The organism is Bradyrhizobium sp. UFLA05-108 (assembly GCF_059803455.1).
This window is the reverse complement of record NZ_JBANAZ010000010.1, coordinates 1-56,209: the sequence shown is the minus strand read 5'-3', so window position 1 is coordinate 56,209 and position 56,209 is coordinate 1. Positions and strand designations below refer to the sequence as shown.

Here is a 56,209-nt window from a genome sequence, read left to right as displayed (position 1 = left end):
GAAAGGGCACGGTCTGGTTCTGGTCGGAGACGATCACCAATGTATCTATGGATTTCATGGCGCAACGCCAACGCACATCCTCGACCGTGCGGCGAGGACGAAAGTGTTAAAGTTGACGCGCAGCCACAGATCAACGCAACCAGTTCTCGACGCATGCAATGCGGTCATAAGTCAATCGGACTCACGGACAGCCAAGACGCTTTGGTCAAAGGACGAGGCTGGACCGATGCCCACGATTTCAACCGTGCGGGACGAGTGGGCTGGAGCTCGGCATATTGCTGAAAGGATTATTCGGGCTTGCGAACGAGGGATTGGTTTGCGAGAGCAGGCTGTGTTGGTTAGAACTTCAGAAGAGATGCGGCCGTTAGAGGCCGAGCTGAAACGGCTGGAAATCCCGTATCGAAAGGCTGGCGGTGCACAGTTCTTTGATCACGCTGGCGTCAAAACCGTCTTGGCGATCATAGGCTGGCGTCAAAATCCGAGTGATGCAGTCTCGGGAATGTCGGCGTTGCAGGCTGTATTTGGTCTCGATTCCACCGCTGCTTTTCGGGCTGTCGAATCCTTCAAGGGGAGCCTGACTCGAAAGCGGCTCTTGGCTCGCCGTCCGCCAGCGGTGAGCCGGTCGTCGTGGGCAAGGTTCGCCGACCTCGTCGATAGTCTCGATGAAACGCCCTGGCAGCAGGAAGTAGCAACAGTCTGTCGTTGGCTTCGCGAACTTGGCTCCGGGGATGCCCTGAGTCAGAAAACGGCGCGCAAACTGAAGAAATTCGCCCTCCGATATCAAACCCGAAGCGATTTCCTGGCAGCCGCAAACTTGCGGCAAGTGGTTCCTGTTTCGCTCGCCGGGAGAAACCACCTTACCATCTCTACGATCCACTCTGCCAAAGGCCGGGAATGGACCGCCGTTTACATCATGAACGCGGTGGAGGGGTGCATCCCCCATTCGTTGGGCTGCAAGGAAGAAGAGCGCCGTCTCCTTTTTGTTGGCATGACGCGAGCAAAGCGCAATTTAGAGCTGATCTTGCCCAACAGGCTACGGATGGTTGGGAATGGCAGAATCGGACTGGGCCGGACATCCTTCGTATCGAAGCGCATGCTTCCGTTCTTCGAGCAAAGCTCAACAGGATCGCGGAAATCGCGAGACATCAGACCAACTATTCGTTCCAATCCCCTTCTGGCCGCCTCCGTTTTCGGTTGATGCCAACAGCCAGACAAGCGCACCCGGCGAGTCCGCCGCGAGAGCGGATAAACTTGGAGAAATTGACGGCGGTATGTCTTGCGAATGGACGTACTGTAAGGCTAGTACCCATCTACTCTTGTGCTTGAAATGCGCGCGCGGGAGGGTGGCTTCGATCAAGATGCGGATGGGGCTCATACTCTGACGCCGGGCAATATCAAGTTGGTCGGCGAGCGCGCGTGATGACCAGGTGCTAACACTGTTGGAGCAATTGGTCGCAATTAAGCTGCGGCGCATAGGAGGACATCCATCACGCCGTCACGCGACTTGCCAGAGCTTGGCGGCAGGGACCGTCTTGGGAGTAGGTATATCCAGGGCTCGTAGCCAGTACATCCTTTGGTGGTGATCCGCTCCAGGCACAATGGCCGAAACCGCAGGGTGGACCTCTCAACTAATATCTGTCTCAACATTAGCACTCGCTCGTAGCTGGTCCGGCGCTCCCAAGTCGCGTTTTCTTGCGTATTGGTGGTCAAAAGACTCAATGTGCGGTCTTCGAAATCGCAGCAGCTATTCTGGTTTCTTCATGAATTCTGGCAGTCTGCGCGGCTTCCAGAATCTGTCGGTAAAGACAGGATCCGATTCTCGGGATGAACAACTTGACCGTCTTCCCGGAGCCGAGCACGTACCCCAGCGGCAGTTTTCTAGCAAGCGCGCTCACCTCGGCGGGCTGTCGGATCAGGACGCGGCAGTCCATGTCCATAGCCGCCGAGACGATGCTGTCCTTTAAGATGTTGAAGCGGGCGCCCCGCGGACATCCATCAACGTCTAATCCGAGGACGTAGACTTGGTCTGCCGCCGATGGTTCTGCCTTCTGACCCATTTGGCTCTCTCAATGGATGGAATCATCATCTGGATTCATACGCCTTCTAAGGCAGGACGTACTGACCCGTTGGGGAGTGACGGCAGCAGCGGATACTTGAAAAGAGTGCCGGGCTGCAATTGCAGCCCGGCAACTGGCGAATGCGTTAACTTTCCATAGATGCGTAGATCAGGAAACCGATGACCATGCTGATGATCCAGGCCACCGCGTAATACGGCGGCTGCCTTAAGCGCTTCGCTCTTATGAACAGGTAGACTGGTGTAAGCAGGACGGCCGCAACGCGAGTTAGCCGAGAACCATAGCCTGCCTGCTTCAACTTGCGATCATCGAGCCAGCCGAGACAGGCATTGATAACCACAGGTATTTGATATGGTAGTCCCCTGGTCGGGTGATACGGAAATCCCAAGGCCAAGGAGCGAACGGCCGCCTCCTGGTTGCTCGCGCTAATGGCCCCCTCGATCACGCCGAATACAAAGGGTAGCAACGCCAGCGTCCAAGCGTACCCGCTCCCGATATATTGGGACGGTATCGCGGGAGGCTCCGCTGCTAAAAGCTCGGCGAGATCACTCTCCCGCAGGCTCTTCCATTCGGTCATGCCCTTTCGCCAGACTTGAGTTTCCGCCTCTATCTCTCGCTTGTCCAGCAATGCTTTGATGGCTACAGCCGTCAGCGGGCCATGCTGAGCTCCATTCACGACGTAGTACCATTGGGTCAAGTCGAGCTTGTTTGTTTCATCCGCGCCGGGAACCGGGGGTGGTGGACTGATTTCTTCGGTCATGTGGGGTCCTGTTCAGAAAACGTGATTGATGGGCTGTCGCTCAGTATTCGTCCGCCCGCATGATCGTGATCACCCGCTCCGTCACGGTCGGATCGGCAGGGTTCGGCGAATGGAATTTGAGGGACTTGTCAAAATAGTCGATCTTGAACAGCACGGAGATGCCTTCGAATTCAAAGACGCCGAAATCGTGCTCCTCGTGAGGATCGTTGGCGTGATGAAAGTCGTCGTATAAGGCAAGGGTGCGGACTAAGCGCTCGACCGCGTCGGGTCCCAGTTCAGCAATGCCCGGGGTGATCACTGCGCTGCCGCCAAGTAGGTGCTTCCGTAGTTCATCGTTGAGCGCACGCGTTTTCTCCGCGTCCGTTTGCAAGGACATGGTTGTTTCTCCAGTATGGTTGTTGGATGTTTGGCCTGGGGCGTGTCGGTTGCGGCCCGGCGATATCAGATCAGTAGGAGCTCGGGCCGTGGTCCGAGCTTCAAGGTTAATTTTGGAAGGTCACTCCGCACCGGGGTTTATCAGGGCCACTTGGGTAAGGTGTCGAACGTAGGTGCCCTGTTTCGGGTAGTCCCGCAGCCGCAGTGTTAGGACGCCATCTTCGCGCTTCAGAACAACGCACTCCCACCACCCATCTTCTGGGCCGTCCATCGCCAGCACGACAGAACCCACATCGACGCTGTCCCAGGTCTTAGGCAGTCCAGCGACGCGAACCTTTGGTTCGTCGGAGGGCGCCGTCGGTTCATCGGCTGACCCAGGGCTGGGATCTTGAATTTGACTGCCGTCACCCGGGGTGGTCAGGGCGGCATTCAGCTTATCGACGAGGTCACGCCGGACCGGCGGCACGAACGCCTTGCCGCTGGCGTAAAGCCGGCCCACCGGCAGTTTCATTGCGACCGCCTTGAATGCTGCTGACGCTGAATGAACGCACCTCAGATTCATGCTGCTCGCGGCACTCAAGACTTTGTCGTTGAGTTCGGCAAAGCGCGCGCCGCGCGGCTTGCCCTCCTCGTCGATGCCGAACACGAAGAGGTTGTCCGGAGCGACGGCTTGTTTCTTTTCGTGCGGTTTTCCCATGTTTGCCCTCCTTAAAAGCAAAAGGGGCCCGAAAGGGCCCCGTTTTCTGCAGGTCTGATGATGTGAGTTGAGCCTTGAGGTGGCGGCCCGTTGTCTGTACGATAGCAAGTAGTCATGGAAGTATCTCCAAGTTTCCAACAAGTACAAAGTCTAGTAAGACTTTGCCTTCTCAGTATAGCCGAATCGGCTGGCTGTTGAAACGAATATTTTTGCTTAGCTGCCGCTATAAATTGTTGATTTTGCTTATATTTTTCGGCTGCTTTAGCGGCTTTCGGCCGCATTTCTGGTACAGATAGCAATAGCCGATCTCGCAGGCGTGTCGGTCGTCAATTCTGTTGCCGTTGCAAAGGTTCAAACCGTCGCCTGCGCAGAAGCGCCAAATGGCGTTCTGAACGAACCTTGCGAAGGATTTCGGAAAAACAGGATTTAGAGAGCGCGCGTCGATGCGGCTAGCCACGGTCCTTATGATCTCAGCGCATCCGCCCGGACCATAGCAAGCAGCGCCGTAGGCGTGAGGGATACCGCAGGTCCCAAGGATCCCTGTTCGAACTAAATGGGCGTGAACTAGAGTGTCCACGGCTATCATTGCTTTGCCCGTTTCAAACCAAATAGGCCGAACTTTGCGGGCGCCAATCAGCAGCGTTGAAAGCGTCATCATTAGGATCTTGTCAGACACGCCGTAGACGTGTCGAAGGGGGCCGACCAAAGCTTCCTGACGCGCGGCCTCGATGGTGGTGCCGGGCGCGGCTCTTGCGGCCTCCAGTTGGCGGTCGATCCATCCGACCAGATCGTTGTTTGTAAGGTCACGGATAAAGAAAAAGAGAGAGTAGGCTGAGGCGTTCAAGCGGCCGTTCCTCAGCCTAGGACGAGGCAGGGGGCAAGCATCGATATGATCTGGCTCCGAACAAGTGACGCTTGTTTTGTCGTACTGACAACCGTCGAAATGCCAGTAGCTGCGAAGCTTCGGACAGGAGGGCCGTTTCCTGAGGCTTGCTTTCATGTCGCACCAGGACGCTGAACCGTGCTTCTCAATGTAGTCGCGAGCGACCCGATCAGAGATGCCCTGAAAACTGAAAGTCATCAGAAGCCAGTCTACGATTGAACCCGTATCACCCTGCGCTACCGCCCGGTCTAAACCTGCTCGCTCGAACTCCTCATCGATCTCGTCGAGAAACGACATTGATCCTGCAACCGCGCAGACGGTCCGGATCAAGCCTTCCGCACGGAGGAGCCGATCAGAGTGTCTTTCGATAGACTTTGACATCTTGATGCACGACTTTCTCAACGTTCGCAGTGAGAGCCCCTTCCGCTATATCATTGCGATCAACTTGCGCTGGGTGTCGCTATCGCCATCAATGTAGCGCTGCGTGGTCTGAATTGACCGGTGGCCGGCCAGCAGTTGGACGTCCCGCAGCGAGCCGCCCGCCTTGTGAACTGCTCGTGCCGCTCTCGTAATGAAGGTTCGACGGCCGGAATGCGACGAGCATCCTTCGAACCCGAGCTGCTTGTAGGCGCGGTTGAACCAGACGACGATGGTCATTGGCGTCATTGCGCCGCCGCGCTCGGACCGGACTACGGGACCGCGCCCATTGCAAAGTTGCCGCGCCTTGTCCAGTGCCTGTCGAAGATCCGCATGAATCGGAATCGTTCGCCCGCTGCGCTTCTTTGCAATCTGATCTTGCAGCGCCAGCGTGCCGCCGACCGCGCCGCTTGGATCCAGGACCATGTCCCAGCTCAACTTTGCAATCTCGGCCGCGCGAAGGCCAGCCTTGACTGAGAGCAAAACGATCAAACGGTTGCGGAGTGGATGTCGAGAGCGCTCGGCGAAAAACAACAGGTCGTCGATATGATCAGTCGAAAGAGTCTTGGCTTGTCTGCCAGGCATTTCACTCAAACCAGTTTCTGAGAACAAATATAGAACATTTGGTTGAGCGCGCAACAGAAACTTTGCATCGATACGCGCCTGACGCTGCGTGCGACCCGCCAGATCCTGGACCTCAACGTGCACCATACCTGCTTGCTCTGAGGCTTGCTCGGCAGCCTGCTTGTTGTGTTGCTCTGCGTGTATCGAAACCTTGTACCCGCATCCATAGCCAGTTCGGCGGCGTCACTGAACTCGTGGTTGAGAGGTGTCGCACGTTGGGCTGGTTTTCTTCACCCGCCTATCAAGCTTTGCGAGAAAACGAACCTGTAAAGGGTCGGCAGTCGAATATTTCGCAAGGAAAGATCATGACTCTCGACCATCTGAAGCACATGAACAAGACGCAGCGCGCCGCTGTGGTGCATGGATACAAGTCCGACCCAGCAAAGCCTGCTCGGCCGCTGCTGATCATCGCCGGAGCAGGAACCGGCAAAACAGAGACGCTGTCGAACCGGGTTGTTCATTTTCTGGCAAGCGGAGTGAGCCCCGACAACATCTTGTTGCTCACGTTCACGCGAAAGGCGGCGCAGGAAATGACCCGCCGCGCGATTGCCACGGCTGGCCGTGTCTTGGGCACGAATGTCGGTGATATCCCGTACTCAGGTACATTCCACGCTGTCGGTGCGCGGCTTGTCAGAGAATTTGCCGAGCAACTCGGCTTGTCCCCCAATTTCACGATCAAGGACCGAGGCGACAGCGCCGACCTGCTCGACATGGTTAGGCACAAGCTCGGTTTCTCGACCCTGGACGTAAATTTTCCAGACAAGAACCAATGTCTCGAAATTTTTTCGTACAAAATCAATGCGTGCATGCCTCTGAAGGAGGTCCTGAAATCGAAGTATCCGACGAAGAAGTGGACCATGCAGCTTCGGCAACTTTTCGCTGGGTACCGGGCAGCGAAACGCAAGCAGAACGTCTTCGATTACGACGACCTGCTGGTTTACTGGGTGAAGATGCTGAACCAGCCCGATATAGCCGACCAGTTACGAACTCGTTTCAGCCATGTGCTGGTGGACGAATACCAAGACACCAACCGGCTTCAGGCCAAGGTCCTCTTCGGCCTCAAACCTGATGGCCGAGGCGTCACCGTTGTCGGCGACGATGCCCAAGCGATCTATTCGTTCAGGGCGGCCACAGTCGAGAACATTCTAGATTTTCCGCAGGTGCTGCCGAAGGTCCGGGTTATCAACCTCGAACAGAACTACCGTTCGACAAACCAGATCCTCAATGCGTGCAATGCGGTCATCAACCTTTCGACGCGTGCATATGCCAAGAATCTCTGGTCCGACCGGCCGAATTTGGGCAAGCCAAGGCTTGCCGTTGTCGAGAACGACACAGCACAAGCCGCTTATATCGCCAACCAGATTCTCGGTGCAAAGGAGGAGGGCATGTCCATTTCGTGCCCAAGCTGTCTTGATGCGGTCGTCTCACCACAGCCAGAAGCTCGAAATCGAGCTGACGAAGCGCAACATACCGTTCGAGAAGTGGGGTGGTGTCAAGTTTCTCGAAGCCGCGCACATCAAGGATGTGCTCAGCCTGTTACGTTGGCTGGAAAATCCGCGAGATGAGGTGGCCGCAATGAGAGCCCTGAAGCTACTGCCGGGCATCGGCCCGGGCGCGGCCATGCAGGTGATAGAGCGGCTAGAAGGCCGGATGGGGCGGCTGGTGCTCAGAGATGCCGACCGGCCCCGTAGTTGCGGTGATCATTGGGGGCAGTTCGTTCGGCTGATTAGGCGTCTGCAGAAACGGCCGTGGAAGGTCAGCCTGCCGGAGGTGGTGAAATGGTATTTGCCGCTGATGAAGCACGACAATCCCGAGCTTCGTGCGGCAGACCTTGGCCAGCTCTGCATAGTCGCGAGTACCTATAGCTCGCGTGAGCAGTTTCTCGTGGAGGTTACCTTGGAGCCGCCAGAAGGTGCCGTCGGCCCGAACAAGCCGGGCCGGTCGGATGATGATTGCCTAGTCCTCTCGACGATTCACTCTGCCAAAGGCCAGGAGTGGGATCACGTTTACCTCTTGAACGCGGTGGATGGTTGCATTCCCTCGTCGAAACAGCAGAGGTCGAGGAAGAGCGGCGTCTCCTATATGTCGCGATGAGCAGGGCAAAGAACCGCCTATCGTTGGTGGTACCGCAGCGGGTCTTTTCGTGGCGGCAGAACTCCAGCGTCGTCGATCTGTTCACGCGGCGTAGCCAATTCATCCCGCGGTCGGCCGAGAAGCTGTTCTTCGTCCGTGCGGCTTCTGGCAGACCACAGACCAGACGAGCATCGTGATCTGAACAGAGCTGGAGCGACTGGCGTGCCGCGGCCGGAGTCCGCGGGGCGCTGGATCGGCTTTGGGTGCGCTGTCGCCGACGATCTTAAGTGATCGCACGGAACGAGGCGATAGCGATTGGAAAACACCCTGCCGCCACGCGCCGTCGCAACTGACCTTCTGATCAATTATCAACTGAGACGAATCCCGGTGTGCAGAGCGTGCAGCACGGTGTGCACCGACAGGTTACCCGCTATCGCGTCAGCGCTTTCGGTTGAGGTGCAGGCAATCGCGGATCCATGCATGGCGGCACAGGCGAAATGTCATCGTGTGGCTTCGGAAGTCGAACTTGTAAACGATGACCGAAGCGCCCTGCTTCACTTCTCAAAAGAGAAGAAACCTCTGCCGAACGAGTTCATGCCATGGCAAACAACACAACAATCGAATGGACGGATACCACTTGGAATCCGGTAACGGGTTGCACGAAGATTAGCGCGGGCTGCGATAATTGCTACGCAGAGCGCTTTTCGGAACGCTTTCGGGGGACGCCCGGGCATGCGTTCGAACGCGGCTTTGACTTGATGCTCCGGCCTGAGCGCGTCGATCAGCCTCTCTACTGGCGCAAGCCCAGGATGGTCTTCGTCAATTCGATGAGCGACCTTTTTCACAAGGAAATTCCTGAAGCGTACATTTCGCGCGTTTGCGACACCATGGAGCAAGCGAAATGGCACACGTTTCAGGTTCTTACTAAGCGGTCATCCTTGATGCGTAATTTTCTGAAGCGGCGATACGGGGAGGGGTGCGGGCCGACCCATATTTGGTTTGGGGTCTCTGTTGAGGACGGCGGCAAGCGAAGTCGCATTCGCCACTTGCAGGAGGCTCCGGCCGGAGTGCGGTTCCTCTCAATCGAACCGCTCGTCGGCCGAATTGGCAAGCTCGACCTCACGGGCATCGATTGGGTAATTGTCGGAGGGGAGAGTGGGCCTCGGGCGCGTCCTATGAACGCTGATTGGGTTCGGGAGGTCCGGGACCAATGCGTCGACAGCTCGGTCGCGTTCTTCTTTAAGCAATGGGGCGGCTTCAGGCCAAAATCGGGTGGGCGCGACCTCGACGGCGCAGCGTGGAGCCAATTCCCGATTGTGAGATCTGCAATCCAGTGAGGGCGCATAAACTGGTGCAGCACTGATACGGTGGCGCGCTTCGCTCGCCGTTTGCGATAGCGATAGTGACCGCGGGCTGTCGTCCGCGGTCACGTGCTGACTGATTAAGAGACTGCTCATCAGTCTCGGCGGGGGGCCGCAGCAATGAGGGCGGTATTCGGGGCCATGACCGCGACTGATAAGGAAAACGGTGACTGATAAGGTAATCAGAATTTCCTTATCAATGATCCGGCAACAGAGCCGTTGCCTTGCGAGGGCCGCTCAACCTGCGATCTGAGATGATCTTGTAAATGAGCCTCATGGTCGCCATCGCGGCCCAAATCCAAACATGAGGTTCACCATGAAGACAAGCAAGGCGACAGCTCGCAATACCGGACTTTTATCGAGAACTATCAATGAGGCGCTAGAAGCGCTCACAGAACACTGGATTTACGACGCGGTTCAATTGCTAAATGACTGCGCTGTTGGGCTGGAGCGAGCCACGCAACTGCTATCCCAGCTCCAAACACGGCCCGAATGGCTCGCTGGTAACGAACAGAAGGTCATGAAGGAAATTTCTCAGCTTGTCTTGTTCATCAAGGATTGGGAAGCGTTGGCGCATGAGCGCCTCACCGACGCGCTGGTGTGCCTGGATGAGGTAGAATTTCGCCTGGAAGCGCTCTTGAAGGCTAGCAGCATGCCAGCCCGCGACAAGAAGAAGATCCGCGGCCGTTGGTCAGAAGGAGATACTAATATGGAGCCGCCGATCGTCGATATCGCACGTCGTCATTGGAACAATGAGTAAATCAAACCAACGCTGCCCCTGACTAACTGTTAGGAAAATGAGAGAGCGTTCAAGCGGAGTGCGCTGGGGGCACGACGAATTCGATCTTGTAAATGATCCCGTGATCGCAATCCGCGGATCACAGGATCTCAAACAGGAGAGAACAAGTGAAATACATTTTGGTGGACTCATTCACGTTCGAAGTCGCTCGCGCCGTAGATAGAGATTTGTCGAAAAGGCTCGGCGACTTTTCTTTAGATGCAGATCGGCAACGACTAGTGACAGTACTATTCGTTCTGAAAGATGCCGGTTTGCTCAGCTACTATGGACACGGTCGCAAGACTTGGTTGTGCTTCGGTCCGCCAGATACTCTCTCGTGGCAGCTGGATGAAATCAGCGACTTGACGGGAGGTAAGGTTCAAGATGCGTCGAAGTATTTTGTTTCGTTCGCAATGCGGAAGTCGGAAATTTCGCGCTCGATGAGACTGTCCAAGCGATATCGTGCTGAGCTTGATCAGGAAGTGGTGGAGAGCAGTTGGAGGAAAGCCAGAGGGATAGTTAGCTTGATCGCTAAGAACCGTGCTTGTTTGACCGGTACCGAACTCGAAGATGGATTGATCATGGAGGATCTTACTCGTGCCACAGAGGAAGAAATATCTTACGTGTGGTTCTCTCTCGGCGACAAGGCAGACCGGAAGCCACTAATGATGGACCTCGATCATCTGTCGGTGAGTGACGGAGGGCGCTCAGTTCGATGGCCCATCACAGCGACCGTCCCGGTATCGCCAAATAGGCCAGCTTTTGTAAGCCTGATGGGATCTAGGCAGACTTCCGCTCGAAAATCCGCGATTGCGGTAATGCTCGAGCGGATAGCTGAAGAAAAGCCGCCCCGGCGTGGCGGGGATGTTACAGCAATCGGTTTATCCGGATAGAAGCAGCGAGTGCCATTTTTGAGCCTAGCAAACTAGGCTGTGTACTCATTAAGCAGCTGTGCTGCGCTCCGGGGTCTTGGCATCAAATGCGCGGTCGCAACCACAACCGGCCGCGGCGGTTCGGCTTTTTGCGCCACGGTATCCTTGCACCCGGCCAGCGCAGCTGCCATCAAGGCCAGCGAGAGGCCTTTCTCCCTGCTAATCGCCATCAGCTTGCGGGATTGCGCGCCGTGACGATCCACGTCGCGCTGTCGATCATCACTGACCGCTCGCCGGCGCGGCCCGCGAAGGCGGCACGAATCGCGGCCGAGGCGCGGGCGCGGATGTCGTCGGGCTGATCAGCGAGCGCGCGCGACAGCGGGCCGACCTCGAACGTCATCTTGACCGCGTTGTCGATCGCCGCGTCCCGCGTCGCGCCCTCGCCAAACGCGACGGAAACGTCGAATGGCTCGATAGCAATATCGGTGAAGCCGGCCGCCGTCAGGATGCGACCCACCCGCCCCCGGTCGCCGAAGGAAAATGGACCGGGCGCTTCGGGATCGGGCGGCGCCATTGGCGGGACGATGCCTTTGATTGCGCCCATCGGCAGGCCCACCCAATCGTTTTCGGCTACGCCGCGCCAGCAGACGAACGCGACCCGCCCGCCCGGCTTGAGCGCGCGGCGCATATGGGCGAACGCCGCTGTCGGATCGGCGAAGAACATCACCCCGAAACGCGAGAACAGGATGTCGAACGCCCCCTCAGGCAGCTCGGCGCTGCTGGCGTCGGCCACGCGGAACAGGGCCGGCGTATCCTGTGGCGCAAGCGCGCGCGCTCGGGCGATCAGCGGTTCGGATATGTCCACGCCCAGCACTTGGCCCCCCGCGCCGACGCGGTCGGCAAGAGCCAAAGTCGACGCGCCCGTGCCGCAGCCGACGTCGAGCACACGCTCGCCCGCCGCGGGCGCGGCGGCTTCGATCGCGGCCTGGCCGAACACCGCCAGCCTCGCGTCGAGCCGGGCCTGGTGGGCGACCCACCGCTCCCCGCTTTCACCATTCCAGTCGGGGACCCGATCAGCATTGTGCTCTGCCATGACATATCCTTGTCTGCACCGTTCTTGACTAACCTGTCCAATGCCAAAGCGCGCATCGTCTCCAGCGTGCTGCGCGGGCGAACAGGATGAAGCGATCCATTCAATGAACCCCACACGCCGGCGCGCCAGGAGTTAAGCGTCCACTATTCTTTTCAACGTGGCCCTTTGCATTGACCGAGGCGTCAGACGATTTGAAAAGGCTATTATCTTGTTCAACAGGCCCGCGACTACCATTGCCTTTCCTTGCAACAACGCCCGAATACCGCTCGCGGCGACCGGACGAGGTTTCATGGTGAGGAAGCGCAGCAAGGCCGATGTGCTTGCGCCGGCTGCTGCATCGAAGCCCGTCGCGGTGAGCCCCGGGCAGAGAGTGGTAACAACCACACCATGCGGGCGGAGTTCGTTATGCAGGGCCTCGCCGAGGGCGAGTACATATGCCTTGGTCGCCGCATAGGCCGCGTAGCTGGGAACGGCTTGGAAGGCCATGAGGCTGGCGACGAGAAGCATATGTCCAGATCGCCGCTTGGCCATATCGCGGCCGAACAGGTAGGTCAGCTCTGAGAGCGTCGTAATGTTGAGCTGGATCATGTCTGTCGTGCTTTCGATCGGCGTGTCCAATAAAGCGCCGTGCAAGCCGTATCCGGCATTGTTCAGCAAGATGTTGATCGTCACCGACATCGCATCGAGATTGCTTTTCAGGCGGCTGGCCGCGCCCGGCGCGGCAAGATCGATCGCCTCGACCAGCACCTCCACCCCGTATTTGCGGCGGAGATCGGCGGCAAGCTTTTCCATCGGCTCCTGCCGTCGGGCCGCCAATACGAGATTGACTTTCTGCGCAGCCGATAGATCTGCGAATTCAAGACCGAGGCCGCTCGACGCCCCTGTGATCAAAGCCCATTTTGCGGCGAAGCTGTTCATTGGTTCTTCCGACATCGTTCTCTTCCTCACCAGCAATCCTGCCTCGAGCTACCGCCGGGGACTTCCGAGACGATGCAGTTCGTCCGGCCTACAAGCATTACGGCTTGCGCGCGTCTACCTTTAGAAAGTCGTTCTGATGCGCGCGCACGAAGTCCTCGATCGACATCGGCGGCACACCGGTCAGCAGCTCCACGTCGTCCGAGGACCGGTCGTATCGGCCGTCCCGGTGCAGAAGTGCCATTGACTCCAGATGCGCGAGCACATGATCGGTTGCGCCAAAGGACCGCAGGCTCTCCAGCCACGGTTCGAGCGGAATGTTCATATAGGTGATCGGACGCCCCAGGACCCTCGTGAAGTCTTCGGCGACTTCGCGAAGAGTCTCCGCACGGGGCCCGGTCAGCTCGTACACCTTTCCAAGGTGAGGCTCGGGATTCGCCAACACCTCCGTCACGCACCGCGCAACGTCGTGGGTGGCGATTGGCGACGTCTTTGCCTCTCCGAAGGGCAACATCAGCGCGTCCCGGGTGGTGACCGTCGGAACGGCAAATCGCCAGAAGAACGCGTCCATGAAGGCGGTCGGACGCATCGTGACCACCGGCAAGCCGCTCCACCGCAAGACCTGCTCGGCCAGCCAGTGCTGCCTGTGCTGCGGGCTGCGCGCGCTCTGGCGGATATTCATCTCCGAGACCGTCATCTGCGACATGTTGACGAACGCTTCGACGCCATGATGCTCGGCAACCACCGCCACGTTCGTCGTCGCCTCGAGATACTTGTCGCCGGCCGACAAGCTGAAGTACATGCGCTTGCAACCATCCATGGCGCGGTGCACGTCGTTCAGGTCGAGCAGGTCTCCGACGATCACCTCGGCGCCAAGTGCCCGCAGCGATTCCGCCCGGCCGTCATCCTGGCGGACCATGGCGCGCACCTTCAGCCCGCGCTCCAGCAGAAATTTCGTCACGCTCGGTCCGATCGCTCCAACTTGGCCAGCGGCACCGGTGACGAGGATAGGGAGGGAGTGTTTCATGACAGGGTTTCCTTCAGATCGATACCGGCGATGCCACCATGTCGGCGTGAATTGCCTCGACGACCGCGGCGGGGTGGGTCAGCGGGATCATGTGTGCAGCTCCGGGGACAACGACCGTGCGGGCGTCGAACGCCCCCGCAAGCAGACGGCTCACCGACCGCGGAGCGGCCGACGTTCGCTCGCCGACGAGGACCAATGTCGGCGCCGCGGTCGAGGTGAACTCGGCGAGCGTGGTCCGATCGGCTGCGCTGGCGATCATCTCGAGCCGCAGCCGCGGTACCAGGCTTGCAACCAGCGCACGCCCCTTCTCGCCCAGCGCGTTCCATGAACCGGCGCCGCCCCAGTGCTCCACCAACAGGCGGGCGGCCGCATCGTGATCCGGGAGCGCGCGCATGAACCGATCGCAAAGGGTCTGCCCCTCGCGCAGGGCGTCTTCCTCCCCGGGCACGCGCAGCACGCTGACGATAACAGGATCGACCAACGTGAGCCGCGCCACGCGAGACCCTACGGCCAGCCGAAGGTGAAGTCCGAAAAATGCGCCGATCGAGTGGGTGACGAGGTGGAACGCGCCGACGCCCTGCATGTCGAGCCAGCCGCGCAGGTGGGCCACCTCGTCCTTTAGCTGCCACGCCTCGCTCGGTGTCGGCCACTGTCCGTAGCCGAGCATGTCGGGTACGAATACCTTGGCGCCGTGCGCCTCCAGACCCTTGCGGACCGCGGTCCAGGAGTAGGAGCCAGTGGCCGAGCCATGGAGGAGCACAATGGGAAGGTTGTCGGTCATCGGAGATCCTGAGTTCGGGAGAAGGGCATCTGTGCTCTCAAACCAGCCAGGCTTGCGGAACCTTCGCACCCAGCCACTGCGCGACGCTTGCATTGACCTCGACGGGCTTTTCTTGTGCCATCCAATGCCCTGAAGAGATCCTCTCGATCGTGAGATCGCGACAAAGCTTCTTCATCGGTTCGGTCAAGGGCGAGTTCACGCAGTCACACGTATAATCATGCTCGGCCTCCAGAAAGAGAACGGGCATGTCGAGATGGCCGTCATTCAATGCTTCGAGTGCATAGCGAGCGTTGGCTGCATGATTCATGTACAGGGAGGCCGTGCCGTAGAAGGTCGTTCGCTCGTAGGCGGAGACGTAGGCATGCAGGTCGCTCTCGGTGATGACCCGCTCATCACCAGGAACGTTCGGAGCGGCGCCCTTTCCACCGAACCAACCTCCATCACGTCGAATCTGGGACGACACCGCCGGCTTGCCTTTCCCATCGGGATCACCCGCGCGAAACAGCGTCTTGAAGGTTTGCGCGACGTTCGCCTCCATGGCGCTGGTGGCCTTCTCGAAATGCTCTTCGTAGAAGCGCTGGTACTCCCAGTTGCCGAACGGATATTCGCTTTGCGGGTACAGATCGCGATTGACCAGTCCGACGAGCACATCAAGTCCGTGCTCGAACGTCGCATAGGGTATGCACAGGTTGGCAACCGCGAGGCAACGATCCGGATGGTGGCTCGCGATGTTCCAGACGACCACCGCTCCCCAATCGTGTCCCACCCAGATCGCCTTTTCCTTACCGAGGGAGTCGAGCAGCTCGATCATGTCGGCGACAATTTCACGCTGGGCGTAGGCGTCGTGCGTGCTGTAGAGCGAGGACCTCCCATGCCCCCGCAAGTCCGGTGCGATCGCCCGGAAGCCGAGCGCACCGAAGATTGGAAGCTGATGCCGCCAGCTCAATCCAAGTTCTGGCCAGCCATGGAGGAAGATGACCGGCGTGCCTTGGCTCGGGCCGCTTGCAAAATAGAAAGTGCTGTTGCGTGAACTGCGAAAAGTGTTCTCTGTAACTTGAACCGGCGACATCGGGGATCGCTCCTCGCTGAACTGTGCTCTCAAACCACCATCGACTGCTGGGCGAAGATTCCCGCCATCGCGCCGTGCGATGATGCCAGGGTGACCGATGGCGGCGTGATGGGGTTGGCGAGGTCGCCGGCGGCGTAGATGCCGGGCATGCTGGTTTGGCGGCGCTCGTCGACCTTGAGGATGATGCCGAGGGGCGTATTGATTGTGGCGAGGCCCAGCGATTCATGCAGGCTTGCGGACGGCTTGTTGCGCGGATGCGCGAACAGGATGTCGACCGCGACATCAGGGCCGGTATCGAGCTTGACGGTGGCGTTATGGGCTCCGTGACGGGCGATCCCGGTGATCCGGCCCTCGACAACAGGTGTGTTGCGACGCTCCAGATCGGCCCGGATATCGGGCGGAATGTCGTGACCATCGGCAAAGACCGTCAACCTGTCGGTCCAATCGTGGAACAGTCTGACCTGATTGAGCGACTGCGGGCCGGACCAGACGAGGCCCCAATGCTGGCCGGCGACTTCAAAGCCGTCGCAATAGGGACACGGCACGATGGACGTGCCCCAGCTTTCCGCAAAGCCCGGAACATCAGGCATCTGGTCGACGATGCCATAGCTCAGGATCAGGCGGCGCGCCTTAAAGCGTTCGCCATCGGCAGTGACGACGGAGAAATCGTCGATAGTGCCGGAGATGCTGTCGGCCCGGGCACTGACAAACTTGATCGCGGGATAACGCGCCAACTGCTGCCTCGCCTCGGCGAGGATGTCCAGCGGCGGCTTGTGATCGTGGCCGAGCAGGCCATGCGAGTGGCCGGCGAAGCGGTTGCGCGGCAGACCGGTATCGAGAACGGTGACCTTGCGGCGGGCACGGCCGAGCTGCAGCGCGGCGGCGAGACCGGCAAAGCTGCCGCCGATGATGATGACGTCATCCATGGTGTTAGGCTCCGCTTGGAGGACAGGTTGAAATGCGCTTGCATATTTCAGATACTACATGGTATCGTAATTCATGAATTAGGATACTGTCAAGTACTGGAATTGTCGTGAGCGAAAACAGCCAAACCCGGCGCGGCCGGCCCGCCAACGAGGCGCTTGGCCAAACGATAATCGACGCCGCGAGCGAACTCTTTGTGGAGTTGGGTTTTCAAGCGACGACATTGGACAAGGTCGCCCAACGAGCGAAGATATCCAAGCTCAGCATCTATCGGCACTTCGAGAACAAGGAGGCGCTGTTCAGCGCGGCCATCGCGGCCGGGTGCAATCAGTTTACACAGACTTTTTTTGAGGGCGTGGATGGTTCGGCCGAAGATCAGCTCATGGCGGTGGGATCATCCCTGCTTCGCACGCTGTTGAGACCGGACGTCCGCAGTGTTGAGGACATGATCATGGCCGACAAAACGAATCAAAAGTCGTTAAGCAAGCTCCATTACGAAGCGCGCCCCGCCCATGTCATCGCCGAAATCGAGGCCCTGTTGCGCCAGTTGCACGCGAGGGCGCTTCTGAACGTGCCCGACCCTCTCCGATCCGCCCGATTGTTTGCCGCACTTTTCAAAGGATCCGATCTCCTGATGATCGCACGCTTCGATCAGGCGAGAGCAGAGGACAACAACGAAATCGATTTCTATTGCCGGTCGGCCGTCGCCATGTTCATGGCCGCGCACGGTGGCAACGACCACGCGGACGGACATTTGCGTGCCTCAAGGTCAAAAGACAAAACTTGAATCGTGCATGACCGCGTCGGCCAGCAGGTCAAGGCAGGCAGCCGATCATGAAAATTGACGAGTCGGCCGCAGGGTCAGAAACTTCCGCTTTGGGTCGTTTTCGACGGACTCAACGAGGGCTGTCGGTTAGCTGAAGCTTTGCCCGGAGAGCGCCGAGCCAGTGCCAGAAACGTTGCGCTTGGACCGCCCCCCATGATTCAAACTCCCAAACTGGTGAGACGAATCATGCGCTACGAACTCGCCGACTATGAATGGTTTGCCATCAAGCCGATGCTGCCAAACAAGCCTCGTGGCGTTCCTCGGGTAAACGACCGACGTGTTTTAAACGGTATCTTCTGGGTCCTGCGATCCGGGGCACCTTGGCGCGATCTACCGGATCATTTTGGCCCTTACACGACCTGCTATAACCGTTTCGTCCGCTGGCGGCGGGCTGGTGTCTGGGGCCGCATCATAGACGCACTTGCCACTGCTCATGATGCCGCTGTCCAGATGATCGACACATCTATTGTCCGCGTGCACCAGCATGGAGCCTGCGTTACGAGAAACCAGCGCCAATCGATGGGAAGGTCACGCGGCGGTTTGACGAGCAAAATTCATGCTGTGGTCGATAGCAATGGTCTACCGGTGGGTTAGCGCTGAGCCCCGGTGAGGCGCACGACGTTCGACTGGCCGGAAAACTGCTTTCTCGTCTGAAATCCGGGGCAATGTTACTCGCCGACCGTGGCTATGACGCCGACTGGATCAGAGAACTTGCGATGAAGAAGGGCGCGTGGGCCAACATCCCGCCGAAGAGCAATCGCAGCGATCCGATCTGCTTCAGCCCGTATCTCTATCGCGCTCGCAACCAAGTCGAGCGGTTCTTCAACAGGATCAAACAGTGCCGTCGCGTGGCAACTCGCTATGACAAGCTGGTAGCGAACTATCTTGCTTTCGTTCAGCTCGCCTCGATCAGGTTATGGCTTCGCGCTAATGAGTCCACGTCCTAGCCAGCTACGGCTGGCTAGTTTAGCGCGGATTGCTCAGCAGTTTCTGATGGCCTTAACAGAGCTGTTGCGCCTCTGCTGACTTGAGGCTTCTTAGTGACTGATAAGGAAATGAGAGAAAGCTTATCAGTGTAAACAGATGGCTCGCGACAGCGCCGTCTTACGATCCTGCAACCGCTGATCAGGTCAGGAAGATCCGGTACCTCGCTGCAATGGGCCAAGATCTTCCGTCAATTGAGTCGCAGTTGGCCTCATTGACGCCGGTCAGGTGCAGCGTGTGCTGGCCGGACGCACCTATAGCCTTATACATTGAGCCAACGGGCTTGATGATGCGGGTGAACGAGTCTGGCTTGCGACAAGACCAAGGCTATATCGCTCTTGAAGAAGTGTCTCGGACTGAGAACCAAACAAGCCGAGCCCTAACTGAATGTGGCCCGTCGCAAAAGCGCAAATGTGATTTTGCGACGAGGAGGGCTTATTTGCCGAAAAGCTTGCTGAGAGTGCGCACCAGCCACTGCCAGAGTTGATCGAAGATGCCGGGCGGCTGCTTCGATGCGTAATAGGCCTCGCGGCGCTGCTGTTCCGCGCGGCGGCCGGAGAGTACCTGCGCGTCGGTCCAGGCGCCAGCCCAGTCGATTCGGCCTTGATTGATGATGTAGTGCGACCGGCAAGGCAGCTGCCAGTTGCCGATCGACGGCCAGAGGCAGGGGTGACCGTCGCGTTCAGTGAAAGACCACTCTGCAGGGCCGAGCGGGGTGATGACCTTGTTGCCGCAGCCGCAGGCACAGAGATGGCCGGCCACGGAGTATTTCTCCGACACGTAGAGGATACCGGGGGAGAGGTGCTTCGGCATGTACTGCACGCGCTCAAGCTTGATCGTGTTCACGGACCCTCCTGCCGGAACAGCTTAAGCCCGGCGGTGTCAAAAAGCATGTGGAACGGCGCCTGCTTGTCCAGGTAAAAGCCGCGCACCTGCTTGTAGCGCATCACGGCGAGGCAGGCGTTCATCGCGTTGAGCTCGGAGATCTGGACCTGGGCGCGGTAGACGTCGTCGGGATGATCCGTGAGTTCAGCGAGCTGCATGTCGCGCACCGCCGCGGCCTTGTCAGCCGGGAAGTACGTGGCGCGCAGCGCCCCGGCAAGGGGGCCCTCCTTGCGGTTCAGGCCCATGCCGACGTCGATGAAGGGGATGCCCAGCTTGATCAGCAGGTCGAAGATCTCGGCGCGCGCGGAGCCTTTGTCGACGCAGACGAAAACGAAGGTCACGCCTTCAAGGTCAGCGGTCGACGAGCTGTCGATGTACTTCTGCGCGAGCTTGAGGTTGTGGCGGAAATTGTCGTAGCGCCGCTGGTAGACTTCGGCCTTGGCCTTGCCGAGGTCCTGCTCGTCGAGATGGCCGGGCGAGCGGTAGGCGTTGTGGACGAAGTAGAAGTCGCCGTCGAAGCCGCGGATCTCCTTGACCGGCGTCTTCACCATGAAGTCGAGGATGTAGCACCCAGTGCCGCCAAGGCCGATGATCGCGATGACCTCGTCCTTAAGCAGGGCGGCGAGATCTCCGATCTCGGCGCGGCTCGTCAGCGTGTCCCGGAACTTGAAGACCGAGTCGCCGACAACGTCATGGTCGACGCGGAAGGTGTAAGGATTGAAGCCATGCAGGCTCATCGCCGGTCCGCCGATCAGGTTGAGGTAGTGGGCGATCTTGGCGAAGAAGTCCGAGAAGCTACCGGACGCAGGCTTGTTGGAGAAGCTACGCTGCACAACGACGTCGGTCTTCTGCAACGTCAGCGATGCCGTGCCGCCACCCAGGTTGGGGACGGGATTGCCGTCGAGCCCGTAGGGGACCGATCCCGCGAAGAAGACCTGATGGTCCTGCTGCTGGACGCGGACCTTGTCCACGAACACGAGTTTGGTGACGATGGCTCCTACCTGGAGCGCCTTGTTGGCGTCCAGGTAGGGGATGTCGCGGACGACCAGATATTCGCTGTCATACCTCAGGGCGAAGCCCTTATCGAGGAGACAGCGGATATCGTCGTTATGATTGGCCAGTTCGATTAACACGGAATTCCATCCCGTCCTTGACCTCGACACTGCCGCCCGGCGGCAGGATCCCCTCGTGGTGTCCCTGCGTGTAGGTCACCGAGTAGGTGATCTCCGGATGCTGGGGGTAGTCGGGGTACGCTAGGGTCACGACCTGGGCGTAGGTGACCTTGCCCTTCGGCACCTCGTGGGGGGTGCCGTCGACGATGATGGTGACCGTCTTAACCTTCTCTTCCGCCTCGGCCATGGCTGAATCTCCTTCAGTTTTCCTTTGACCACGGCCCGGGACTCAGCCCTTCTGGGGTAGATTTGCCGCACACGTGACCAGGTTTCGCCAACAGGGGGTTGATACAGGTGCCGTTATGAACCTATATTTAACTCCTGGTTGATAAATTGCATGTAAAAATACAAATGTCAACCGTCCAATGGGAGAGGTATAACCATGGCGTTTGGAGAGAGGCTCCGGCTCGCGCGGTTGCGGGCCGGACTGTCCTTGGCTGCGTTGGCGGAGAATGTGACCCCGAAGGTCTCGCCGCAGGCCATCAACAAGTATGAACAGAGCGAGATGCTGCCGAGCTCCAGCGTGCTGGTCGGCTTGGCGCAGGCTTTGGGCGTGTCGCTCGACTTCCTGATGAGTAATCAGGTGGTCGCGCTCGACGGCGTGGAGTTCCGCAAACGGTCGGCCACGTCCGAGAAGGAGCGCGCGTTGGTCGAGGCCGAGGTGATCGACCATGTGGAGCGCTATCTCGCCATCGAGGACATCCTGGCGCTACCGGAGAGACCAAGCGATCTCGACGGCATCGAGCCCGCCGACATCGACGACCTGAATGCGGCTGAAGACAAGGCATCCTGGCTGCGCGACGAATGGAATCTTGGCGGCGATCCCATCCCAAGCATGGCGGCGCTGCTGGAGGAGCGAAACGTGCGCGTGATCGAGATTGACGGTCACGACGGCTTCTTCGGTCTGACCTGCCATGTCAAACGCCCTGAGGGTAAGCCGTCGATACGCGTGGTTGTCAGGCGTAATGTCAACGTCGAGCGGAATCGGTTTACGCTGGCGCACGAAGTGGGGCATGCGCTGATCGGTGAGTGCAAGGACGCGAAGCTTGAAAAGGCCATGGACCGGTTTGCGGGTGCTTTCCTCGTGCCGGCGGATCACCTCAGGAAAGAGGTCGGCACCGGTCGCACCGCCTTTGCCTACGAAGAACTCGTTCGGTTGAAGCATCTCTACGGCGTTTCGATGTGGGCGCTGCTTTATCGTCTCAAGGATGTTGGGATTATCTCAGAGGCCAACCTGAAAAACCTGTTCCGCACGCCGGCACGGGCGTGGCTGAAGGCCGAGCCCGAAGAACTCAAGACGGATGGCGAAACCGCGCGGCTGGAAAAGCCGCAGCGTTTCGAGTCGCATGTCTATCGCGCCCTGGCCGAAGGCTTCATCGCCCCGACCAAGGCTGCCACCTTGCTAAGGCGGCCGATTGCCGATGTCGAACGCGCCGTCAAAGGGTAGCAAGACGATCAGGCGCGTCGTTATCAATGACGCCTCCTGCCTGATCGATCTGCACAAGGTGGGATTGGTTGAGGTGATGCTTCAGCTGCCCTACGACTTTGTGGTCGCCTTGCCCGTTGCCTACAACGAGGTGCTCGACTTCACTGCCGCCGACTGGAAGAGCTTCTCCGGCGCCGGTCTCATTCAGGTCGATCTTGATCCCGGACAGGTTGGCCGCGCGATAGCGCACCGCTCACAACACGCCAAGCTGACGGCCGAGGACTGTTTCTCGCTGGTTCTGGCGGAAGACAACAAGGGTTCGATCCTGCTCACAGGTGACGCCGAGCTTCGCAACGTGGCAGTCAGTAAGGGTTGCGAGGTCCACGGCGTCATCTGGGTCACCGACGAGATCCATAACCGCGGCCTCCTCGCCAGCGTGAAGCTCGCTCAATGCCTTGAGGCCTGGCTCAACGATCCGTTGGTGAGGCTGCCGGTGGGCCACCTGAATACCCGGCTGCGGCTTCTGAAGAAATAACGCCAACATCAGCGCCGACGCCAACTCAGGTAGAGAATGAAGGCGAGCGCGACGACGGCAAGCGAATAGACGGCCGTCTCTCCGTTGGCAGAGGCCGATAGGCCGAAGAGACTGATCTGGAGGCTTTGCGCCGAGGGCATAGGACATCTCCTTGCCGGGCGCATGGGATCGCCCGGCGGTTTTACACGCCTTGGGCGATCTCTGGTTACGCAGTCATTCCACCACTGCGATGGGCGATTAATCCGCCCCGTCAGAAATCGTATGAAACTCCAATTAGCCCGTAGTCTGGGCTCCGTTTGCGATCTGCTCGAATTCGCATTGGCGAAGGCCTACGGAAAGACCTCTCCCCTCCGCGGGGAAGCCCTGTGCCGCGGGTAGTGCGCAGTAGCGAGAGCTGCTCATTAGGTGCGGAAGAGCGAAGCGATTCGCAAGAGGGGCTAGAGCCGCGACGCGGTCACAGCAAGGCTTTAAAGAAAGCCAGCGCAGCCGTGACGAGAACGCCCAGGGCAACGAGAAGGCCTTTATCGTGTTCAGCAATGCGCCTGGAGACGAACTCGAGGGCGGACAATGGAAGCAGTAACGCGGCGACGACCAGGACCGTCGTTGCCAGAAAGAATTGCTTCATCGCAATGATCACGCCGGTCAACGACACGCCAGCAATAGCACCGGTCAGCGCGACGATTTCAGCGTCCTTCCAATCTAGAGCCCCCTCGCACGCGAAAAGCAGTCCGCCCAAGAAGGCGGCGCCGTTCGGTATCAGAAACAACGCAAAAATCGCCATCCAGAGCGGCGTAATCAAAAGCATTCCCGCGGTCGCCAGGGCCGTGATGAGCGGCGTGTCTTCGCGCATGAGCTTGCCGGCGCCGCTGGACACCAGGGTTTGCCGACATTGGTCCATGGCAGACCAAGCGCGGATATTCCATAGCGAAAGGGCGCGTTGCTGGACGTCGGAAAGCAGAATGCTAAGGGTCGTCAAACAGAACGCCATCGCGCTCAGCAGCATCAGACTCTTATTCAGCATCTGAGCGACCTCCTGACGGCTGCCACTTTACAACGATTCGGCTCCAGCTAGCGGTGCGGCGCCGGGTCCCACGGGCGGTGCTAATGGTTTCGCCTCGGTGGTGGAAGCGCTCCGTTTGGTAGCGTGCGCCCACGGCTCTTGCCCCGGCATCCCCGTTCCCATCGAAAACCGTGGATTTCCCGCTGAGAATGCCCGGGAGGGTTGCGCGTAGCTTGTCATCCAGGTCGGCATGTTCTAATTTTGTTCTCACGAACGAGGGGCCGCCCGACAGCCAACCGGCTGGGTCGGGGCAACGTTTACCCTCGGCTTCAGCGGCAACAGCCGCGGTCTTTCGGACAGGAAATATGCACGAGATCATCTGTCCACACTGTGACAAGGCCTTCAAGGTCGACGAATCCGGCTATGCGGAGATTCTGAAGCAGGTCCGCGACGCCGATTTCGCACAGCAGCTCCACGAACGGTTGGAGCTGGCCGAACGTGACAAGCAGAGCGCCGTTGAATTGGCCAAGGCCCAGGTCAGCGGCGATATGCAGAAGACCTCAGCTGCCAAGGATGCCGAAATCCTGGAGCTGAAGTCCAAGCTTGAGGGGAGTGAGGTTGCCCAGAAGCTTGCTGTCACCGAAGCGCTCAGCGCCGTGGAAAAGGACCGTGCCAGGCTCGCGAACGCGCTGGCCGAGTCCGAGCGCGAGAAGAAGGCAGCCTCGGAGCTTGCTGAAGCGCTCCTGGCCAGCGAGCAGCACAAGATCACTGCTGCCAAAGAACAGGAAATCCAAGAGCTGAAGGCCAAGCTCCAAGCTGTCGAGCTTGAGAAGAAGCTTGCAGTGACCGAAGCGGTCGGCACCATCGAGAAAGAGCGCGATGAGCTGAAGAACGGCATCAAGCAGGTCCAGCTTGAAAAGCAACTCTCTGAGCAGTCCCTCAAAGACAAGTACGAAACCCAGATCAAGGATCGTGATGACGCGATCGAACGCCTCAAGGATATGAAGGCCCGCCTCTCAACCAAGATGGTTGGTGAGACCCTTGAGCAGCACTGCGAGACCGAGTTCAACCGGGTGCGATCGATGGCGTTTCCGCGCGCCTATTTCGAGAAAGACAACGACGCCCGGACCGGCAGCAAGGGCGATTACGTCTTCCGCGACTCGGACGAGGCCGGCACCGAGATCATCTCGATCATGTTCGAGATGAAGAACGAGAGCGATAGAACCGCGACGAAGAGCAAGAACGAGGACTTCCTTAAGGAGCTCGACAGGGATCGCACCGAGAAGGGCTGCGAATATGCCATCCTGGTCTCGTTGCTCGAACCCGACAGCGAACTCTACAACACGGGCATCGTTGACGTCTTCCACCGTTATCCGAAGATGTACGTCATCCGACCGCAGTTCTTCCTGCCGATGATTACGCTTCTACGGAACGCTGCTACCAGCTCTTTAAAATACAAGACGGAACTGGAGCTCGTTAAGGCGCAAAACATCGACATCACGCAATTCGAAACCCAGCTTGAGACGTTCAAGAACGGATTTGCCAAGAACTACGACCTCGCCTCCCGAAATTTCCAAACGGCGATCGCCGAGATCGATAAATCCATCGATCATCTGCAGAAGACCAAAGATGCCTTGATCGGGGCTGACCGCAACCTTCGCCTTGCAAACGACAAGGCGCAGGACGTGACGATCAAAAAGCTAACTCGGGGCAACCCCACGATGGCGGCGAAATTTGCGGAGCTTAAGAGCCAGCCAGCTGAAGCGGCCGAGTGAAATACGAGCCTGCTCGAAGCGGCGCACGATCTTCTAGTTAGTTCAAGCGCTATATCCTAGTCGCAGGTCGCCCATTTGGACCAGCCTTAGCCTTGGAGTCGTTCGTGGCTTAATCAATCGACTTGAACAGCATGGCTATTTCAAAGGTGTGGCTCCGACACAGCGAGAGCTTAGCGAAGGACTATTTGCCTTGATCACCGCTACGTGCCTGCCAAGGGCTGGAGTGTGAACCCATTGAATGAGCGCGAACGCGAGCGCGTGTCCAGCGAGTGGTTTCGAATGAAACACCGTTGCGCTCCTTCAACAGACGGCGGACTCTGGAGGAAGCGCCGTCCGATCCCAATTAGCCAGCTACAGGACGTTCTCGACGCCCAGTAGCTTGGTCAGTTTTCCTTCCCATCAGCGAGGACAAGGACTAGCGGTAGTGTGAGGCGCTCCAGGACTAACGCTAACAGGGCGGGTTACAGGATCATCGAGTGGTTGGCAGCAGAACTGGTTCGCGTAACCGCTCGCCGGCTTCCGCTGGCGTTTTTCCAGGCCCTTCATCCAACGACGCTCGGAGGCAGCGCCAGTCGCTTCTCGCGATGAGATCTTGCCGTTCGTGCTAAAACCGACGACGTGGGCGACTTCCTTGCCGTTGTCGATGGCCAATCGAGGCTGGGGCCGTAAGATGGTGCCCATCCCCGCCTCTCGGCATGCTGGGGATAGTCTCTACAGACTATTCCCGCGGCGGAAGCGGCCGGTCCATCGCATTAGCACTCTTCCTGCCGGACGCCTGACGGCCTATGGTTTACCCCCAGAGTGCTCATCCAATATGTGCCAGTTGAGCTCAGGCGTCCGTTTCCACCTACTGGGAGGCACGGCATGGATAAGTCCGCTAGTCGCGATACTGGTGGCACGCTGCCAAAGCACGCCAAGCACGCACCGAGTCCCACGGGTACCACCGAAACAGCAGTCGTCGATCTCGCGACCGTGCTTGAGATCACACAAGCCGTTTCCGGTGAAATGGTCCTGGAAAAGCTCGTCGACAAGCTCATGCGAACAGCCGTCGAGTACGCGGACGCCGAACGGGTGTTGTTGATCAGGCCACAAGGAGAGGATCTGGATCTGGAGGCAGAAGCAAACGTGCGCGCAGGAGATATCGTCGTGCACCTGCAGCAGCCAAGAGCACGCATCAGAGCCGAGCTACCGCTGTCGCTCATTCGACATGCAATATACACGCGAGAAACGGTGGTTTTGGATGATGTGTCGTCCCACAATGAATTTTCTATGGATCCTTACATCGTTCATCGTGGTGTCTGTTCCATTCTCTGCTTGCCATTGATCGACCAGGGCAAACTCATTGGCCTTCTCTACCTTGAAAATAGCCTGACACCGCGCGTTTTCACCCCCGAGCGCGTCTCGATATTGAAGGTCCTTGCATCGCAGGCGGCGATCTCTCTCGTGAATGCGCGGCTTTATCGAGACCTCGCGGATCGGGAAGGAACGATCCAGCGCTTGGTCGATGCCAACATCATCGGAATCGTGGTCGGCAATTTTGAGGGCCAGATTTTCGAAGCTAACGACGCGTTTCTTGGCATGCTGGGGTATGACCGAGAGGATCTGGCTTCGAACCGCTTGCGTTGGAGCAAGCTGACCGTTCCGGAATGGTGCGAGCATGACAAGCGGGCTCATGCAGAATTACGCTCGACGGGAATCGCCCGGCCTTTCGAGAAAGAATACTTTCACAAAGACGGTAGTCGCGTTCCCGTGCTTGTTGGCGGCACGCTGCTCAGTGAGGAAGGCAACAAGGCCGTCGCCTTCGTGCTCGATTTGACGGAGCGAAAGCATACCGAGAAATCGCTGCGCGAAAGCGAATATAAGCTCCGTCAGATTGTCGATGCCGTGCCAGGGCTCATTTGGTCGACGGACCCGAATGGTGCAACGACTCATGTCAGTCAGCGCCTTTTGGACTACAGTGGCTCACAATTTGAGGATCATCAGCAACGTGGTGGCTGGGAGAGATTCGTACATCCAGATGATTTGCCGGCAATCGCGAAGGCTTACTATCACGCAATTCAGACAGGAACTTCGTACCAGGGCGAGCTTCGTTGGCGGCGGGCAGACGGTAAGTTTCGTTGGCACCATGCTCGTTTCGAACCTCTTCGCGATCAACAGGGACACATCGTCCAATGGTACGGCCTGTCTATTGATGTCGATGAAGCCAAGAAGGCCGAAGATCAGCTGCGCCGCAGCGAAGCCTGGCTAAGTCTAGCACAGAGGCTGAGCCGCACCGGGAACTGGGTCTATGACCCGACCACGATGCGTTACGTCTATTGGTCGGACGAGAGCTACAGAATCTGGGGGTTCGATCCGCTGCAGGGCCTTCCAAGCCGGGACGATATGTGGAGCCGCATCCACCCGGACGATCGAGACAGAGTGTGGGAAACGGTCCAAGGGGCACTGCGCCAGAAAGCGGATTTCACCTCCGAGTTCAGGATCATATTGCCTGACGGAACGGTCAAATACATCGAAGGGACCAGCCATCACTTGTACTCGGCCCTGGGCACACTCTCGGAGGTTTTCACATCAAGCGTCGATGTGACGGAACGCAAGCAGATCGAGCAAGCCTTGCGTGATAGCGAGCAAAGCCTGCGCTCGACCATTGACGGAATACCGGCTTTCGTTGCGGTCTTGGCCCCGAACGGTGAGGTCGAGACCGTGAATCGTCAAATCATCGAGTTTTTTGGCCGGCCTCTGGAAGAGATGAAGAACTGGGCCACAAACGGATCGGTTCATCCTGATGACCTTCCCCATGTCGCTGAAATCTTCACAAAATCAATCGCTGCCGGTGTTCCCTTTGAGACCGAAACGCGCGTGAGGCGCTTCGACGGCGAATATCGATGGTTTGAGACCCGCGTCGTCCCAGTTCGCGATGAATCGGGGCGCATTACTCGTTGGTACGATCTCTTGACGGACATCGAGGATCGCACTCAAGCGCTGGCGCGGTTGCAGCAGATGCAATCAGATTTCGCCCACATGAACCGCGTGAGCACGATGGGAGAATTGGCTGCCTCGCTTTCCCACGAAATCCTTCATCCGATTGCGACTACCCGCAACAACGCTCGCGCTGGGATGCGATTTCTGGAAATGAATCCGCCGAATCTGAATGAGGTAAGGGAAGCGCTCGGCTGTATTGTGCGGGATGCTGACCGAGCCAAGGATATCGTCGGACGGATTCGCAACCAGATCAGGAAAGCGCCTCCGCGAACAGAGCGCCTTGACCTCAATGACGCAGTCAATGAGGTAATTGCCATGGTGCGAGACGCAATCGCCAAAAATGGAATCTCGGTTAGCACCCGGCTGATGGATGGCCTGGTTCCTGTTCAGGGCGATCGTGTTCAATTGCAGCAAGTACTAGTGAACCTGATCCTGAATGCGGTCGAAGCGATGAGTTCGGTTCAGGATGGGCCGCGAGAGTTGTCAATCAGAACCGGTCAAGATCAAGCCGGCAGCATCCTTGCCGCCGTGCACGACACCGGACCCGGCATTGATCCGGCAGACCTTGAGCAGGTTTTCAAGGCTTTTTACACCACAAAGACCAGCGGAGTCGGAATGGGGCTGTCGATTTGCCAGACTATCATCAGCAATCATGGGGGCCGGTTGTGGGCAAATGCTAATGAGCCTCGGGGCGCCGTGTTTCAGTTCACCCTGCCGGCAGCCCAAGACGCCTCATGAATTGTCTTCGACCGGCGGACTGAACTGCAGAGCCGAACGCAGGCATCGCTCGAGATGGTCGTCGTCCACTGGTTTGCTGAGGTAGCAAACAACCCCGTCCTTCAGCGCCCGATCCCTGATGATGTCATCGGAGTATGCAGTCACGAGGATCGTCGGGATTGCGTACCCTGTATCGACCAAATGCCTGTGCAACTCAACCCCGGTCATCCCAGGCATGTGAACGTCGGCGACCAAGCAGGCGGTTTCAGGGAGGAGAGGCGATGCGAGAAAATCGGCTGCTGAGGGAAACGTTTCGACGGTGTAGCCCAGCAACGTTACAAGTTTCCGCATTGAATCGCGAAAAGGCGTGTCGTCATCGACGATAGATATCAGCCTGCTATTTGACATTGCGACGTCCGGGCATCTCAACCATACTTGCGAGGCAACGCCCCATGCAGCATGCACGTTGCAATGTCGAGGACATTCTCCAAGAACGCAATGCCGACGCCCCTAAGCGATGGCTTAGACCTCGGGCCGTCCGCTTCGGCAACAGATACTGTTCATCCCGACAGATTGTGCGTAGAATAGCGCTGTTCCAGTGGGAAGAATGCGCTCTTGCAACGCAGGATACCGGGAATGAGCGAGGCAAATCCCAGTGTCTTGGTCATCGACGACGATTCCGAGTTTCGCGACTCGGTCGCGCGGCTGCTGCGGACAGTCGGCCTGCATACCTGCGAGTTTTCGTCCGTTTCAGATTTTCTCAAGGCCGATCCACCGGAGGGGCCTACTTGCCTGGTGCTCGACGTCAGAATGCCTGGGCGAAGCGGTCTTGAGCTTCAGCGCGACCTTGCTGCCGCAAACAGGCGGGTGCCGATCATCTTCATTACTGCGCATGCCGACGTACCGATGACTGTGCAAGCGATGAAGGGCGGCGCAATAGAGTTCCTGACAAAGCCGTTCCGTGATCAGGACCTGCTTGACGCTGTCGAGGCCGGCCTCGCTCGCGATCATTCCCGCCGGGAGAGTGAAAGGGCGCTGGCTGCCCTCAGGGAGCGCTTCGATAATCTTAGCCCTCGCGAGCGTGATATCATGCGCCATGTTGTGGCCGGTCGCCTAAATAAGCAGATTGCCAACGATATCGGCATTGCTGAATCCACCGTGAAGGTCCATCGCACCAACTTGATGCGAAAGATGAAGGCGCGCTCGCTTCCCGAGCTCAGCCGGATGGCGGACATGCTCGATATCAGACTGCAGCAGCCGTAGAGCCTGCCAGCGGACATTCGCTCCGCACGGATTCTCACCACTAAGCGATCGCTTAGCAAAGCCAACCACAAGCGAACCTCACCCCGCCTCGTGGGCAATAGAGCGCGGCTCCCCAAGCCGTCAAATGATGTCTCGGAAATCCGACGATGCAACGACAAACGAGACCTGAGAGCGGGGCATTGCCTCCGCAGCATTTGGCGAGCGATCATCATGGTGGCGACAACCGCAGGGCGGCCGTTCAGCGTGGCGAGGATTCCGGCCGGCTCATGGACTTTCGCCATCCGCGTGTGGTTGGCCACGGTTCTGGCATTGTTTGTGAGCTTTTGGCTGCAGCTTGAAGCCCCATTCACGGCGGCTGTCACTGTCGCCATTCTGGCGGAGCCTAGCCGCGGCCAGGCCCTGGACAAGGCGATCTATCGGTTGATCGCCACCGTCCTGGGGGTGACTGCCGCCATCTCCTTTACCGGGCTGTTTTCGCAGGCGAGGGACCTTTTGCTGGCGGCGGCGGCGGCTTGGCTTGGTCTCTGCGTCTTTGCAGCCAAGCTTTTGGACGGCTATCGGGCCTACGCGGCCGTACTGTCGGGCTACACCGTTGCCAACATCGCGATCCAGCAGATCGATAATCCGCAGAACGTGTTCGATGCCAGCGTGGAGCGGGGCGCTGCGATCGCGATCGGCGTCCTGTCGATCGCGGTCGTCAACATCCTGATGGGGGCTCCCGACCATCATTCGCAGATCGCCGCCCGGCTGTCGGCACTGCATCGCCGCGTGCGGGCGTACGCTGCGGCTAGGCTCCGTGGCGAGCGGGACGATCCGCGGACTTTCCTGGCCCTGTTACGGGAAATCGTGCAACTGCGTCCCGAAATTGCGAGCCTTTCGCGCGAGACCAGCAGCGGTCCCGCCAGGAGCGCCGCCGCGCGCAGCGCTGCCGTCAAACTGGTCGCCCATCTGGCGGCGGTTCGCAGTTTGAATACTGCGCTCGATATGACGCCGCGCGACCAGACCTGCGCCGCACCTGATCCAACCTCGCCATGGCAGATCAGGGAGTTGATGCGGCGGGACGAAAACGTTCTCCATGATCGCGTCGCCTTGAGATCGGCGAGATGGCCGTCCCAGTCGCGGCGCGCCCCGCTATACCGCTGTTACTGGATTGCGGCCGAATGCGCAGTGCGCGCTGCCCTATGGTTTCTCTTAGCTTCAACGGTATTCGTCTGGGCCGGCTGGTCTGCGGCAAGTGCCTCCCTGTATCTCGTCGCAGCCGTTGCGGCATTGGGCGTCACGACGCCCAACCCGCGCGGCTTCACGACGGTAGCGCTCGTCGGGGCGCCGATCGCGGTGGTGCTGGCCGGCTTGCTCGAGTTCATCGTGCTCGACGGCGCGGACGCCTTTCAGGTGCTGGCGATCGCCCTGGCTCCGTTTACTATCGGCGCGGCCCTTTTGACGACGTCGAAAAGTCCGGTGTGGGCGGGAATTGGCCGCATCAATCTGATCGCCATTCCAACCATCCTGGCGCCGAGCAATCCTCAGACCTACAACGAGCAGACATTCATCTTCACCTCCGTGTTCGTCGTCACGGCAGCGGCGGTCCTGCTCATGGCGCAACTGCTGATTCCGCCGGTTTCCAATGACAGGATCAGGATGCGGTTGCTCGCGAAGGCACGCCGCGAACTGCACGATCCGGATCCCAGCAATAGCGAGCCGGAGGAGGCCGTGTTTCGCGATGCATCGCGCATCGATCAATTCATGTCAGCCGGAGGAGCCCTGGACAGCCGGGGGCTTGCGGAAATGCTTTCCTGCTTCGACCGGTCGGTCGAGCGCCGGCTTTGCAAGGCGGCGGGCGACACCCCTGATCAGAACACCGGGCGGCTTTCGATCCGGGAGGCGATCTGATGTCACATACCTTTTCCGAGTTGATCATCGGAGGCGTTCTAGTCGCGCCGTTCGTAAGCTATCTGCTCGCGTCTCTGGCCGTCATCATCGTACTTCGGCCGCTTCTGCATCTCGTCGGATTTGCGCGAGCGTTCAGTAACGCCCGGATCGCAGAGCTTGGTCTATATGTGACAATTCTGGGCTTGTTGATGTTGTCATTCTGAGGAGGACGCCATGGACGCCACCTTTCGCGATGAAGTTACCCCGCAGGAAGCGACCCAGGCCGGGAGCGCTGTCGCTTCGTCGTTGATGGCGCCGCCCAAGGCTCCGTTGAAGCGTCGAAGGGAGGCCACGCGAAGCCTTCGATTGCTGGCGCGCAAGCTGGCCACCATGGCCATGGTGGTCATTGCAGTCGGGGTTACCCTTGTTGCCTGGAACCTCTATAACGCTGCGCCCTGGACCCGCGACGGCAGCGTGCGGGTTCAGGTGGCCAATGTGGCGCCCCAGGTTTCCGGTCAGATCGCCGAACTGCGCGTAGTCGACAACCAGTACGTTCACAAGGGTGACGTTCTCTATGTGATCGATCCGTTCGATTTCAAGGTTACGCTGAACGCCAACAAGGCCGCGCTGGAGCAAAAGATTGCGGATCGGGACGTCAGGAAATTGCAGGCCGAGCGGCGCCAGCACTTGTCCGATCTTGCGGCGAGCATCGAGGAAAAGCAGACTTATCAGGGAAATGCCCTTGAGGCCGATGCAGCCGTCGCCGCGGCTCAGGAGCAGGTGGCGCAGGCAAACGTCAACCTGCAGCGTACCGAGATACGCAGCCCAGTGAATGGTGTCGTCACCAATCTCCTGCTGCGTGCAGGCGACTACGCGGCCCAGGGGAGCAGCAACCTTTCCATCATCGACACCGACAGTTTCTGGATCGACGGGTATTTCGAGGAAACCAAGCTGGCGCGGCTATGCGTGGGTGACCGCGCCGAGGCGAAGCTGTTGGGCTATTCCTCGCCGATCATAGGGCACGTGGCAACAGTGACCCGTGGCGTGAGCGTATCCAATGCGGCAGCCGCGACCCAAGGCTTGCCCAATGTCAATCCCGTCTACACTTGGGTGCGTTTGGCGCAGCGGGTGCCAGTCCGCATCGCGATCGATAAGGTGTCGCCCGGAGTACCACTGGTATCCGGTCTGACCGCGACGGTCACGATCCGGAACGGTCGAGATAGCGATAGCAAACCACTCTTTCGTCGACTGGTCGCCAACCTTGAGGAGAGCATTTCGGGATTGTTCGGTGGAGGCGCCGCTCGACCCGGCTGCATTCCCAACCCATCATGATTCAGAATGATTCGAAAGCTCTGTCTAATCTGTTAGTTACCGTTCCTGGCTGGCGTCGCCCGCCCTCGTTCGCCCGACAAGCATCAGAGTTCAGCGGAATCGCTCGTGGGCGCAGCACCTGCGGGACTTAGCGCAATTGCACGAGCGGCCGACGCTTCGCACCTGTGTTCGCCATCGGCATTCTCAGTTCACATAACGTTTCGAGCTAACGCGCCAGGGACCAGGCGAGGGCTCGTGCGCGATCGAGTTTGATCGCCGTTGTATTGCTAAGCCGGAGCTTAGCCACCTCGACTACTGCCTTAGCTGGAACGACCCGCGTTCAATAGAAGATATCATGCAGACCTGTAACCTTCTCATAACAACGCGCCTTGCGGAGCTTGCTTATGAGAAGGGTCACTACTCTCATCGCTATCGCGTCGATTAGTGCGTCCGCAGCTCTCGCGCTTGCGGCGGAGTTCCCGTCAAGCCAGGAGATCGCGACCTTTCGAGTGAGCTGGGCGACACAGCCTGGTCTCTCTACGGATCTGGTCGAGACCAACAAGACTTGCCTTGCGTACCTGGCCTCCTTCTATGAGCCCAGGACGCTGCGACAAGCAGCTGCAAATTGTTCGGTCACTGAACAATACTTCGCTGCTGTTAATTTTGAGATAGACGCATCTGACGACCTGCTGGCCGCCAAGTGCGGCAATTTCGCAACCCGCGAGGTGAACAGATGATCATCTCCTCTCTCACGATGTTCTGGATTTGGTTGCAAATCGCTTTTGCGTCATCCCGCTTGCCTTGCCGCGCTTCGGGGCAACTGAAACGGCTGACGTCTTCGTTGCCAACCGCTCTGTCTGAAGGAGACCTAACATGACGCGGGTCTATTTCCACTGCTCCAATGCAAAAGAGGTCTTGATCGATCGCTGTGGCGCTGCGGTAAACAACCTCACTGAGGCGCGCGATCGGGCGGCCTGCATCGCGCGATCTCTTACAGCAGCACGCAGCCTCGAACAGTGGCGCAGTTGGCTTTTGCACGTAAACGATGACCTCGGTCGTGAGCTCTTCGTCGTCCCATTCGCTTTTGTGATCGATAATCCGAATTGCGGTCGCGACAGCAAATCTAGCATGTCAGGACCGGAATGCGCTCGTGGGGCCCTGGCGGAAGAGCTGACGGCGTCCATGGCGGAGTTCTCACCCGATGTCGATGTGCTGTTTCGCGACGCTTCCAAATCCGCGCCACCATCGAGCCAATAAGTCGCTTTTGTTACCACCCACAGATCAAAGGAGAGACCCATGATCAACAGACGGACATTTTCGACAGCCTTGCTCGCGGCCGCCGCGGCATCGATGACAACGCCCCAAAGCATGGCTGCGAGCATCTCTCCGCAGAAGGCGCGCAACATCGTGCTGGTGCACGGGCTGTTCGCCGACGGCTCGTGCTGGACCGAAGTGATCGCGCGGCTGCAGGCTGCGGGCCTGAACGCGACCTCTGTGCAGAACCCGCTGACGACGCTGCCTGAAGCAGTCGCTTCGGCCGAGCGTGTGCTGGCACGGCAGGACGGCCCGACGGTTCTGGTTGGCCACTCCTTCTCAGGAATGATCGTAACTGAGGCCGGCATGCATCCGAACGTGTCGGCTCTCGTCTACGTGGCGGCGCGAGCGCCGGATGCGGGCGAAGATTACACAGCACTGGCCAAGACCTATTCGGCGCCACCGGCCAGCGCCGGCATCGTGTTCGACGGCGATGTGGGACGGTTGTCCGAGGAGGCATTCTTGCGCGATTTCGCGGGCGATCTTCCGGAGGCGAAGGCGAAGGTCCTCTATGCGGTCCAGGAGCCGTTCCACAAGGCGCTGCTCGCAGGCAAGACGACGCATGCGGCCTGGCGATCGAAGCCGAGTTTCTATGCCGTCTCGACGGAAGACCGGACGATCAACCCGGATCTCGAACGCTTCATGGCCAAGCGCATGGGCGCGAAGACCATCGAAGTGAAGGCAAGCCACCTTTCACTGATTTCGGAGCCCGACACGATCACAAAGTTAATCCTCGAGGCGGCAGGACACGGCTGAAAAATTAATAAGCCCCCGCGAAAGTCATAACGGAGAGCAGACATGCTTGCGATCGACCGCCGGACAGTAACAAAGTGGCAGCATCGCCGCGAGGCGCGTGATGCCCGTCTTGCGGCCGCCTCTGGGCTGGTGCGCGGGAAGGTCGTGGAAGCGCGCGACGTTACGCGGTTGATGGAAGCCGTCATTCGGCCCGGTGACCGGATTTGCATGGAAGGCGACAATCAGAAGCAAGCGGACCTCCTCGGTAGCGCGCTTCTGGCGGTCGATCCTGCAAAGGTGAACAATCTGCACATGGTGCAATCCGGCGTCGTACTGCCGGAACATCTGGACTTGTTCGACCGCGGCGTGGCGAGGAAGCTTGACTACGCATATTCCGGTCCACAGTCGGCGCGCATCGCGCATATGCTTTTCAGCGGCAAGATCGAGCTGGGAGCCATTCACACTTATCTCGAACTGTTCGCTCGGTACTTCATCGACCTTACCCCAAATGTCGCGCTGATCGCTGCCGTAAGCTCTGATCGCGAAGGTAATCTCTACACCGGGCCCAACACCGAGGACACGCCGACCGTTGTTGAGGCGACAGTGTTCAAAGACGGTATCGTGATCGCGCAGGTCAACGAGATCGTCGATCAATTGCCGCGGGTCGACATACCAGCCGATCGTGTGCACTTCATCGTCAAGGCCGACAAGCCATTCTTCGTCGAACCGCTGTTCACGCGTGATCCAGCGGCGATCACCGAAGGACAGATCCTGACCGCTATGCTCGCGATCAAGGGCATTTACGCGCCCTACGGTGTGCAGCGGCTCAATCATGGGATCGGGTTTAGCACAGCGGCGATCGAACTGCTGCTGCCGACCTTTGGTGAGAAGCTTGGCCTGAAAGGCAAGATCGCGAGCCACTTCGCCTTGAATCCTCATCCTGCACTGATCCCGGCGATCGAGTCCGGCTGGGTCAAGCAGATTCATTCGTTCGGTTCCGAGGTCGGCATGGATGATTACATTCGTGCCAGATCGGACATCTTCTTCACGGGGCCTGACGGCGCACTGCGTTCCAACCGCGCGTTCTGCCAGACGGCGGGCCTCTACGCCTGCGACATGTTCATCGGCTCGACACTGCAGATCGATCTGCAGGGAAACTCGTCAACCATCACCACCTCTCGCATCGCCGGTTTTGGCGGCGCGCCGAACATGGGCTCTGATGCCCGCGGGCGGCGCCATCCGAGCACGCCTTGGCTGAAGGCCGGTGCGGAAGCGGACCCCGATAGTCCCGCTTCACTGCGCCGTGGCCGCAAGCTGGTCGTGCAGATCGGCGAAACCTTTGGCGACAAGAACGTGCCGCTGTTCGTCGAGAAGCTCGATGCTCTTGAGCTCGCGGAGAAACTGAGCCTCGAACTGGCGCCCATCATGATCTACGGCGATGACGTCACACACATCGTCACCGAAGAGGGAGTTGCGAACCTGCTGCTCTGTCGCAGCGCCGGGGAACGCGAGCAGGCGATCCGCGGTGTGGCTGGCTACACGGACGTCGAGCTCGCACGGCCAGCTTCAATGAGGCAACGGCACGAACGCGCGTCGAGTTGCTGCTCGACCCAGGAAGCTCTGTCGAGTTCATCGGACCGGAAAAACGTGAAGCTAGTCCGCACCTGAAGGTTTTCGATCTTCCCGAGCAGTTCGACGACGGAATCGTCGTCGGACGTGGCCGCCTCGGCGGTTCGCCGGTGTTCATCGCTGCCCAGGAAGGCCGCTTCATGGGGGGAGCTTTCGGAGAGGTGCATGGCGCCAAACTAACTGGCCTGCTGCGTGCCGCGCGGGAGATCAAGTCCGTTCCGGTGCTGATCCTGTTCGACACCGGCGGCGTACGGTTGCAGGAAGCCAATGCCGGCGAACTCGCGATCGCTGAGATCATGCGCGCGATGATGGAAGCTCGCATGGCCGGTGTAAAGGTCATCGGCCTGATCGGCGGCCGGTCCGGATGTTATGGCGGTGGTGGGTTGATCTCCGGCTGCTGCTCGGCGCTGGCCGTGTCGGAGCCGGGCCGGATTGCGGTGTCCGGCCCGGAGGTCATCGAGACCAATCGTGGTGTCGAGGAGTTTGACTCCCGAGATCGCGCCCTGGTCTGGCGCACCATGGGCGGCAAGCACCGGCGGCTTCTGGGGGCTGCGGACGTCTTCACCGACGATACTGTCCAGAGTTTTCGCGACGCAGCGCTGGAGCTGCTCCGGTTGGTCGGAGCGTTTGGCCCCGACAAGCTGAATGCCGAGCAGGCGCGTCTCGCGGACCGGTTACGAAGTTTCGGCACTTGCGCGGACGCCGTCGATATTTGGGCCGCCGAAGGCATAGCGCAGGCCGAAGAGGTGCCCGACTTGGCCGCCGATCAGTTCATCTCCCTCGCCAACACAGTCGGGAGGACTAGCCGTGACGCTCGATGACATCCTCACCTCGCTGTTTCCCGAGGGCCACGACGTCACGAACGACAATGGCCTCATTTCCGGGTCGGCGACGTCGCGTTCAGGCGTCAAAATGCTAATCATCGGCGTCGCGGACCGGACCGCGGTCGGCGTCGACGAGGCAATCCGGCTTTCAGGACATGTATTGGATTCCATTCCGAACGGAAGTGGCCCGATCCTCGTGCTCGTCGACAGCGACAGCCAACGCATGAGCAAGCGGGACGAAATGCTGGGTCTCAATGAGTACCTCGCGCATCTCGCCAAGTCGCTGATCTACGCGGATATCCATGGTCGGCCGACCATCGGCCTCCTTTACGGTCACTCGGCCGCGGGCGCGCTTCTTGCGACCGGCCTGGCAACACGGGTGCTGGTGGGATTGCCGGGAGCTGACCCTGCAGTGATGGATCTACCGTCGATGGCGAAAGTCACGAAGCTGTCGATTGAGGCGCTACAGGAGAAGGCGAAATCAACGCCTGTGTTTGCGCCCGGCTTATCGAATTTGGCGCAGATGGGCGCTGTTCATGTCACCTGGAGCGATGCTGCTCCTCTTGCCGATCAACTCGAAGCGTTGCTCGAGGCTATGCCGGACGCGCTCGACCGGCGAGATACGCTGGGTCGCGAGCGCGGCGGCCGATCGAAAGCAGCCGACATCGCGGAGCTGGTTCGTGAAATCGCCCTTCAAACCCAGTAAGCAGACGGGTCGCCACGACCTGGTCTTTGTTACCCGCACCGGCTGGCGAGCGTTGTTCGCCATTCGTGAAGATCTAGCCATGGATCCGCTCGCCACGCGTTGGCCCGAGGAGGGATGGCCTACGATCCGACGGCGCGCGATGCCGGATGAGCTTGCCGGTGTGCCACTGGGGCTGCCATTGCCTCCTTCGGCGGGCAAAAGGCGGCTCTCGTTCCTTCTGCAATCCCACGACATTGGTACGATCACTCGCCCACCTTTGTTGAACTCGGCAAGCAAATCGGCGCCATGCGCGTGGTGGCCGACGCTCGATCGGCTGGACAAGCTGGCTGTCCGCTACTCGGTGGTCGCAAGAGTGTTCGGAAGCCTGGCGTGGCAAACCGTGACCGGGCTGGGTTATCTCTCCGACCGCTCCGACCTCGACATGCTGCTGGACGTCCATTGCGACACGGACCTTGATAGCCTCACCGCAGGTCTTACCGAGATCGAGGCCACGGCGCCGATGCGACTCGACGGCGAGTTGATGCGTGAAGACGGTGCTGCGGTGAACTGGCGCGAGCTTCGCAGCGGCGCCAGAGAGGTCCTCGTCAAGAGTGCCGACGGCTTGGGGCTGCTCAGCAGAGACCTCTTCGTCACCGGAAAGACGATGCCATGACCGCCGCTTTGGCTCAAGGTCTGGTGAAGGCGCATGCGCGAGAGACGCGAGCAACCAAGAGTGCGAGCTCGATTGCGGGCAGCGCCGCCGATTGTCTTCTCCAGGAATTGGAGACTTGGCCGAAGCCGGGTCTCGTGAGCCATGTCGACCGTGGCAGTCACGACGATATGGACGCCGAGACGTTTCGCAGAAGCGTCGCAGCCCTAAGGCCCTATTTCCAGCTTCTCGCCGAGGCGGCCGCCCTTGGCTGCGGAATGGGGCGGCTGCGAACCATCGGTCTGGAGGCCGAAGCGGCAATGTTGGCGGCAACCTCGGGGATCAACACGCATCGGGGCGCCATTTTCGGTCTTGGCCTGCTGTGCGCCGCTGCTGGAGCCAGAGCCGGTGGAGGGGCCGATTTCGGCCTGTCATTGGGCTCGATCGTTTCGCGCCTTTGGGGCCACAGCATACTCGACGGGCCTGTGCTGCTGCACAGCCACGGCACCGCGGCTCGCCGCCGATTCGCCGCGGGCGGCGCTCGCGTCGAGGCAGCGAAGGGATTTCCCAGCGTGTATCAGATCGGCTTACCAGCGTTGCGGAAGGGCGTGCTCGTTGCACCCGCGGACGAGGAGGCCGCGCGGGTCGAGACGTGCTTTGCCCTCATTGCTTCCGTCGAAGACACCAATCTTCTGCATCGAGGCGGTCTCGATGGCCTGCGCTTTGCTCAGCGGGAGACAAGGGGATTTCTCGAAAAGGGCGGCGTTGGCAAGCCGAATTGGCGAAGGCGCGCACAATCCGTGCACGAGAAATTTATCGCCCGCCGTCTCAGCCCAGGCGGATCGGCCGACCTCCTCGCCATGACACTGTTTGTCGAAGCCCATGAAAGGGCAGATCCATGATGTCCAATCCGATCCTGATGGCATTGGCTCCGGTCTTCTTCGTCTTGCTGCTCGGATATGCCGCCGGAAAATACCGTATCGTCGAGAATCATCATGTCGATGGCTTGAATGCGCTCGTCATGGATTTCGCCGTGCCGGCCTCATTATTCGCTGCGACCGGGTCGGCTTCGCGCCAAGCGATGGTCGGGCAGGCTCCGCTATTTTTGGTATTCGGCTTGACGATGCTGCTGGTCTATTTTGCGTCGTACCTGGCCGCGCGTTCGTATTCCAGCGCATCCAGGTCGGATGCGTCGCTGCAGGCGCTGACGATCGGCTTTCCGAACATCGCCGGCGTCGGCCTGCCGATTGCGTCTTCCGTGCTAGGGCCCAGCGGAACGGTCCCGGCTGCAGTCGCACTGGCTTGCGGCTCCATTCTCATCAGTCCGCTCACCCTGATTATCGTGGAGTTGAGCTCCGCCAAGGCCGATGGCACGAGCGTGCGACCATTGACCCAAATCCTCACTGCTGTTCGACGCGCGGTCACCAAGCCAGTGGTCTTGGCACCTGCACTCGGTATCGTGCTTTCATTGGCGGATCTGCAACTTGATGGGCTCGCCCATGCGTGTCTCTCGTTGATAGGGAATGCGGCCGGCGGCGTAGCCCTGTTCCTGACCGGACTGGTCCTGTCGGCGCAATCTTTCCGGCTGGATTGGAGGGTCGTCCGCGCAACTGCGGCTTCGGATATCTTTCGGCCGCTCCTCGCCGCAGCCCTCGTCTACGTCGTGCCGGTCCCTCCGGAGGTGGCGAAGACAACGATCTTGTTCGCCGCCGCACCATCGGGCTTCTTCGGCATCCTCTTTGCCGTCAATTATCGGTTGGACTCCTCGACCGTCGGATCGATGGTTACCGCCAGTACGGTGTTTAGCGTCGCGACACTCGCAATCGCCATTGCCGTGTTATTCCCGAGTTAGGATCCGCATATGACGCTTGCGATCCTTTGCTCAGGACAGGGATGGCAGAACCCGGACATGTTCGCCTTGACAGGCGGGGCGCCGCAAGCCGCCGATCTGTTCGCATTCGCAACGAAATTCTTTGGTGGTGTCGATCCCCGCCGCTTTGTCCGTTCCGAAGGGAGAGAGACGATCCATCGCAATCATGCCGGTCAAATTCTTTGTACGATTCAGGCGCTCGCGGCCGCAGCGGCGCTGAGGGAAGCAACTCCGGATCGCTTCATTGTAGCCGGCTATAGCGTAGGTGAGGTGGCGGCTTGGGGAGTCGCCGGCATGTTCGGCATGACGGAAGCGCTCGAACTCGCGGCACGCCGGGCAGAGTGCATGGACGCCGTCACAATGCCCGGTGACGGTCTGTTGTTTATTCGTGGACTCTCTAGATACGTCGTCGATCGACTATGCGAGCGATACGAAGCGGCAGTCGCGATCGTCAATCCGGGTGACGCCGTTGTCCTGGGCGGCGACCGTAAGGCGCTGCAAGCTATCGCAAGGCAAGCGGTAGTGAAGAGCGCAGCGAGGGTGATCGACTTGCCTGTCGAGGTTGCATCTCACACGAAACGGCTGACAAGGGCCTCCGCGATGTTTCGGGAGAGCTTGCGCCATGGGGCGGTGAAACGCTCGCCCACCGGCGCGCGTGTCTTGAGCGGCATTGATGGCTCGCCGATCGTCCTTATCGATGTCGGGCTCGACAAGTTGGCCGCCCAGATATCCCAAACCGTGCAGTGGGCGAGTTGCCTTCGAGGCTGCATGGAAGCAGGTGCGACGGCCTTTCTTGAGTTGGGGCCGGGCAGTGCTCTGAGCAAGATGGTGGTGGCCGCCTATCACGACGTGCCAAGCCGATCTCTCGACGATTTTAGGACACTCCAAGGCGCGCGCCTGTGGCTATCGCGCCACTCTTGTTCATAGTCACGCAACAGATTGATTGGAAGAGGACCAAATGATCGACCATGTGTACATATCCGTCACCAATATCGAGAGGTCGCTGGCGTTCTACTCTCAGGCAATGGGCGGTTGGACCGTATTCGGAAATTACGACTCAGCTTCGGGCCCCGAGGACGTCCCTGATCTCTATGGCATTGTCGACGACATGTACGTCAAAGCGGTCGGATCAAGCATCTGACTTCGTCAACGCAAGCCCGGTGAGACAGGCCTGTATCTCGGGATCGTCTGCGACACTAATGAGCTGGTTGACGCTGCCTACGCGGCTGCAATCAAAGCTGGTGGGACCGACGAGGGAAAGCCGGCAGATCGCACTTACTTTGCTCCTGGCTACTACGCAGCCAACGTTGCCGACTTCGATGGAAATCGCCTCGAGTTCGTGCACAAGGCTTGGAATCCAAAGCGGCGCACTTAGCGCCGCAACTGATCGCGTGATTGATAGTTCGACGGCTCAATATGAAGCGATTGTCCACAATGTTGGTCGGCGCGGTGCTCGCGTCGAACATGCCGATGGCTGCAACAGTAGCGTTTGGCCAAGGCGAAGGATAGCGACAGGCGACCTCGAATCTGACAGCGGACGCAGCAACGATGGTCGGACGGATCGAAGGGACGGGCGGATGCGCAATGGTCCGAGTGACGATCTCGACCACTCCATCCTGGATATGGCATCCAAGGTGGCCACAAGCCCGCTGCTATTTTCCCGACGAGCCCCCTTGTCCACTCTTCTGCAACTGAGCATCACCTGCAGCCTTTGCTAGGTCCGCTGCTCAACTGATTGCTTCTTTTCTATGCGCTTACTCGCGCAGAACAGCGGTGCCTCGCGATCGCAAGCCTCGGAGATACCAATGCTCGTACCTAGCACGGCGTCGATTCCGACTAAAGCTCATCGCCGGCAAGAGATCTGGAGAGCGAAATTTCTAGAGCGCGCAAAGCATTATCGCTTTATGGCGGCGATGAGTCAAAGCTCGTACGAAACGGTATGCTTCCTTGAGGTGGCGGACATGTTTGAGCGGATGGCTCGCGAACTGCGACTCGGCCCGCGAGATTTCGTGCGCGTGCCGCTGGGCAGGAAAAGAGATCAGTCGACGTTTGGAGCACGGTTGCACGGCATTGTTAGCGCGACGAGACAATGGCTTTCCGCCAGGTTCAATCGCTGTCCTTGATCGAAGAAAAGCCGCTCACATGAATGAAATGGAGTTCATCAACCGTTCGAAGCCTTCCCAGACTGAAGACACGACTTGAATGAGAACATGTTCGCGCACTGGTGCGGTGATCCATATGGACGGTTCTATTGTATCTGCGCCCGCCGCCCTAGTTGGCGGTACCGTTGGAGATCTAGCGAGCGGGGTCGCATGTGTCACTCCCTCAGTGAACAACACCTGTGGGGAAACCAGCATAGCCGCCTCTCGGCAAGCATGGTGGTGTTGACGTTGACGTATCCGGCAATTGCCGTACCGGTGGTCTCGTCCTCTTCGGGCGTCGTCAGGATCACCGGCATCGCCTTCGGATGGATGGCGAAGACTTCGGCGTTCGCCTCCGTCGTCAGAAATGCGTAGAGGTCGTTGGTGGTCTCACCTTCCTTGACTTTCCGACCCGACGTCCAGTTGATCCAGATGCCGGCGAAGCATGCGAGCGGACGGGTCTTGTCGAGCGCGAACCAGATGTCGCCGCCTTCGGCCTTGTTGAACTCGCTAAACGAGTAGAAAGGGACCACGCAGCGGTGCTCCGGTCCCAGCCAGCGCGTCCAGTGTTTACTCTTCACGTTCCGGATGTTGGTGGTGCCGCCGTCAGGCTCCATACGCAGCAATTCCTTGAAGTCGGCCGTCTTGCCTTTCGCCCGCAGTTTCTCGGCGCGTTTTTTAGTCGCCTGCAGGAGAGCTTGCTGTGAAGACGGCATGCCCCAGCGCGCGAGCGCGAGTTCGCGTCCCTAGGCAGACCATTTTTCGTCACTGACACGGGTATCGATCGGAGATAATCGGGAGATCTTCATCGTCGCCGCTTTCCGTCGCTTGCTGCGCCAGATGAAGGGGCATCAGGTTTGGCATATGTGAGGCCAACGATAAACGCTCGCTGGCGATGAGTGTAATGCTTACCGTCGCTGCACGGTTCGCAGAACAATGCGTCCTCAAGCGTCAAGATCGGCGTCCGCGCGGGGCGTTTAACGGCACGAAGTGAAACCAGTGAAAGGCGGCGGCAACGTTTGCACTTCGCCTCAAGCAGATCGTATCCGCCGTTGATAGCCTTGCCGATCGTGGGATTGGCTTGCCGTTCGTCGAGGACTGGGCGCATCTCCCCAGTAGCCCACGCCCACATCAGTGCGTTCCACGCCTCGCATTCGAGCTTATCGGCTTCACGGATCTTGGCTTCCGCTGCACTGCGGATCAGCTTCGACTGCTCGAAATAGGTGTCATGGAGCCCGTCAGCATGACGAACGCCCTTGGCCTGAGCCTTCCTTAGATCGCCGGAGAGCGGGATAGGAATGATGCGTGGAGACATCCGATCATGATCGCGCCGAATCGAATTTGGTGGAAGTCGCTAGGGCTTGGGGATCTGGGAAGCGCCGGTACATTTCATTGGTCAATAATTACGCGCGCTGCACTGCGCCCCGGTTGGGTCGTCGGTCTCGCGAGAAACTAGCGGATGAAGGGAGTACAATGCCTTGTCGGGATGCGGCAGAAACGATCGGATCGACTGCTTTGACTTGGCCGCCAGTGTCAGACAGGCTTGAACTATTGCCTAAATCGGCTGTCGTATTGATCCTGTTATCTTTTTTTACCCTGGAAGACTTTTTGTGTGGCACTCTCGAAGACAGCAAAACGGAGCCAGTTCGCTCACTGATAAGGTTTGGTCGCAAATGGAGTCAGTCTACTGACTGATAAGCTTTCATACGAAACGGAGTCAGTTGACCAACTGATAAGGTAATCGGTGAAGCGGAGTCAGTTCGCAGACTGATAAGCTTTCTAACAAAAGCTTATCAGTCGCTGTCCCTGAAATCTCGTTGCGAACGGACGATCCCCGGCGCTTGACCAAATCGTTGAATGATCGCTCGACGCCGCCAAAATGCGGACTGCGCCAGCCTGCGCATGACAGCCTGATGACATCCGGAATGCCCCAGATGCTGGCTGATCGTCCTTTTTCACATGCCAAGAGGCAAAAGATCGATGCTAAGCGACCCGCGTGGAGAAGAGCACCTTTTGCTGCGCCGGTAGTTCCGCGCGGCGATCGCATCGATAAGGCGAGTTGCACTTTACTCTCTTCCCTTACTGACCGCGCGCCATCAATTCGCGATCCTTCCTTACATTAGTCCGTTCCTACCGAGAGGACCTAACATTGAGCCAACGCACCGTTGGAATGCCGGAATTTAATGAATTGATCGATATGGCGCGGTTGCTAGTGAACTTATGGGAAGCCGCGCAACGGCTACCTGAAGGATCAGAGCGGCGGGAAGCATTCGTACAGATCAGTGGCTTCCAGAGGCGCGTTGCGGCATTGGTTACACGCATACACTAGATGCCAGATGTCGTGGCGGGCCATGCATTAGCTACCTATCCAACTCGCACCGGATGCGGTCGTGACCGGCTTCGGTCAGGCCGTGCTACTCGCTCTGCAGCTCGATCGCCCAGAGCTGATAGGCTTCCTCGATATACGGGTCCGGCGCTGTCGGCGGCAAGGATCAGCTTCGCGCAATCCTCGTGGAAGTGGTCGAGGCCACGGCCGAGCTTGCGGCACGCGATGGTGTGCTTGTCGTTGGCCCAATCGGGTATGTCACGGCGGTAGCTTCGACCGCCGCTCTTATGGCCTGGGCGATGTCGGCATCCCGGAATAACAATCTGGCCGGGTCGATGGGAGCGGCGAGCGGCGGGCTTTGTAACCGCCGCCGGAGCGCAGCTCGTACAGCAAGCCGGCCCAGCCGCAGCGCGGCATGCAGGAACGCCTCGAAAAACCGATCGCGCTGCGCGGCGGCGAGCCGCGCCCAGCCTTGCATTGTCGCCTCGCTCAATTCAGTGCGCCGCATCTCGGACCTCATAAATTCAGCAAACGATAATAGAAAAACGAAAACTGCAAATATGCTGAAAGGGCGCGGTCTCGCTTACCCCGCATTTTGGGCGGGCCCCAAAGGACCCGAGAAACCGATGGGGCAAAAAGAAAGGCCGCCTGCGTTGCCACAAGCGGCCCAAGTCTAGGGAGGAAACGCCCAAGGAGGGCAGCGATAGCGGGAGCACTACCGCACGTCCTATACAATACGATCGCGATCGGCGGCTCAATTGAACGTAGGTAAACGTCGGCCACCTAAAGGGGGCACGGACCTATACGAAGGTGTATGGCAAAGCCGACAACTTCCGCACTAGGCGTTGCCGTCACTGCCTGCGCATTACATCGAGCATCGAGCAAGGCATCGCCCTCGACCTCGACGCGCGTCAGCACGGGCGCCTTTCGTTGTGCCCGGCGCGTCATCCACCGCGAGCTGTAGCGGCTTGCCTTGGCCGAGCGATGCTCCTCGCCATGGGGAGCAAATTACGCGAGACCATTTACGGCGCATCGGTCCGAGCGGCGGCGGAGCGGGCGACGGAAGCACGCAAGCAAGCCGACCGGCTCGCCCGCGAGGCGTGGAATGAGCGCATGCTCGCCTTCAAGGGACCGGCGCAGCCGTCGCCCACGTTAGGTGACGCCCTCAATGAGGGTTATCTGTACCTCGAAGTCCGATGTCTCGGTTGCGACACCAATCAGGCCGTCGCCCTGGACATCGTGAGGCGGCCGAAGTCAACGCCGGTTCGCGAGCTGGAGCGGTACATGCGGTGTCAGGACTGCTCGGAGATGAAAGGCGATCCGTACAAGAGGAGCCATCTCGTTGCGCTTCGGCGGACGAAGATTTCGTCGAGCCATCCGCCGTCGACATGGTGGCCGGCGGAACGGTAAGAAAAGGAAAGGTATGACACTCGTGCTGTTTGGCGAACTGATAATCGTTTAATGGCGATTGCTATGTCGGCAATCTGGCCCCAATGCCCGGCGTGTTTCCTGACTACCCCGCGCCGGTCATCCGAAACACGGACGCCGGGAGCGAGATGGTGCTGATGCGATGGGGCATGCCGCCGCCACCTCGCACGGGCGGTCCACCGGTCACCAACATCCGCAACACATCATCGCCGCACTGGCGCGGCTGGCTCAAGCCAGAGAACCGCTGCCTTGTCCCAGCCAACAGCTTCGCCGAGTCCAAATAGATGCATGTCTTCCTCAAATCGGAAGCATGTTGATCACTGTACCAAGAACAAAGCACAGCGATCCAATAAGGTAAAGCCAGTTTGCTAGATTGCCCATGCGACATCCCGAGGAGTCACCGGCTGGGGCTCTGCAGGCTTGTTCATTTCAGCATGCATCCTTGATTGCAACATTACCACTTCCATTACGCAAGAAGCGGCTCGAGGAAGCCGCTCGCTCCCAAGCTTTTGGCGTTACCATGAGTTGTGGGCACCATCAGCCGTAAGAGAAGCCAGGATAGGAATAGGTCGGATTGCTCCAATTTCACCGTCAATCCATTCGATGTCGTCGAGGGTGGTGATCTGATCACGGATCGTCCGGAGGTCGGCGCGGACGCGCACGCGCCAGCCTTCGGGAGCGCAGAGGATTTTATCAATACCGCGGACATGTTGGCGTGTCGGTCCAGGGCGCTGTCGCAAAGGCGCCGACACGCGGTCCGGGCAGGCAACCTGACGTGTAATATCCGTAGCCGTCTGCTCCATAATAAGAGTCATAGGTCGGATAGCCCCAATACGAACTATAGGCGGGATAGCCCCAGTGCGAATTATAGCCCCAGTAGGAGGGGTAGGGATCACGGACCCGATAGCGCACGTCCGTGGTCACAGCTGGCGCTGCCGCCTTGACCGACGTGCCATTGATCGGCGCGGCAGACGAATTTTCCGTGGCGGCCACTGCGATAGGAACACCAATTGCGAGCGCAATCGCGAGGCTGCGGACTTGAAACTTCATGATAGCTCCTGTTTGTCTTAAACCACGCGACGAGCATGACCTTGCAAGGCAGGCGAGGGAAATCACCTCTCGCCATGGAGTCGATAGACGATCATTATTATTGCGCGCGCCGCGCGAAGCCACAGCGAGGAATACCCTACAGCCGCGTCCGCAGAGACTTCTAAACCTGTTCTCGCCCTTGGACTAATCGAGGTTGCGCGTGCCAACGTACCGCGGTCCTTGACCCTGATGCCGCTCCTACGGTGGTTTTGTCGCGCGCCACATCACCGACCGGATGCCGGACCGAGGTTAGAGAGGGCAGGACATCGCCAATTTTGCGGATGGGCAGGATGCCTACAGAAAAAGTTTTGGAAAGTTGGAGTTGGGTTACGTGGGTAACGACCAATCTGTTCCAGCACACTCCGGTCTGGTGGTGGCACAAAGAGAGTCCCCCGGCCCGTCACTCGATCCGCGCTGCCCCGGACGCGTTACGTCGCCTCTTGGCCCTTCGAGACATGTTGTGCCGCCGCGCGATCTTGCTCGCTAACAAGCATAGCGAAGTTGTCGGGCGGCCGTCTATTGCGGAGGACGACGCTCTTGACCCATTGGGGAGGTGGTCTCCATTAGAGGTCGAGCGCCCAAAACCTTCGTATCGTATCGGTGCCCCTTGAGATGCCAACGGTTACCGATCGTTCAGTTGAGCCGCTGATCGCGATCATCTTAGGCTGGATGCGTTGCAAAAGTGCATAGGCTCATGAAGTGCTATAGTAGAAATGGATGATGGACGAACAGCGAATATCTGAACGGCGCTTTAGTTGTCGTCAGATGCTTCATGCCGGGAGCATGGGCTGATCGCGAGCGCAGGGCGATCACGTCTTGCACATAAGCGTGAGTGAAGACATGTCCAATCCCGTTGCAAAGATCGTCGATCGTCACCTGAAAATCTGGAACACTCGAGACGCCGCTGAGCGCATCACGGGTATCCCTTCAACGTATGCAGAAGACGTAGTCATCGGCGAGCCGGCAGTGTGGTTTTCAGGTTTTGCGGGCGTTGAATGTGCGATTAAAGCGGTACACGCGCAGATGCCGGGAATGCACCTCGCGGTCACTGGCCCGATCCAGACAACGGGGGACATGTCTACGTACACTTGGGCGCTTGCGGGGAAAGACGGCAACGTCGTCAAGGGCCGGGATGTGATCACAGTGAAGCACGAACGGATCATCAGTCGATACGTTTTTTTCGACACCTGACCTTAGGGCGCGCGGCCTTTGCGCCCCCTCGTTTTCTTGATCTTTGGCACAGTGCAAAGTGCCGGGATCGCGCGACTCGCTCTCTTACCTCGGTCCGGCATCCGGTCGGCTACGTGGCGCACGACAAATCCACCGTAGCGGGCGGCTGACGCGAGTGCTCCGTCACGGCCGAACTAGCCCCTCGACGAACCGCGGCCGAAAATGCTCGACGTTGGGAAGACATCGTCGAAGGCTTTTGCCTTTTCAAAGTCGCGCTTAGTTCATTGGGGTTATCGCTTCAGCACCTAATCGCTGGCGTACAGCGATCCACAGCGACCGTTCACTTTTCACCTTCTGATCGGGCTGTTCGCGCGAAAAAGCCCGGAGCTCGCTTTGAGCCCCGGGTAGTCAGGGGAGGAAACGCCCGTGGCGTTGGTGCCATTCACTTGCCATCAGTCAGTCCGCCGGCACCAAGCGGGAGCTCAAAGTGGTTCAGTTCATCGTCGGGAACGAGAACTCCATTCGCGGCACACTCCTCGCCCATCAATTCAGCCTCAAGCAGCCCTCTCGACGCTGGCGCCGCCTTTAGCCGGCTACGCGACTGTTCAACCTCACACGCGCGATTGGCTGCTCAGGCGCGTTAAAGACTGACGTCGCTAGCAGAACAGCGGCAGCGAGGATCCAGTAATACCAGGCGTCGAGCTCAAAAAATTTGAAGGCGAACGGGGCGATGATGAACACCACGCCGACGGCGCGATCGACCCAAAGGTGCAGCCAGTAAGGAATGATGCGGACGAGCCCGGTGGGATGGTCGGTCAGGGCGGCCAAGAGCAGCGCGGCGACACCGACAACAACCGACAGCCACATTGCGACGGGCCCGCTCTGACCGAGCTTCAGCCAGAACGGCGCTGCGATCAAGACGATCGCGATTGGATAATCGATTAGGTAGGCGTGGATAGACTTACTGATGAAACGGAACGACATCGGCGACTCCTACGCGCTTGGTTGCTCGAGCGGGTCCTTGCGACGCGGAGACTGCAGCCGACTAAGACGACGATCACGCCGCCCTATGCTGGCTAGCACTCAGTAGAACCGCGACGGGTCAACCCCGGTTAGAGGCACAGAAAGGCTATACCGATACCCTAAGCATAAGAAATTCCCGGTCGTTATTGTTTCCATTCCACACGCCCGACGCCATAGATGCAGGCTGGTGCGGCGTCGAGCGTCGACCACCGGTCAAAGAGCGAAGTGAACTTCAAGCGCACGCGGCGACGATGCGTTTGTGTCTGGATGTCGAGGTCGGAACGACTCGGGAACATCGTCCGGACCGTGCTATGCGTCATCCGCTTCATTTCTGGGGCACCCTAACCAGGTTCGCGACGGTCGCTCCACGTTAAAAGAAGTCGCGCAGCGAACCCCGAGGGAGGCTCGTGGTGGACGTACGAGAACGACAAAAGCGCACGGGTACTCATATTTGTGAACTTTAGTCGCGCGACGGTGGCGGGCGCTTCATAACGAGAAGCTCCGTCACATCGTGCAGATCATCCGCCGATGAGATGGCAACTGTCAGCCATTTTCCGTCGATGTATGTTTTGGCTTCGTCATAGAGCTTGACCAAGTGCGGACGCCAGACATAACGCCTCTCCTCAAACTTTTCTCGCTCAGCTCCACCCATGACCACCACGGCCCAAAACAGTCGGTATTCCGGCACCAAGGTGCAGAACGCCCTGGTCTTCTTGTAGCGCAAGGACCAACCGCGGTTTCGGCCACCGTAAAGCCAGTCCGGCTCGAAAACTCCAGGGTAGAATTCGACGATCCAGTTCCGCAGCTCGGTCAAATACCCGAACGCCTCTGGTCCGATCCACTCGCGAACGGCGCCGTCATCGGGCGGTGCTGATTTGTTGGTGATCCTGTCGCCGATTTTGGGAAACGTCACGCCATCGGCGGCTGCTACTCTCGCTCCTATAGGTAAAATCATCGAAAGACCTCGAGTTCATAGTCCGGCGGAGGCCGGAGGTGATGCGGATGTGGCAAGCGCTTGCGGCGTGCCCTTAGGGAGCTCTCGGTCCGACGCTCTCCACAGCAAGGTGTGTGTGTGCCTCGCGATACGGTCTACCGGTGCCTGAGAGCACTGCAGGGCAACCATCCGCGCCTCGAAGCTCTCCCATGACAGTCAGATCGAGAGCGGCGCGCGCTTTCTCCCTCGCCAATGGAGCTTGCTCTCGGTCGAGGAACGCGGTGGCCTCTAGGGGGATAAATTGCTGGGTCTTCAGCCCAATGGATCTAAGTGTTAGCGACAGATAAGGCGTGAGGAAGTCCGGCTGGTTGGCTCGGTCTCCAGTGAAGACGCCACCAGAGGCGACGCCGATGAACACCGGACGATCCTGGAGCATTCCCACCTTTCCGGTGGGCGTCGACATCATCGTGCGACCGACGCGCAAGATTTGATCGATCCACGCTTTGAGAACCGAGGGAATGGTGAAGTTGTGCATAGGCGTTCCGATGACAACAACATCGGCCGCTTCAACTTCCCGGATAAGCGCTTCGGAAACATCCAGAGAACCCTTCGGCGGGGCGGCTAACGTGGCGGGCGACGCCAACGCGGCGGCATAGTCAGCCACGGTATGGGGCAAGGATTCGAGCCCTAAATCACGCCGGGTAATGCTCGCCTCGGGCGCAACCTCAAGAAGCTTTTCGACGATCGCGGCCGAAAGCTCGCGGCTATGCGATTCTCGACGCGGACTGCTATCAATATGGAGAATGTGCATGTGATCGATCCCAATGGCTTCGAGAAGTTGCGACGGGAAAAGGCTCAGATCGAGCCGGCCGGCGTCACGGCGGGAAAGTCCTTCACGGGATCGAATACGTTGTTGAAAAAATTCGTCAGCGAGTACATGGCGACTAGCGCGACGATCTCAATAACATTCGCATCCGTGTAGCCGGCATCGCGGACGGCTTTCACATCGGCATCGCCGACCTTGCCGCGGGTGTCGATGACTTTACGCGCGAACTGCACGGCGGCGTCCCGCTTCGGATCGCTGGCATGGCCCTTCCGGGCGAGAATGATCTCATCTGCCGGCAACTTGGCCATGTGCTCGGCTGTGAAGCTGTGCACCGTCAGGCAATAGTTGCAACCGTTCACTTCGGAAACCGCGAGGCCGATGCTGTCGCGTGTCTTCACGTCGAGCGCTTTGCTCAGGGAGCCGAGCAGGGTGGCCCACGCGTTGAACGCTATCGGGCTCTGCGCGAAGGCGGCCATCATGTTGGGAGTGAACCCGATGTTCTTCGTGAACGTATCGAGAGTCGGTTTCGACTCGGCCGGCACCTGTTCCGGCTTCAAGGCAGCAGTTCTTGGCATCATAGTCTCCATAAGTGATTGAGTTGCTCGAGAACTATGCGAAGTCCAAGACATCGGCCACCGGCATGCGCGGCTTCTGCGGCCAGTTGCCAACTCGCTCCGGTCCTACTGTCAACAGCATGACCGGGACTTCGTCTTCGCCGAGGCCGAACTCGCGGTGCACGGCCTCTGCGTCGAAACCGATCATCGGCGTCGAACCCAGACCCAGCGAGCGAGCGGCATAGATGATCGCCGCGGAGCCGAAGGTCGCGGAGCGCACAGCCTCGTCGCGCTGCCGCTGGGGCTGATCGTCATACAGACCGCGAGCGGGGATTTCCCATTCCGACACCAAGTGCGCCGGCATGATGCCGGCTTCCACCACCGGCGCCAGGCGCTCAGGGACGGTACTGGCATCGGCCAGCTGGCCGATGATGATGAAGGTAACGGCGGCGTCGGTGATCGCGGGCTGATTCCAGGCGATCGGACGCAACCGAGCCTTGGCCTCAGCCGTGCGCACGGCGATGAAGCGCCAGTTCTGCAGATGGAAGGATGTCGGCGCGGAAGTGCCGATCCGCACCAGGTCGCGGATCTGATCGTCGCTCAGGGTGGCGCTGGGGTCGTAGTACTTGGCAGCACTACGGCTCAGGATGGTTTCGATGACGGCGTTCGTGGGCGTCGTCCGCGTGGGCAAGCCGGACGGCTGGGGTGCTGCGGCGGCGGTGCTGATGCAGTTCATTGGGTGGCTCCCTCATCAAGTGATGACGAAGCCCAAGTTACGGCAATCAACGCAACATTCGAGACTGTATTAGCTCAATATGATGCTCGAAAGGATCAAGTTGACATAGATGAGGCGTAGGCCGCGCATCTACTCGCCCTTGTGTGCGAGTCGGCGCCATTCCCCCGGCGTCATCCGCATCCTCTCGGCAAACACACGCCGGAATGCCGAAACGGATTGATACCCAACCGCCTCGGCCACAGCCTCAGTGCTGATCGCCTGCTTCTTAAGTTCGTTCGCGGCCAGGCTCATCCGGAGATCGGTCAACAGGTCAAGGGCGGAACACCCTAACCTGTCTTGAAAGTGCCGCATGAACGTGGCGCGTGACATGCCGCATAAGTCCGCCAGATCAGGCAGTTTCCAGGGCCGCGTTGGATCGGCGAACATCGCCGCAATTGCTGGAGCCAGCCGCGGATGGCCGGCCAGAGCCAACAAGCCTTCGGGTGCGCTGTCCTCTTCGCTTGCCGCGCGCAATACAAGGGTGAACAGGGCCGAAGAAAGTGCGTTGAGAATGGCACGTCCTCCCGCTCTGCCGCCGGAGGACTCCATTCGCATTAGACTCACAAGGCTCGCCAGTTGGTTGGAGGCGGAGCCGCTTCCGTCTTCTCCATGACCGTTCATAGCCCGCGTCACCAGATTCGCGGGCATGTAGTTGCGGATCAGCCGATCATGGGGTGGCTTGATGAAAAATCGCCCACACATTAGATCTAGTCGCTCGCCCTCGCCGTCGTTCTCGCTCAGCACCCATCCGGCAGAACCCCGGTGCTCCTGAGTACGGATAGGTGTTTGCCCACTACCGTCGTGCAGCACATGCGCCGCACCGTGAGGCAGCAGCACGATATCTCCGCTTACCAGTTCTTGTGCTGTTCGCGTCTCCGGATCCTCGATAATGGCGCGGCCCTTGACGATGACGTGGTAGGGAATTTCGTTTGCGGCGGCCTGGGTCCAGGCAACGCGCCACGGAGCACCGTAGGCGCAGCGGACCTCGAGCTGACCGGTTACGGTGATGATTTGCAGAAGATGGCTTAACCAATCGACTTCAGACATTCGGCCTCGAAAACCGGAAGAGGTGAAACATCTTATCGTAATTGTGCATTGGTTCTACTTGTCGCCCACGTTTCCAAACCTGGCTCCCTACCGGGCTTAGATCATGAGCGAACCACCGAGCGCCCCACGATCGGAACAGGGGGGCCTGTATCAGGCGCCGCCATAACGTCCGGCGATCGACTCCATCAGCGTGCCGTCACGTATGGGAACGATCGGGAAGTTGGCAAGGGCCGCCGCTCAGCCGATCGACAGCTTTCAGGAAATCGCCGAGGTGACTAGAATGACCGTGGTCGGGTGCATTCTGCCATCAAAATCCAAACATGACGCCTGCGTGTGTTGAGCGCATCGACCGTAAGAAATTCGAACTTTCTTACCACCAAAGGCCGCCGTTTTTACACTATTCACGCGCAGGCTATCTCGCGCTAGTTGCAAAGACGCAATTTCGGCGGCTGGTCGGCTACTGCCACAGCATTGTTCGGAATAACGGCTGTGCGAAGAGTGCACCTAAACTTCGCCTGCCGTCGGTTCTCTTCTTGGATGGATGGCGAGGTTCCGGATCCTCGCAAACGTCGATCCGGAGATCCTGGGCCGTTTGAAAGCATCGGCAAATCAGATTACGGCGGGCTTTGTGCGGGATTCCGGCGCTTTGCACAACGTGCTGTCGGAGGCTCAAACCAGCTCCCGTCAAACCTTGAGTGCTATAACCGAGCAAGCGCAGGCGCAACAGGATGCTCTTCAGCGGGCCGCTGCGCACGAGGCACAGGTGAAGCAAGCCTCCTTTGACAAATTGAATCTGATCTTGAGGGAATAAAGGCCGCATATGAGACCCAGATGCAGCTGCGCGGTCCCGTGAGATACTGGCAGCAGCGCGCATCACAACACCGAAAAGCTATTGCTACGCACTGTCCGCTTTAGTCGTCTTCTCGGTAATGGCAGTAATTCTCCTTTGGTTTCTCTTCGAAAGAGCCGCGTCTCACCTTCCAACGGAGGGTCAGGCAATTCCCTATGCAGCACTCTTCAAATCCACAGACAATTGCGTTTTGGAAGAACGGCGGACAATGATCATGACGGTTTTAGCACTCACAAAGAGTCAGTCTGTGGAGGAGAAGGACCGCGCGCTTATTTTGATCGCGCTGTTTAGGCCGGGCTTTGATGGAATAGTGAAAGATGATGCTGCTCCAGAAGTAAGCGCCTTGCTCCAAACTATTCTCCGATGCCCTTAATAGTCGGACAGGTGAGGCTGGCACTCCCGTCAATCCAGAGCGCCATCTATATTCCCACCAGCGTGCCCTCAATGTAGCGTCGCCGCACACTCCCATGTGTTCCGTCCCGGAACATGGTTTCCTCTCAACGTCACAGCCAGATTTTGGAATGATCGCTGTCAGCCGGGGCTGGCAGTGATCATTGAGCAAACACTCAATTTTGCCCGGCAGGCCGCAGGATTGGGCTGGGTCCTGCGGCCTTTTTTGCGGCATCCGGATCATCGTCGGCATAGGCATTTAGACTTGCCACCCGGAGCTAAAGCCCGTCGGCACACTTCCCACAAATGCCGTTGCGCCAAAGTTGGCCGTATAGACGTCGTTACTCAGTCCGAACCCGACAGCCGGAATTGTTGGGCTGATGGAACGGAACGGATATACGGCATGTATATTAACCCGCTGCAAGCTCAGGGCGCGATTTGAAGTGACCCGTCTGCCTTGTTCTTTTTCTCTAGCCATAGATGC

57 protein-coding genes and 3 pseudogenes (1 of these 60 cut by a window edge) are annotated in these 56,209 nt (G+C 59.0%); 32 read left to right on the top strand and 28 right to left on the bottom strand.

Annotation, left to right across the window (positions count from 1 at the left end; all coding sequences use genetic code 11):
• Positions 1 to 1,198: the 3' portion of an ATP-dependent helicase gene (locus tag SO140_RS09980; RefSeq protein ID WP_498542593.1), read on the top strand. The gene continues 758 nt to the left of window position 1, outside the view; 1,198 of the gene's 1,956 nt are visible here — the last part of the coding sequence; the start codon falls outside the window, past its left edge; the stop codon is at positions 1,196 to 1,198.
• Between the two features lie 517 nt (positions 1,199 to 1,715).
• On the opposite strand, the gene SO140_RS09975 is transcribed toward SO140_RS09980, so the two are convergent.
• The 6 genes from SO140_RS09975 to SO140_RS09950 form a co-directional block, all read right to left on the bottom strand.
• Positions 1,716 to 2,057 (bottom strand): hypothetical protein, encoded by a 342-nt coding sequence (locus SO140_RS09975; RefSeq protein ID WP_498542592.1) that lies wholly within the window; start codon positions 2,055 to 2,057, stop codon positions 1,716 to 1,718.
• A 145-nt stretch (positions 2,058 to 2,202) separates the two neighbouring features.
• Entirely contained in the window at positions 2,203 to 2,835 is a 633-nt protein-coding gene (locus SO140_RS09970; protein ID WP_498542591.1) for a DUF4339 domain-containing protein, read from the bottom strand.
• A 40-nt stretch (positions 2,836 to 2,875) separates the two neighbouring features.
• Positions 2,876 to 3,211 carry a DUF3768 domain-containing protein gene (locus tag SO140_RS09965; protein WP_498542590.1) on the bottom strand — a complete coding sequence of 112 codons (336 nt, stop codon included), beginning with the start codon at positions 3,209 to 3,211 and terminating at the stop codon, positions 2,876 to 2,878.
• Between the two features lie 120 nt (positions 3,212 to 3,331).
• Positions 3,332 to 3,907, bottom strand: coding sequence for a hypothetical protein (locus SO140_RS09960; protein WP_498542589.1), 576 nt, complete (start codon positions 3,905 to 3,907; stop codon positions 3,332 to 3,334).
• 223 nt (positions 3,908 to 4,130) lie between these two features.
• On the bottom strand, positions 4,131 to 5,087 hold the full coding sequence (locus tag SO140_RS09955; RefSeq protein ID WP_498542588.1) for a hypothetical protein: 957 nt from the start codon (positions 5,085 to 5,087) through the stop codon (positions 4,131 to 4,133).
• Positions 5,088 to 5,216: 129 nt separating this feature from the next.
• On the bottom strand, positions 5,217 to 5,918 hold the full coding sequence (locus SO140_RS09950; protein WP_498542587.1) for a tyrosine-type recombinase/integrase: 702 nt from the start codon (positions 5,916 to 5,918) through the stop codon (positions 5,217 to 5,219).
• 218 nt (positions 5,919 to 6,136) lie between these two features.
• Here SO140_RS09950 and SO140_RS09945 point away from each other — a divergent pair, with 218 nt between their 5' ends.
• The 5 genes and pseudogenes from SO140_RS09945 to SO140_RS09925 all read left to right on the top strand — a co-directional run bounded on the left by SO140_RS09945 (position 6,137) and on the right by SO140_RS09925 (position 10,936).
• Positions 6,137 to 7,396 (top strand): ATP-dependent helicase, encoded by a 1,260-nt coding sequence (locus SO140_RS09945; protein WP_498542586.1) that lies wholly within the window; start codon positions 6,137 to 6,139, stop codon positions 7,394 to 7,396.
• Positions 7,278 to 8,101, top strand: a pseudogene (locus SO140_RS09940) (3'-5' exonuclease). The gene SO140_RS09945 and the pseudogene SO140_RS09940 overlap by 119 nt, the downstream one beginning before the upstream one ends.
• A gap of 402 nt (positions 8,102 to 8,503) precedes the next feature.
• The gene (locus SO140_RS09935; protein ID WP_498542585.1) at positions 8,504 to 9,241 is read left to right on the top strand and encodes a DUF5131 family protein; all 738 of its coding nucleotides are present in this window, start codon (positions 8,504 to 8,506) and stop codon (positions 9,239 to 9,241) included.
• A 340-nt stretch (positions 9,242 to 9,581) separates the two neighbouring features.
• Positions 9,582 to 10,025: a hypothetical protein gene (locus tag SO140_RS09930; RefSeq protein WP_498542584.1), complete on the top strand. Its 444-nt coding sequence runs from the start codon at positions 9,582 to 9,584 to the stop codon at positions 10,023 to 10,025.
• A 146-nt stretch (positions 10,026 to 10,171) separates the two neighbouring features.
• Positions 10,172 to 10,936, top strand: a complete 765-nt coding sequence (locus SO140_RS09925) for a hypothetical protein (protein WP_498542583.1) — start codon at positions 10,172 to 10,174, stop codon at positions 10,934 to 10,936.
• 208 nt (positions 10,937 to 11,144) lie between these two features.
• Here the strand turns inward: SO140_RS09925 and SO140_RS09920 are convergent, their stop codons facing one another.
• The 6 genes from SO140_RS09920 to SO140_RS09895 all read right to left on the bottom strand — a co-directional run bounded on the left by SO140_RS09920 (position 11,145) and on the right by SO140_RS09895 (position 16,726).
• Positions 11,145 to 12,008 (bottom strand): class I SAM-dependent methyltransferase, encoded by an 864-nt coding sequence (locus tag SO140_RS09920; RefSeq protein ID WP_498542582.1) that lies wholly within the window; start codon positions 12,006 to 12,008, stop codon positions 11,145 to 11,147.
• A gap of 132 nt (positions 12,009 to 12,140) precedes the next feature.
• The gene (locus tag SO140_RS09915; RefSeq protein ID WP_498542581.1) at positions 12,141 to 12,941 is read right to left on the bottom strand and encodes an SDR family NAD(P)-dependent oxidoreductase; all 801 of its coding nucleotides are present in this window, start codon (positions 12,939 to 12,941) and stop codon (positions 12,141 to 12,143) included.
• 82 nt (positions 12,942 to 13,023) lie between these two features.
• The gene (locus tag SO140_RS09910; protein ID WP_498542580.1) at positions 13,024 to 13,950 is read right to left on the bottom strand and encodes an NmrA family NAD(P)-binding protein; all 927 of its coding nucleotides are present in this window, start codon (positions 13,948 to 13,950) and stop codon (positions 13,024 to 13,026) included.
• 13 nt (positions 13,951 to 13,963) lie between these two features.
• Positions 13,964 to 14,731, bottom strand: a complete 768-nt coding sequence (locus SO140_RS09905) for an alpha/beta fold hydrolase (protein ID WP_498542579.1) — start codon at positions 14,729 to 14,731, stop codon at positions 13,964 to 13,966.
• Between the two features lie 37 nt (positions 14,732 to 14,768).
• Complete coding sequence (locus SO140_RS09900) at positions 14,769 to 15,800, bottom strand: alpha/beta fold hydrolase (protein ID WP_498542578.1); 1,032 nt, start codon at positions 15,798 to 15,800, stop codon at positions 14,769 to 14,771.
• Positions 15,801 to 15,829: 29 nt separating this feature from the next.
• Positions 15,830 to 16,726, bottom strand: coding sequence for an NAD(P)/FAD-dependent oxidoreductase (locus tag SO140_RS09895; protein ID WP_498542577.1), 897 nt, complete (start codon positions 16,724 to 16,726; stop codon positions 15,830 to 15,832).
• A 107-nt stretch (positions 16,727 to 16,833) separates the two neighbouring features.
• On the opposite strand from SO140_RS09895, the gene SO140_RS09890 reads away from it, so the two are divergent.
• Together SO140_RS09890 and SO140_RS09885 are read left to right on the top strand one after the other, a co-directional pair.
• Positions 16,834 to 17,511, top strand: coding sequence for a TetR/AcrR family transcriptional regulator (locus tag SO140_RS09890; protein WP_498542576.1), 678 nt, complete (start codon positions 16,834 to 16,836; stop codon positions 17,509 to 17,511).
• A gap of 225 nt (positions 17,512 to 17,736) precedes the next feature.
• A protein-coding gene (locus tag SO140_RS09885; protein WP_498542575.1) for an IS5 family transposase occupies positions 17,737 to 18,497 on the top strand; the annotation gives its coding sequence in 2 pieces (ribosomal slippage) (positions 17,737 to 18,139 and positions 18,139 to 18,497; 762 coding nt in all).
• A gap of 472 nt (positions 18,498 to 18,969) precedes the next feature.
• Here the strand turns inward: SO140_RS09885 and SO140_RS09880 are convergent.
• The 3 genes from SO140_RS09880 to SO140_RS09870 are packed head-to-tail and all read right to left on the bottom strand — an operon-like array spanning position 18,970 to position 20,778.
• Positions 18,970 to 19,380 (bottom strand): ubiquitination-like system serine protease family protein, encoded by a 411-nt coding sequence (locus SO140_RS09880; protein WP_498542574.1) that lies wholly within the window; start codon positions 19,378 to 19,380, stop codon positions 18,970 to 18,972.
• Positions 19,377 to 20,552 (bottom strand): ThiF family adenylyltransferase, encoded by a 1,176-nt coding sequence (locus SO140_RS09875; RefSeq protein ID WP_498542573.1) that lies wholly within the window; start codon positions 20,550 to 20,552, stop codon positions 19,377 to 19,379. Before SO140_RS09875 ends, SO140_RS09880 begins: the two co-directional genes overlap by 4 nt.
• A complete protein-coding gene (locus SO140_RS09870) occupies positions 20,527 to 20,778 on the bottom strand; it encodes a multiubiquitin domain-containing protein (protein ID WP_498542572.1) in 252 nt (83 codons plus the stop codon). The genes SO140_RS09875 and SO140_RS09870 overlap by 26 nt, the downstream gene beginning before the upstream one ends.
• 195 nt (positions 20,779 to 20,973) lie before the next feature.
• On the opposite strand from SO140_RS09870, the gene SO140_RS09865 reads away from it, so the two are divergent.
• Together SO140_RS09865 and SO140_RS09860 are read left to right on the top strand one after the other, a co-directional pair.
• The gene (locus SO140_RS09865) at positions 20,974 to 22,038 is read left to right on the top strand and encodes a helix-turn-helix domain-containing protein (RefSeq protein WP_498542571.1); all 1,065 of its coding nucleotides are present in this window, start codon (positions 20,974 to 20,976) and stop codon (positions 22,036 to 22,038) included.
• A complete protein-coding gene (locus SO140_RS09860; RefSeq protein WP_498542570.1) occupies positions 22,013 to 22,552 on the top strand; it encodes a PIN domain-containing protein in 540 nt (179 codons plus the stop codon). Before SO140_RS09865 ends, SO140_RS09860 begins: the two co-directional genes overlap by 26 nt.
• 8 nt (positions 22,553 to 22,560) lie before the next feature.
• On the opposite strand, the gene SO140_RS09855 is transcribed toward SO140_RS09860, so the two are convergent.
• Entirely contained in the window at positions 22,561 to 22,692 is a 132-nt protein-coding gene (locus SO140_RS09855; protein ID WP_283810581.1) for a hypothetical protein, read from the bottom strand.
• A gap of 314 nt (positions 22,693 to 23,006) precedes the next feature.
• Entirely contained in the window at positions 23,007 to 23,573 is a 567-nt protein-coding gene (locus SO140_RS09850; RefSeq protein WP_498542569.1) for a hypothetical protein, read from the bottom strand.
• 344 nt (positions 23,574 to 23,917) lie between these two features.
• Between SO140_RS09850 and SO140_RS09845 the strand changes: the two genes are divergently transcribed.
• Entirely contained in the window at positions 23,918 to 25,327 is a 1,410-nt protein-coding gene (locus SO140_RS09845; RefSeq protein ID WP_498542603.1) for a DUF2130 domain-containing protein, read from the top strand.
• Between the two features lie 864 nt (positions 25,328 to 26,191).
• A complete protein-coding gene (locus SO140_RS09840) occupies positions 26,192 to 29,044 on the top strand; it encodes a PAS domain-containing protein (RefSeq protein WP_498542568.1) in 2,853 nt (950 codons plus the stop codon).
• On the opposite strand, the gene SO140_RS09835 is transcribed toward SO140_RS09840, so the two are convergent.
• Entirely contained in the window at positions 29,039 to 29,431 is a 393-nt protein-coding gene (locus SO140_RS09835; RefSeq protein ID WP_498542567.1) for a response regulator transcription factor, read from the bottom strand. The genes SO140_RS09840 and SO140_RS09835 overlap by 6 nt on opposite strands.
• A 228-nt stretch (positions 29,432 to 29,659) precedes the next feature.
• On the opposite strand from SO140_RS09835, the gene SO140_RS09830 reads away from it, so the two are divergent.
• The 14 genes from SO140_RS09830 (at position 29,660) to SO140_RS09765 (ending at position 42,313) form a co-directional block, all read left to right on the top strand.
• The gene (locus SO140_RS09830; protein ID WP_498542566.1) at positions 29,660 to 30,286 is read left to right on the top strand and encodes a response regulator transcription factor; all 627 of its coding nucleotides are present in this window, start codon (positions 29,660 to 29,662) and stop codon (positions 30,284 to 30,286) included.
• A 210-nt stretch (positions 30,287 to 30,496) separates the two neighbouring features.
• Positions 30,497 to 32,176 (top strand): FUSC family protein, encoded by a 1,680-nt coding sequence (locus SO140_RS09825; RefSeq protein WP_498542565.1) that lies wholly within the window; start codon positions 30,497 to 30,499, stop codon positions 32,174 to 32,176.
• Positions 32,176 to 32,379 carry a DUF1656 domain-containing protein gene (locus SO140_RS09820; RefSeq protein WP_498542564.1) on the top strand — a complete coding sequence of 68 codons (204 nt, stop codon included), beginning with the start codon at positions 32,176 to 32,178 and terminating at the stop codon, positions 32,377 to 32,379. Before SO140_RS09825 ends, SO140_RS09820 begins: the two co-directional genes overlap by 1 nt.
• A gap of 10 nt (positions 32,380 to 32,389) precedes the next feature.
• Positions 32,390 to 33,487, top strand: a complete 1,098-nt coding sequence (locus tag SO140_RS09815; protein ID WP_498542563.1) for an HlyD family secretion protein — start codon at positions 32,390 to 32,392, stop codon at positions 33,485 to 33,487.
• Between the two features lie 852 nt (positions 33,488 to 34,339).
• Positions 34,340 to 34,723, top strand: coding sequence for a DUF6894 family protein (locus tag SO140_RS09810; protein WP_498542562.1), 384 nt, complete (start codon positions 34,340 to 34,342; stop codon positions 34,721 to 34,723).
• A gap of 39 nt (positions 34,724 to 34,762) precedes the next feature.
• Positions 34,763 to 35,536: an alpha/beta fold hydrolase gene (locus SO140_RS09805; protein WP_498542561.1), complete on the top strand. Its 774-nt coding sequence runs from the start codon at positions 34,763 to 34,765 to the stop codon at positions 35,534 to 35,536.
• Between the two features lie 42 nt (positions 35,537 to 35,578).
• Entirely contained in the window at positions 35,579 to 37,183 is a 1,605-nt protein-coding gene (mdcA, locus tag SO140_RS09800) for a malonate decarboxylase subunit alpha (RefSeq protein WP_498542560.1), read from the top strand.
• Entirely contained in the window at positions 37,114 to 37,965 is an 852-nt protein-coding gene (locus SO140_RS09795; RefSeq protein ID WP_498542559.1) for a biotin-independent malonate decarboxylase subunit beta, read from the top strand. The genes mdcA and SO140_RS09795 overlap by 70 nt, the downstream gene beginning before the upstream one ends.
• Complete coding sequence (gene mdcE, locus SO140_RS09790; protein ID WP_498542558.1) at positions 37,952 to 38,674, top strand: biotin-independent malonate decarboxylase subunit gamma; 723 nt, start codon at positions 37,952 to 37,954, stop codon at positions 38,672 to 38,674. Before SO140_RS09795 ends, mdcE begins: the two co-directional genes overlap by 14 nt.
• On the top strand, positions 38,649 to 39,326 hold the full coding sequence (gene mdcG / locus SO140_RS09785) for a malonate decarboxylase holo-[acyl-carrier-protein] synthase (protein ID WP_498542557.1): 678 nt from the start codon (positions 38,649 to 38,651) through the stop codon (positions 39,324 to 39,326). The genes mdcE and mdcG overlap by 26 nt, the downstream gene beginning before the upstream one ends.
• On the top strand, positions 39,323 to 40,204 hold the full coding sequence (gene mdcB, locus SO140_RS09780; protein WP_498542556.1) for a triphosphoribosyl-dephospho-CoA synthase MdcB: 882 nt from the start codon (positions 39,323 to 39,325) through the stop codon (positions 40,202 to 40,204). The genes mdcG and mdcB overlap by 4 nt, the downstream gene beginning before the upstream one ends.
• Positions 40,204 to 41,154 carry an AEC family transporter gene (locus SO140_RS09775; protein ID WP_498542555.1) on the top strand — a complete coding sequence of 317 codons (951 nt, stop codon included), beginning with the start codon at positions 40,204 to 40,206 and terminating at the stop codon, positions 41,152 to 41,154. The genes mdcB and SO140_RS09775 overlap by 1 nt, the downstream gene beginning before the upstream one ends.
• A 9-nt stretch (positions 41,155 to 41,163) precedes the next feature.
• Entirely contained in the window at positions 41,164 to 42,099 is a 936-nt protein-coding gene (locus SO140_RS09770) for an acyltransferase domain-containing protein (RefSeq protein ID WP_498542554.1), read from the top strand.
• 31 nt (positions 42,100 to 42,130) lie between these two features.
• Entirely contained in the window at positions 42,131 to 42,313 is a 183-nt protein-coding gene (locus SO140_RS09765) for a VOC family protein (RefSeq protein WP_498542553.1), read from the top strand.
• Positions 42,314 to 43,489: 1,176 nt separating this feature from the next.
• Here SO140_RS09765 and SO140_RS09760 read toward each other — a convergent pair.
• Positions 43,490 to 44,059, bottom strand: a pseudogene (locus tag SO140_RS09760) (SOS response-associated peptidase family protein); the annotation flags it as partial.
• A 59-nt stretch (positions 44,060 to 44,118) separates the two neighbouring features.
• Positions 44,119 to 44,628, bottom strand: coding sequence for a hypothetical protein (locus tag SO140_RS09755; protein ID WP_498542552.1), 510 nt, complete (start codon positions 44,626 to 44,628; stop codon positions 44,119 to 44,121).
• Positions 44,629 to 46,635: 2,007 nt separating this feature from the next.
• Here SO140_RS09755 and SO140_RS09750 point away from each other — a divergent pair.
• Positions 46,636 to 47,049, top strand: a complete 414-nt coding sequence (locus SO140_RS09750) for a hypothetical protein (protein ID WP_498542551.1) — start codon at positions 46,636 to 46,638, stop codon at positions 47,047 to 47,049.
• Between the two features lie 83 nt (positions 47,050 to 47,132).
• Positions 47,133 to 47,342: pseudogene (locus SO140_RS09745) on the top strand (SOS response-associated peptidase); the annotation flags it as partial.
• A 418-nt stretch (positions 47,343 to 47,760) separates the two neighbouring features.
• Here SO140_RS09745 and SO140_RS09740 read toward each other — a convergent pair.
• Entirely contained in the window at positions 47,761 to 48,117 is a 357-nt protein-coding gene (locus SO140_RS09740; RefSeq protein WP_498542550.1) for a hypothetical protein, read from the bottom strand.
• A gap of 879 nt (positions 48,118 to 48,996) precedes the next feature.
• On the opposite strand from SO140_RS09740, the gene SO140_RS09735 reads away from it, so the two are divergent.
• Positions 48,997 to 49,347: a nuclear transport factor 2-like protein gene (locus tag SO140_RS09735; RefSeq protein WP_498542549.1), complete on the top strand. Its 351-nt coding sequence runs from the start codon at positions 48,997 to 48,999 to the stop codon at positions 49,345 to 49,347.
• Positions 49,348 to 49,911: 564 nt separating this feature from the next.
• Here SO140_RS09735 and SO140_RS09730 read toward each other — a convergent pair.
• The 6 genes from SO140_RS09730 to SO140_RS09705 all read right to left on the bottom strand — a co-directional run bounded on the left by SO140_RS09730 (position 49,912) and on the right by SO140_RS09705 (position 54,485).
• Positions 49,912 to 50,310 (bottom strand): SPW repeat domain-containing protein, encoded by a 399-nt coding sequence (locus SO140_RS09730; protein WP_498542548.1) that lies wholly within the window; start codon positions 50,308 to 50,310, stop codon positions 49,912 to 49,914.
• 499 nt (positions 50,311 to 50,809) lie between these two features.
• Complete coding sequence (locus SO140_RS09725; protein ID WP_498542547.1) at positions 50,810 to 51,304, bottom strand: DUF3788 domain-containing protein; 495 nt, start codon at positions 51,302 to 51,304, stop codon at positions 50,810 to 50,812.
• A 73-nt stretch (positions 51,305 to 51,377) separates the two neighbouring features.
• A complete protein-coding gene (locus SO140_RS09720; RefSeq protein WP_498542546.1) occupies positions 51,378 to 52,094 on the bottom strand; it encodes an FMN-dependent NADH-azoreductase in 717 nt (238 codons plus the stop codon).
• 44 nt (positions 52,095 to 52,138) lie between these two features.
• Entirely contained in the window at positions 52,139 to 52,684 is a 546-nt protein-coding gene (locus tag SO140_RS09715; RefSeq protein ID WP_498542545.1) for a carboxymuconolactone decarboxylase family protein, read from the bottom strand.
• Between the two features lie 34 nt (positions 52,685 to 52,718).
• Positions 52,719 to 53,399 (bottom strand): nitroreductase family protein, encoded by a 681-nt coding sequence (locus SO140_RS09710; RefSeq protein ID WP_498542544.1) that lies wholly within the window; start codon positions 53,397 to 53,399, stop codon positions 52,719 to 52,721.
• A gap of 129 nt (positions 53,400 to 53,528) precedes the next feature.
• Complete coding sequence (locus SO140_RS09705; RefSeq protein ID WP_498542543.1) at positions 53,529 to 54,485, bottom strand: cupin domain-containing protein; 957 nt, start codon at positions 54,483 to 54,485, stop codon at positions 53,529 to 53,531.
• Between the two features lie 541 nt (positions 54,486 to 55,026).
• Here SO140_RS09705 and SO140_RS09700 point away from each other — a divergent pair.
• The 3 genes from SO140_RS09700 to SO140_RS09690 are packed head-to-tail and all read left to right on the top strand — an operon-like array spanning position 55,027 to position 55,708.
• Positions 55,027 to 55,296: a hypothetical protein gene (locus tag SO140_RS09700; RefSeq protein ID WP_498542542.1), complete on the top strand. Its 270-nt coding sequence runs from the start codon at positions 55,027 to 55,029 to the stop codon at positions 55,294 to 55,296.
• Between the two features lie 20 nt (positions 55,297 to 55,316).
• Complete coding sequence (locus SO140_RS09695; protein ID WP_498542602.1) at positions 55,317 to 55,400, top strand: hypothetical protein; 84 nt, start codon at positions 55,317 to 55,319, stop codon at positions 55,398 to 55,400.
• Positions 55,401 to 55,414: 14 nt separating this feature from the next.
• Positions 55,415 to 55,708: a DUF6161 domain-containing protein gene (locus SO140_RS09690; protein WP_498542541.1), complete on the top strand. Its 294-nt coding sequence runs from the start codon at positions 55,415 to 55,417 to the stop codon at positions 55,706 to 55,708.
• 276 nt (positions 55,709 to 55,984) lie between these two features.
• Here the strand turns inward: SO140_RS09690 and SO140_RS09685 are convergent.
• Positions 55,985 to 56,209 (bottom strand): hypothetical protein (locus SO140_RS09685; protein ID WP_498542540.1); only part of this gene is annotated, 225 nt, incomplete at its 5' end.

Bases quoted from the DNA above. Each gene is read 5' to 3' on its own strand.
- SO140_RS09975 (WP_498542592.1), bottom strand. From the start codon at position 2,057: ATGGGTCAGAAGGCAGAACCATCGGCGGCAGACCAAGTCTACGTCCTC.
- SO140_RS09970 (WP_498542591.1), bottom strand. From the start codon at position 2,835: ATGACCGAAGAAATCAGTCCACCACCCCCGGTTCCCGGCGCGGATGAA.
- SO140_RS09965 (WP_498542590.1), bottom strand. From the start codon at position 3,211: ATGTCCTTGCAAACGGACGCGGAGAAAACGCGTGCGCTCAACGATGAA.
- SO140_RS09960 (WP_498542589.1), bottom strand. From the start codon at position 3,907: ATGGGAAAACCGCACGAAAAGAAACAAGCCGTCGCTCCGGACAACCTC.
- SO140_RS09955 (WP_498542588.1), bottom strand. From the start codon at position 5,087: ATGTCGTTTCTCGACGAGATCGATGAGGAGTTCGAGCGAGCAGGTTTA.
- SO140_RS09950 (WP_498542587.1), bottom strand. From the start codon at position 5,918: ATGGTGCACGTTGAGGTCCAGGATCTGGCGGGTCGCACGCAGCGTCAG.
- SO140_RS09945 (WP_498542586.1), top strand. From the start codon at position 6,137: ATGACTCTCGACCATCTGAAGCACATGAACAAGACGCAGCGCGCCGCT.
- SO140_RS09935 (WP_498542585.1), top strand. From the start codon at position 8,504: ATGGCAAACAACACAACAATCGAATGGACGGATACCACTTGGAATCCG.
- SO140_RS09930 (WP_498542584.1), top strand. From the start codon at position 9,582: ATGAAGACAAGCAAGGCGACAGCTCGCAATACCGGACTTTTATCGAGA.
- SO140_RS09920 (WP_498542582.1), bottom strand. From the start codon at position 12,008: ATGGCAGAGCACAATGCTGATCGGGTCCCCGACTGGAATGGTGAAAGC.
- SO140_RS09915 (WP_498542581.1), bottom strand. From the start codon at position 12,941: ATGTCGGAAGAACCAATGAACAGCTTCGCCGCAAAATGGGCTTTGATC.
- SO140_RS09910 (WP_498542580.1), bottom strand. From the start codon at position 13,950: ATGAAACACTCCCTCCCTATCCTCGTCACCGGTGCCGCTGGCCAAGTT.
- SO140_RS09905 (WP_498542579.1), bottom strand. From the start codon at position 14,731: ATGACCGACAACCTTCCCATTGTGCTCCTCCATGGCTCGGCCACTGGC.
- SO140_RS09900 (WP_498542578.1), bottom strand. From the start codon at position 15,800: ATGTCGCCGGTTCAAGTTACAGAGAACACTTTTCGCAGTTCACGCAAC.
- SO140_RS09895 (WP_498542577.1), bottom strand. From the start codon at position 16,726: ATGGATGACGTCATCATCATCGGCGGCAGCTTTGCCGGTCTCGCCGCC.
- SO140_RS09870 (WP_498542572.1), bottom strand. From the start codon at position 20,778: ATGGCCGAGGCGGAAGAGAAGGTTAAGACGGTCACCATCATCGTCGAC.
- SO140_RS09865 (WP_498542571.1), top strand. From the start codon at position 20,974: ATGGCGTTTGGAGAGAGGCTCCGGCTCGCGCGGTTGCGGGCCGGACTG.
- SO140_RS09860 (WP_498542570.1), top strand. From the start codon at position 22,013: ATGTCGAACGCGCCGTCAAAGGGTAGCAAGACGATCAGGCGCGTCGTT.
- SO140_RS09855 (WP_283810581.1), bottom strand. From the start codon at position 22,692: ATGCCCTCGGCGCAAAGCCTCCAGATCAGTCTCTTCGGCCTATCGGCC.
- SO140_RS09850 (WP_498542569.1), bottom strand. From the start codon at position 23,573: ATGCTGAATAAGAGTCTGATGCTGCTGAGCGCGATGGCGTTCTGTTTG.
- SO140_RS09845 (WP_498542603.1), top strand. From the start codon at position 23,918: ATGCACGAGATCATCTGTCCACACTGTGACAAGGCCTTCAAGGTCGAC.
- SO140_RS09840 (WP_498542568.1), top strand. From the start codon at position 26,192: ATGGATAAGTCCGCTAGTCGCGATACTGGTGGCACGCTGCCAAAGCAC.
- SO140_RS09835 (WP_498542567.1), bottom strand. From the start codon at position 29,431: ATGTCAAATAGCAGGCTGATATCTATCGTCGATGACGACACGCCTTTT.
- SO140_RS09830 (WP_498542566.1), top strand. From the start codon at position 29,660: ATGAGCGAGGCAAATCCCAGTGTCTTGGTCATCGACGACGATTCCGAG.
- SO140_RS09825 (WP_498542565.1), top strand. From the start codon at position 30,497: ATGGTGGCGACAACCGCAGGGCGGCCGTTCAGCGTGGCGAGGATTCCG.
- SO140_RS09820 (WP_498542564.1), top strand. From the start codon at position 32,176: ATGTCACATACCTTTTCCGAGTTGATCATCGGAGGCGTTCTAGTCGCG.
- SO140_RS09815 (WP_498542563.1), top strand. From the start codon at position 32,390: ATGGACGCCACCTTTCGCGATGAAGTTACCCCGCAGGAAGCGACCCAG.
- SO140_RS09810 (WP_498542562.1), top strand. From the start codon at position 34,340: ATGACGCGGGTCTATTTCCACTGCTCCAATGCAAAAGAGGTCTTGATC.
- SO140_RS09805 (WP_498542561.1), top strand. From the start codon at position 34,763: ATGATCAACAGACGGACATTTTCGACAGCCTTGCTCGCGGCCGCCGCG.
- mdcA (WP_498542560.1), top strand. From the start codon at position 35,579: ATGCTTGCGATCGACCGCCGGACAGTAACAAAGTGGCAGCATCGCCGC.
- mdcB (WP_498542556.1), top strand. From the start codon at position 39,323: ATGACCGCCGCTTTGGCTCAAGGTCTGGTGAAGGCGCATGCGCGAGAG.
- SO140_RS09775 (WP_498542555.1), top strand. From the start codon at position 40,204: ATGTCCAATCCGATCCTGATGGCATTGGCTCCGGTCTTCTTCGTCTTG.
- SO140_RS09770 (WP_498542554.1), top strand. From the start codon at position 41,164: ATGACGCTTGCGATCCTTTGCTCAGGACAGGGATGGCAGAACCCGGAC.
- SO140_RS09765 (WP_498542553.1), top strand. From the start codon at position 42,131: ATGATCGACCATGTGTACATATCCGTCACCAATATCGAGAGGTCGCTG.
- SO140_RS09755 (WP_498542552.1), bottom strand. From the start codon at position 44,628: ATGTCTCCACGCATCATTCCTATCCCGCTCTCCGGCGATCTAAGGAAG.
- SO140_RS09750 (WP_498542551.1), top strand. From the start codon at position 46,636: ATGGGGAGCAAATTACGCGAGACCATTTACGGCGCATCGGTCCGAGCG.
- SO140_RS09740 (WP_498542550.1), bottom strand. From the start codon at position 48,117: ATGAAGTTTCAAGTCCGCAGCCTCGCGATTGCGCTCGCAATTGGTGTT.
- SO140_RS09735 (WP_498542549.1), top strand. From the start codon at position 48,997: ATGTCCAATCCCGTTGCAAAGATCGTCGATCGTCACCTGAAAATCTGG.
- SO140_RS09730 (WP_498542548.1), bottom strand. From the start codon at position 50,310: ATGTCGTTCCGTTTCATCAGTAAGTCTATCCACGCCTACCTAATCGAT.
- SO140_RS09725 (WP_498542547.1), bottom strand. From the start codon at position 51,304: ATGATTTTACCTATAGGAGCGAGAGTAGCAGCCGCCGATGGCGTGACG.
- SO140_RS09720 (WP_498542546.1), bottom strand. From the start codon at position 52,094: ATGCACATTCTCCATATTGATAGCAGTCCGCGTCGAGAATCGCATAGC.
- SO140_RS09715 (WP_498542545.1), bottom strand. From the start codon at position 52,684: ATGCCAAGAACTGCTGCCTTGAAGCCGGAACAGGTGCCGGCCGAGTCG.
- SO140_RS09710 (WP_498542544.1), bottom strand. From the start codon at position 53,399: ATGAACTGCATCAGCACCGCCGCCGCAGCACCCCAGCCGTCCGGCTTG.
- SO140_RS09705 (WP_498542543.1), bottom strand. From the start codon at position 54,485: ATGTCTGAAGTCGATTGGTTAAGCCATCTTCTGCAAATCATCACCGTA.
- SO140_RS09700 (WP_498542542.1), top strand. From the start codon at position 55,027: ATGGCGAGGTTCCGGATCCTCGCAAACGTCGATCCGGAGATCCTGGGC.
- SO140_RS09695 (WP_498542602.1), top strand. From the start codon at position 55,317: ATGCAGCTGCGCGGTCCCGTGAGATACTGGCAGCAGCGCGCATCACAA.
- SO140_RS09690 (WP_498542541.1), top strand. From the start codon at position 55,415: ATGGCAGTAATTCTCCTTTGGTTTCTCTTCGAAAGAGCCGCGTCTCAC.